Annotated in this window: 41 protein-coding genes and 1 tRNA gene (2 of these 42 running past the window's edge); 15 read left to right on the top strand and 27 right to left on the bottom strand. The window is 44.9% G+C overall.

Translation table 11 applies throughout. The features are described from left to right. The 4 genes from QFZ51_RS16025 to QFZ51_RS16010 all read right to left on the bottom strand — a co-directional run. A protein-coding gene (locus tag QFZ51_RS16025; protein WP_429047142.1) for a SusC/RagA family TonB-linked outer membrane protein crosses the window boundary here: on the bottom strand, nucleotides 1-963 show its start. The gene continues 2,328 nt to the left of window position 1, outside the view; the window shows 963 of its 3,291 coding nt (coding positions 1-963); the start codon lies at nucleotides 961-963; its stop codon lies off the left edge, out of view. A gap of 433 nt (nucleotides 964-1,396) precedes the next feature. Continuing rightward, nucleotides 1,397-2,500: a glycoside hydrolase family 88/105 protein gene (locus QFZ51_RS16020; protein ID WP_429047140.1), complete on the bottom strand. Its 1,104-nt coding sequence runs from the start codon at nucleotides 2,498-2,500 to the stop codon at nucleotides 1,397-1,399. Nucleotides 2,501-2,915: 415 nt separating this feature from the next. Then, complete coding sequence (locus QFZ51_RS16015; RefSeq protein WP_429047137.1) at nucleotides 2,916-3,335, bottom strand: DoxX family protein; 420 nt, start codon at nucleotides 3,333-3,335, stop codon at nucleotides 2,916-2,918. Nucleotides 3,336-3,431: 96 nt separating this feature from the next. Next, entirely contained in the window at nucleotides 3,432-3,836 is a 405-nt protein-coding gene (locus QFZ51_RS16010) for a VOC family protein (RefSeq protein WP_429047136.1), read from the bottom strand. 137 nt (nucleotides 3,837-3,973) lie between these two features. On the opposite strand from QFZ51_RS16010, the gene QFZ51_RS16005 reads away from it, so the two are divergent. Beyond that, a complete protein-coding gene (locus QFZ51_RS16005) occupies nucleotides 3,974-4,951 on the top strand; it encodes a GlxA family transcriptional regulator (RefSeq protein WP_429047135.1) in 978 nt (325 codons plus the stop codon). A gap of 41 nt (nucleotides 4,952-4,992) precedes the next feature. Here the strand turns inward: QFZ51_RS16005 and QFZ51_RS16000 are convergent, their stop codons facing one another. Continuing rightward, nucleotides 4,993-5,523, bottom strand: a complete 531-nt coding sequence (locus tag QFZ51_RS16000) for a hypothetical protein (RefSeq protein ID WP_429047133.1) — start codon at nucleotides 5,521-5,523, stop codon at nucleotides 4,993-4,995. Between the two features lie 279 nt (nucleotides 5,524-5,802). Further along, nucleotides 5,803-6,399, bottom strand: coding sequence for a Crp/Fnr family transcriptional regulator (locus QFZ51_RS15995; protein WP_429047131.1), 597 nt, complete (start codon nucleotides 6,397-6,399; stop codon nucleotides 5,803-5,805). Nucleotides 6,400-6,508: 109 nt separating this feature from the next. Between QFZ51_RS15995 and QFZ51_RS15990 the strand changes: the two genes are divergently transcribed. Next, the gene (locus tag QFZ51_RS15990) at nucleotides 6,509-8,881 is read left to right on the top strand and encodes a TonB-dependent receptor (RefSeq protein ID WP_429047129.1); all 2,373 of its coding nucleotides are present in this window, start codon (nucleotides 6,509-6,511) and stop codon (nucleotides 8,879-8,881) included. Between the two features lie 61 nt (nucleotides 8,882-8,942). On the opposite strand, the gene QFZ51_RS15985 is transcribed toward QFZ51_RS15990, so the two are convergent. The 4 genes from QFZ51_RS15985 to QFZ51_RS15970 form a co-directional block, all read right to left on the bottom strand. Then, nucleotides 8,943-9,146, bottom strand: coding sequence for a hypothetical protein (locus QFZ51_RS15985; RefSeq protein WP_429047127.1), 204 nt, complete (start codon nucleotides 9,144-9,146; stop codon nucleotides 8,943-8,945). A gap of 112 nt (nucleotides 9,147-9,258) precedes the next feature. Beyond that, the gene (locus tag QFZ51_RS15980; RefSeq protein WP_429047125.1) at nucleotides 9,259-10,452 is read right to left on the bottom strand and encodes a macrolide family glycosyltransferase; all 1,194 of its coding nucleotides are present in this window, start codon (nucleotides 10,450-10,452) and stop codon (nucleotides 9,259-9,261) included. 84 nt (nucleotides 10,453-10,536) lie between these two features. Next, nucleotides 10,537-11,358, bottom strand: coding sequence for a DUF4249 domain-containing protein (locus QFZ51_RS15975; protein ID WP_429047123.1), 822 nt, complete (start codon nucleotides 11,356-11,358; stop codon nucleotides 10,537-10,539). 16 nt (nucleotides 11,359-11,374) lie between these two features. Further along, the gene (locus QFZ51_RS15970; RefSeq protein ID WP_429047121.1) at nucleotides 11,375-13,747 is read right to left on the bottom strand and encodes a TonB-dependent receptor; all 2,373 of its coding nucleotides are present in this window, start codon (nucleotides 13,745-13,747) and stop codon (nucleotides 11,375-11,377) included. A gap of 499 nt (nucleotides 13,748-14,246) precedes the next feature. Here QFZ51_RS15970 and QFZ51_RS15965 point away from each other — a divergent pair, with 499 nt between their 5' ends. The 5 genes from QFZ51_RS15965 (at nucleotide 14,247) to QFZ51_RS15945 (ending at nucleotide 21,582) form a co-directional block, all read left to right on the top strand. Next, nucleotides 14,247-15,002, top strand: coding sequence for a sensor histidine kinase (locus QFZ51_RS15965; RefSeq protein ID WP_429047118.1), 756 nt, complete (start codon nucleotides 14,247-14,249; stop codon nucleotides 15,000-15,002). 96 nt (nucleotides 15,003-15,098) lie between these two features. Next, nucleotides 15,099-15,821, top strand: a complete 723-nt coding sequence (locus tag QFZ51_RS15960; RefSeq protein ID WP_429047115.1) for a LytR/AlgR family response regulator transcription factor — start codon at nucleotides 15,099-15,101, stop codon at nucleotides 15,819-15,821. Between the two features lie 236 nt (nucleotides 15,822-16,057). Further along, nucleotides 16,058-17,386 (top strand): TolC family protein, encoded by a 1,329-nt coding sequence (locus QFZ51_RS15955; RefSeq protein WP_429047113.1) that lies wholly within the window; start codon nucleotides 16,058-16,060, stop codon nucleotides 17,384-17,386. Nucleotides 17,387-17,391: 5 nt separating this feature from the next. Beyond that, nucleotides 17,392-18,450, top strand: coding sequence for an efflux RND transporter periplasmic adaptor subunit (locus QFZ51_RS15950; RefSeq protein ID WP_429047111.1), 1,059 nt, complete (start codon nucleotides 17,392-17,394; stop codon nucleotides 18,448-18,450). Between the two features lie 12 nt (nucleotides 18,451-18,462). Then, a complete protein-coding gene (locus QFZ51_RS15945; RefSeq protein WP_429047109.1) occupies nucleotides 18,463-21,582 on the top strand; it encodes an efflux RND transporter permease subunit in 3,120 nt (1,039 codons plus the stop codon). Nucleotides 21,583-21,908: 326 nt separating this feature from the next. Here QFZ51_RS15945 and QFZ51_RS15940 read toward each other — a convergent pair. Beyond that, nucleotides 21,909-21,982: transfer RNA gene (locus tag QFZ51_RS15940), tRNA-Pro, on the bottom strand. 488 nt (nucleotides 21,983-22,470) lie between these two features. Between QFZ51_RS15940 and QFZ51_RS15935 the strand changes: the two genes are divergently transcribed. Both QFZ51_RS15935 and QFZ51_RS15930 read left to right on the top strand, forming a co-directional pair. Continuing rightward, on the top strand, nucleotides 22,471-22,926 hold the full coding sequence (locus tag QFZ51_RS15935) for a (2Fe-2S)-binding protein (RefSeq protein WP_370912998.1): 456 nt from the start codon (nucleotides 22,471-22,473) through the stop codon (nucleotides 22,924-22,926). Between the two features lie 29 nt (nucleotides 22,927-22,955). Further along, a complete protein-coding gene (locus QFZ51_RS15930; protein WP_429047107.1) occupies nucleotides 22,956-25,244 on the top strand; it encodes a molybdopterin cofactor-binding domain-containing protein in 2,289 nt (762 codons plus the stop codon). Nucleotides 25,245-25,305: 61 nt separating this feature from the next. On the opposite strand, the gene QFZ51_RS15925 is transcribed toward QFZ51_RS15930, so the two are convergent. The 3 genes from QFZ51_RS15925 to QFZ51_RS15915 all read right to left on the bottom strand — a co-directional run bounded on the left by QFZ51_RS15925 (nucleotide 25,306) and on the right by QFZ51_RS15915 (nucleotide 27,766). Next, nucleotides 25,306-26,208 (bottom strand): helix-turn-helix domain-containing protein, encoded by a 903-nt coding sequence (locus QFZ51_RS15925; protein WP_429047105.1) that lies wholly within the window; start codon nucleotides 26,206-26,208, stop codon nucleotides 25,306-25,308. A gap of 70 nt (nucleotides 26,209-26,278) precedes the next feature. Further along, nucleotides 26,279-27,046, bottom strand: coding sequence for an SDR family NAD(P)-dependent oxidoreductase (locus tag QFZ51_RS15920; protein WP_429047103.1), 768 nt, complete (start codon nucleotides 27,044-27,046; stop codon nucleotides 26,279-26,281). A 159-nt stretch (nucleotides 27,047-27,205) separates the two neighbouring features. After that, entirely contained in the window at nucleotides 27,206-27,766 is a 561-nt protein-coding gene (locus QFZ51_RS15915; protein WP_429047101.1) for a sigma-70 family RNA polymerase sigma factor, read from the bottom strand. A 195-nt stretch (nucleotides 27,767-27,961) separates the two neighbouring features. On the opposite strand from QFZ51_RS15915, the gene QFZ51_RS15910 reads away from it, so the two are divergent. The 5 genes from QFZ51_RS15910 to QFZ51_RS15890 all read left to right on the top strand — a co-directional run bounded on the left by QFZ51_RS15910 (nucleotide 27,962) and on the right by QFZ51_RS15890 (nucleotide 36,007). Further along, entirely contained in the window at nucleotides 27,962-28,972 is a 1,011-nt protein-coding gene (locus QFZ51_RS15910) for a FecR family protein (RefSeq protein WP_429047099.1), read from the top strand. A 150-nt stretch (nucleotides 28,973-29,122) separates the two neighbouring features. Beyond that, nucleotides 29,123-32,314 carry a TonB-dependent receptor domain-containing protein gene (locus tag QFZ51_RS15905; RefSeq protein WP_429047098.1) on the top strand — a complete coding sequence of 1,064 codons (3,192 nt, stop codon included), beginning with the start codon at nucleotides 29,123-29,125 and terminating at the stop codon, nucleotides 32,312-32,314. 20 nt (nucleotides 32,315-32,334) lie between these two features. Then, the gene (locus QFZ51_RS15900; protein WP_429047096.1) at nucleotides 32,335-34,047 is read left to right on the top strand and encodes a hypothetical protein; all 1,713 of its coding nucleotides are present in this window, start codon (nucleotides 32,335-32,337) and stop codon (nucleotides 34,045-34,047) included. A gap of 27 nt (nucleotides 34,048-34,074) precedes the next feature. Continuing rightward, nucleotides 34,075-34,815, top strand: a complete 741-nt coding sequence (locus tag QFZ51_RS15895; RefSeq protein WP_429047095.1) for a DUF4397 domain-containing protein — start codon at nucleotides 34,075-34,077, stop codon at nucleotides 34,813-34,815. 16 nt (nucleotides 34,816-34,831) lie between these two features. Continuing rightward, entirely contained in the window at nucleotides 34,832-36,007 is a 1,176-nt protein-coding gene (locus tag QFZ51_RS15890; protein ID WP_429047094.1) for an IPT/TIG domain-containing protein, read from the top strand. Between the two features lie 118 nt (nucleotides 36,008-36,125). On the opposite strand, the gene QFZ51_RS15885 is transcribed toward QFZ51_RS15890, so the two are convergent. The 7 genes from QFZ51_RS15885 to QFZ51_RS15855 form a co-directional block, all read right to left on the bottom strand. Then, nucleotides 36,126-36,536: a VOC family protein gene (locus QFZ51_RS15885; RefSeq protein WP_429047092.1), complete on the bottom strand. Its 411-nt coding sequence runs from the start codon at nucleotides 36,534-36,536 to the stop codon at nucleotides 36,126-36,128. A 55-nt stretch (nucleotides 36,537-36,591) separates the two neighbouring features. Continuing rightward, nucleotides 36,592-37,089: a DinB family protein gene (locus QFZ51_RS15880; RefSeq protein WP_429047090.1), complete on the bottom strand. Its 498-nt coding sequence runs from the start codon at nucleotides 37,087-37,089 to the stop codon at nucleotides 36,592-36,594. Between the two features lie 32 nt (nucleotides 37,090-37,121). Then, nucleotides 37,122-37,652, bottom strand: a complete 531-nt coding sequence (locus QFZ51_RS15875; RefSeq protein WP_429047089.1) for a YbhB/YbcL family Raf kinase inhibitor-like protein — start codon at nucleotides 37,650-37,652, stop codon at nucleotides 37,122-37,124. Between the two features lie 82 nt (nucleotides 37,653-37,734). Continuing rightward, nucleotides 37,735-38,592, bottom strand: a complete 858-nt coding sequence (locus QFZ51_RS15870; protein ID WP_429047087.1) for a helix-turn-helix domain-containing protein — start codon at nucleotides 38,590-38,592, stop codon at nucleotides 37,735-37,737. 387 nt (nucleotides 38,593-38,979) lie between these two features. Next, a complete protein-coding gene (locus QFZ51_RS15865) occupies nucleotides 38,980-40,095 on the bottom strand; it encodes an endo-1,4-beta-xylanase (RefSeq protein ID WP_429047085.1) in 1,116 nt (371 codons plus the stop codon). Nucleotides 40,096-40,113: 18 nt separating this feature from the next. Next, complete coding sequence (locus tag QFZ51_RS15860) at nucleotides 40,114-41,199, bottom strand: glycoside hydrolase family 43 protein (protein ID WP_429047084.1); 1,086 nt, start codon at nucleotides 41,197-41,199, stop codon at nucleotides 40,114-40,116. A gap of 42 nt (nucleotides 41,200-41,241) precedes the next feature. Continuing rightward, entirely contained in the window at nucleotides 41,242-43,242 is a 2,001-nt protein-coding gene (locus QFZ51_RS15855; protein WP_429047083.1) for a family 43 glycosylhydrolase, read from the bottom strand. Nucleotides 43,243-43,577: 335 nt separating this feature from the next. Here QFZ51_RS15855 and QFZ51_RS15850 point away from each other — a divergent pair, with 335 nt between their 5' ends. Further along, the gene (locus QFZ51_RS15850; RefSeq protein ID WP_429047082.1) at nucleotides 43,578-47,687 is read left to right on the top strand and encodes a hybrid sensor histidine kinase/response regulator transcription factor; all 4,110 of its coding nucleotides are present in this window, start codon (nucleotides 43,578-43,580) and stop codon (nucleotides 47,685-47,687) included. 71 nt (nucleotides 47,688-47,758) lie between these two features. Here QFZ51_RS15850 and QFZ51_RS15845 read toward each other — a convergent pair whose 3' ends face one another. The 6 genes in view from QFZ51_RS15845 to QFZ51_RS15820 are tightly spaced (at most 49 nt apart) and all read right to left on the bottom strand, a layout consistent with a single transcriptional unit that may run on beyond the window. Then, nucleotides 47,759-49,915 carry an endo-1,4-beta-xylanase gene (locus QFZ51_RS15845; RefSeq protein ID WP_429047081.1) on the bottom strand — a complete coding sequence of 719 codons (2,157 nt, stop codon included), beginning with the start codon at nucleotides 49,913-49,915 and terminating at the stop codon, nucleotides 47,759-47,761. Between the two features lie 28 nt (nucleotides 49,916-49,943). Then, a complete protein-coding gene (locus QFZ51_RS15840; protein ID WP_429047080.1) occupies nucleotides 49,944-50,897 on the bottom strand; it encodes a DUF5627 domain-containing protein in 954 nt (317 codons plus the stop codon). A 49-nt stretch (nucleotides 50,898-50,946) separates the two neighbouring features. Next, nucleotides 50,947-52,716 carry a RagB/SusD family nutrient uptake outer membrane protein gene (locus QFZ51_RS15835; RefSeq protein ID WP_429047079.1) on the bottom strand — a complete coding sequence of 590 codons (1,770 nt, stop codon included), beginning with the start codon at nucleotides 52,714-52,716 and terminating at the stop codon, nucleotides 50,947-50,949. A 32-nt stretch (nucleotides 52,717-52,748) separates the two neighbouring features. Further along, complete coding sequence (locus tag QFZ51_RS15830) at nucleotides 52,749-55,568, bottom strand: SusC/RagA family TonB-linked outer membrane protein (protein ID WP_429047078.1); 2,820 nt, start codon at nucleotides 55,566-55,568, stop codon at nucleotides 52,749-52,751. Nucleotides 55,569-55,615: 47 nt separating this feature from the next. After that, a complete protein-coding gene (locus QFZ51_RS15825) occupies nucleotides 55,616-57,493 on the bottom strand; it encodes a RagB/SusD family nutrient uptake outer membrane protein (protein ID WP_429047077.1) in 1,878 nt (625 codons plus the stop codon). 11 nt (nucleotides 57,494-57,504) lie between these two features. Next, nucleotides 57,505-57,671, bottom strand: the final stretch of a protein-coding gene (locus QFZ51_RS15820) for a SusC/RagA family TonB-linked outer membrane protein (RefSeq protein ID WP_429047075.1). It continues 2,971 nt past the right edge of the window; 167 of the gene's 3,138 nt are visible here — the last part of the coding sequence; its start codon lies beyond the right edge, outside the window; the stop codon is at nucleotides 57,505-57,507.

Here is a 57,671-nt window from a genome sequence, read left to right as displayed (position 1 = left end):
ATCGGTAGGCATTTCATAGTATCCCAGCTTCCCCGCTGTTGCCGTTTCTGATATATAAGGTTCATAGGCTCCTGTTGCTGAATTGATGCCGTAGGTACCAGCCATGTACCAGTCCTGCCGGTATTTCATATAACCGTCGGGGCCAAAAACCTTCCTGTTTGCGGCCATATCAGAAAGCCCGAAATTGGTTGTCAGATTAACAGTCGGCTTCCCCTTTTTCCCTTTTTTTGTAGTGATGATAAGAACCCCGTTAGCTGATTTCGCTCCATAAATTGCAGCAGCTGATGCATCTTTAAGGATATCAATCTGATCAATATCATCGGGATTAATTTCAGACAATTCTCCATAAAAAATCATACCATCCAGTATCAGCAAAGGATCATTATGTCCGCCATCCGTATAAACGGAACGCTGTCCGCGGATTCGTATGGTACCTCCTCCTTTTGCAGAGGCATCGAAACCTACACTCACACCAGGTGTTCCGCGTATGATATCCTGAACTGTTTTAGGATTCTCGTCTGCAATCTTATTTGGGCGGATAGAAGTTATTGCCCCGGTAAGATCTTTTTTCTTCATAGTACCATAACCAATCACCACCACATTGTTCAGGTCATTGGTAGCTTGTTGCAGTATAATAATCAAAGGCTTTCCATCCGGTATCACCTCTCTGCTGACATAACTTACGTGTGATGCTCTCAGGGGCACTCCTTTGGCAGCCTGAATGCTAAAATTACCCGATACATCTGTTTTTGCAATCACGGTTGTTCCCTTAGCGGCGATTGTAACATCAGCTATTCCATGACCGAGAGAGTCAGTAACCCTGCCGGTTATACTTTGATGTTGTGCATGGGCACAAAAGGGAAACAGCAGAAACAATAAAGCCCAGAATAATCCAGGCAATAAGAACATCTTACACAAAGAAGAGGCATTGCTTTTCCCGGTTGCTGTATAATTTTTCTCCATAATGATCAGTTAGTCGTTATCGCGGTGAAATTTATAATGCTGTATTGGGTTATAGAGACCCATGGTTGTTTTAATAGCCACAATCGTTAAAAAGATTAATAGAATAATATACATACGCCGCCAAGGCACGTAGTTCTTTGAAAGTTTTCATTCTTTGAGATACGTGGAATATTCACCGGCGCGACTCCTGGCCAATTCATAAGTGGACACACATATTTGTGGATAATTATTAATATTAATACTGTAACGCGAAGTAAAAATTCTTTTTTGATACGTTTTATTCAACTTTTTGTCGAATCATTCCAAAGTAAGGAAGCATAGAAAAGGGAGGTGTTAAATCACAGGTGCGCGGAAACAGCTTTTCAGGATAAGCCGTTGGCGTCATGCCCCTGTGCAGGGGCATGACGCCAACGGCAGTTATAAAACTCTCCAACTATTTTCCTAAAAGTGCAGCTGCGCACCAGAGATAGGGTGCTTGGCCGTGAAGGTCACCTGCATTACGTGGGCGATCGTGGTAATACTGTTTATCATTCTTTTTGCCCGTGCCAACGCAAACTTCGGTCACATTATTACGTTCATCGATATACGAAACCATAGCTGTCCATGCTTTTCGCGCTGCCGGAGCGTACTCCGCCGCATCCAGCCATCCTTGCTTAACGCCTGTAATAAAAGCATACGTGAACATAGCGGTGCCGGATGTTTCCGGCCAGAAATCTGCTTCATCAATAAGCTGGTTCCACATTCCATTGGGCCTTTGGTGCTCCTTCAGACTTTTCATCATGGTAAGATACCCTTCCATAATGCGTGGGCGGTCTTTGTGATCTTTAGGCAACTCACGAAGCAGATCGGGCATACCTACTGCCATCCAGCCAGCTCCTCTTGCCCAGTAATATGGAACATCCGGAGCATGATAGAAAAGCCCGTTCGGGCGTTGCAGCTCATCCAGGTAGCGTACCATTTCCTTTGCCGCCCTGTCAATATATTTGCGGTCGCCGGTTACTTTATAGGCTTCATTTTGCACAACAGTAATCATATACATATCATCGATCCACAAACGGGTTTGCCACGAATATCCTTTATCCGCCCAGGCTTTTTCTTCCGGATTCGCATTCTTTGGCACTTCCCACTGCGTATCGGCGTAGGCCAGTCCGATTTTCTTATAGCGTTCGTCTTTTGTTACCTGATAAAGTTTCAGCGCAACGCTGCCAAACATATTGTAGTCCACGTGATTCATGGGAGGCAGTAATACTTTCTCCCGGGAGAAGAAGGGCTCAAATTTATCCTGTAAAAGCCTGATCAGCTTTTGGTCTTTTGTTTTTATAGCGTAGTCCAAGGCGCCATTCCAGGTACAAACTTCGGCATAGTGAATGTACCTTCCTGCATAGAGTTCATGCCTGCCGTCCACGAAGTGATAGGCCAATCGTTTGCCCACCTCGCCAGGTGTAGCTCCCTTTGGAAATTTGGTCAGATGATCCTGCTGGGCAAACAAAAACTGAAAAGATATCATTGCCAGCAACGATAAAAATAATTTACTCATAACGCTTTTTTTGTAGAACTTATTTAAATTTTAGTGATTATTTCCAATGCTTTGAACGACCGCCTCATACTTCATCCAGTGTATGCTGCTGGTATATTTCAGTTCTGAGATCGTGCGAAGAAATGAAATATCTCTTTTAAATTTTGTTCAGTTTTTTGTCGAATTGATCCTAAAAACCGGCGTGAGGAAGAATAGCGGGAATGTAAGGCAACAGCCGTGGATGGCAGGAATATTTATAACCAATGGATTACTTAGCAAAAGATAGATTCAGGGCGTTTTTCTGTCCCGTATGAAGAACGTGGATAAAATAAAAAGAAGCTGCCTCATTTATTTATGAGACAGCTCCTTCTTTGTCGCCCTGACTACCGTACAAAATTCGAACTTACTTCTGCATGGCTTTAGGGGAACATTCTTTTTAAGCTATGCTTCCCCGCATTACCACACCATCCTCCTTTTTTTCGCTCATAGCGATCTGCATTTTATTTCTGTTAAAATAAGATAGCGCCAGCACAGCCATCACACCCACAGGCAGTAGTATAAACCCTATGTTCCCATCTACAACGGCATGACTGATGATAGCGAATACCAGGTTGAACGTAAGTCCCGCATAGGCCCATTCCTTTAACCGGTCCGGGATCGGGGGCAACAATATAGCTAATGCGCCTGAAAATTTCAGAATGATCAGCGCAACTGCAAAATAGTCAGGATAACCAAGTGGCTTCGTTCCTGCATTGGTATACTGTGGTGCAAACAATAAGGTACTGATGGGCATGATACCTTCAAACAGGAATATAAAAACAGTTGACACCCAAAAAATAATTTTAGCCTTTTTCATTTTTGTATAATTTATTTTTGAACACTTAATATCAAACTGATATAGTACATGTCAACGACGTTAACCAACGGGCTGGGATTTCGGCCTACATCATGGTTAACCGGGGAACTTGCTCATATCCATATATAATACCTCCCAATGGTTACCATCCTGATCGCTAAAGCTTCTTTGCTGCATAAAGCCGTAGTCCTTTGGCGAATTGGGCTCGCTTCCACCGGCACTTAAGGCAGCATCTGCCATGGCATTTACTTCCTCCAGGCTGTCGACTGAAATGGAGTTGATCACACCAATGTCTGTTTTAGTGTCAATGATTTTTTTGCTTGTAAACTGCGAGAACTTGTCATGGGTCAATAGCATCGTATAAATTTCTTCACTTAGTACCATACAGGCGGCAGTGTCGTCCGTAAAATCCGGATTGTTGGTAAAGCCAATTTTGGTATAGAATTCCATTGCCTTTTTAAGGTCAGTTACCGGTAGATTGATAAAGATTTTCTTTGCCATGATGTATAATTTTAATTGTTAGTTCGATGAAACAAAGGTGGTCTAAATACATGGGACTGAGGATACATAAATGCGTCAAATTAGGGGGGTGAAAATGACAGGGATGTATTATCTTTACTTTTAATCTTACAACGTCTATGTTAATATCAGTTTTTGCACCAGAGAAGGGCGTAATAGAAGCGGTAACGCCACCCTACCGTGCTTTTAAGACAGCCAATGATTTTCTTATGGCCCTGGGAAAAGAGGCGATATTTGAGGTTGAATATGTTGGCCTTACCCCGTTTGTTTCGGCAAACGACGGTGAATACACGATAAGGACCGACCGCTTGCTCCGGGATGTGAGTAAAACCGATTTATTAATAATTCCTCCTGTATATGGCAATATTGCTGACGGAATAGAAATAAATGCTGACGCCATTCCACACATCAGGAAATTGTATGAAAAGGGCTGTAGCGTTGCCAGCTTGTGTTTAGGCGCTTTCCTGCTGGCTGAGACCGGGTTGTTGAACGGCAAAAAGTGCTCTACACATTGGGCCTACCTTGACGAGTTCAGAGCGCGGTACCCTGGAATTGAGGTAGTGGATGGCGCTATTATTACTGAAGTAGGAAACATATATAGTAGCGGAGGTGCCAGCAGCCTTTGGAATTTGGTCCTATACCTGATTGAGGAATTTTCCGACAGGGAAACGGCCGTATTAATTTCAAAGAGCTTCGCCTTAGATATTGGCCGCAGCAGCCAGGCCGTATTTACAGTGTTTAAGGGGCAAAAGAAACATGCCGATGAAGAAATCATGAAGGTCCAGGATTACATCGAGATGAATTACAACGAGAAAATGTCGATAGACGAGTTAGCGGCCATAGTTAATTCCGGGAGAAGGACCTTCGAGCGAAGGTTCAGGCAGGCAACAAGCAATACTCCTTTGGAATATATACAAAGAGTACGCGTAGAGGCCGCTAAGCGCTTCTTTGAGGCTTCCCGGAAAAATGTGAGCGAAGTAATGTTTGATGTAGGGTACACCGATACCAGAGCTTTCCGGGATGCATTTAAAAAAGTAACCGGCCTAACGCCTATAGAATACAGGAACAAATATGCTAAGGTTACTGCAGAAGTATAGATGTGGGTTGATATTAGGAATGGAAAACGCACGGTACAGGATCAGGACCATTCCATTTGAAATTGTTTACAAATGGCAAGAATTTCCTCCGGTGTCTTTTCAAAGTGATTTAATACGACTGTGTACCTCTGGTTGCTGTTTGGGTTCAGGTTATCTATATTACTAAGGGTTATGATAAGATACTCATAGTTCGTTGTGATGGCTCCTCTATCACCACCGTTATCCGGGATGCAGTACGTATAGGATTTTACATCAAAGTCTGCGATATTTCCCCATTTAAGTTTTACAATTGATGGAAAGGCAAAGCTGCCTCGCGCATCTACATCCTCTAAAATACTTCTGCCATAGTATATGACCATCTCGTCTTCTGATAGTTTTATTTGTGATGGTACATCCCATAAATATTTCACTATTCCAACTGAAGGGATGATTAATGAGACGATAAAAATAATGGATGGTAATGAAGCTGAATATTGTATAATAGAAATCAGTCCTCCAGCCAATAATATAGCAAAAATGATCAAATCTGCTATATATTTTCTCTTGCGTTCTGCAATGATTATTGTTTCCATATATTGTTCATAACAAGGTAAGTATTTAACAGTAAACCTGTTCTTTGGTTCTAAGCCTTCAATTGTAGTGGTAAGTTAGAAAAAACGGACACAATTCGAACTTTCTTATGGCAGACTTAATTAGTATTGATAGTTTCCATCAGAAATCAGCACAAAAATTATTAACAATGAAATAAAGCCGCTATTCCTATTGGATTAAGTTGTGTTTGCAAAACATGGAGGGGACCCTTCTTAATTTTCTTCCAACCAATGTCTCCATTATCCACCATGGTGTTTCAACTATTTTGAAACCAGCCTTTTCCTGATCCGGCTTAATGCTTCGGGCGTAACTCCAAGATAAGATGCCACGTAATACTGCGGTACTCTTTGAATCAACTCTTCCCTTTCTTTTATAAGATTCAAATACCGCTCTTCGGGCTTTTCTCCCATCAACCTGGCGTTTTTTTGGGTAACACGCAAAAACTGGGCTTCTGCAATGAGCCTGCCAATGCGTTCATACTCAGGAAATCTTTCATACAGCTTTTGCAGGCTGTTGAAATGAAGATGATACAATTCACAATCTTCCAGGGCTTCTATTCCATAATTAGCAGGACGGGACGTCAAAAAACTTTCATAATCTCCAGTAAATTGATGCTCAAAAAAGAACTCGTAGACGGTCTTCTTCCGGTCAGACAAATCAAATGCGATCACCGCCCCCTTCTCAATAAAGGACACCCATTTGTTTACAGCACCCAAATCACTGATAATTTCCCCTTTCTTGTAAGACTTCACTACCAAAAGCTCAGTAAGAGGCTCCCACGCCCCGGCAGAAAGGTTGGGTAAAAATTGCAAAAAATACTGATGAATATTTTCAAACATAAACTTAGCCGGCTTCAATAGACTGTTTTTCCCAGGATACTTTCTTTATTGACCCAGATCAATGAACAGGAAGATCCTGTTGTGGATTTTTGTCCAAAATAATTTCCTGAGATAAATATAGCGAATTATGGCAGCAAAATCAATCTATTATAAGGCCACTTTATTGGCTGTGTTCCTCATTGCCTTTTTCAGCAATGTACAAGCCCAAACCCAAACTATAAACGGGAAATTAGTTGACGAGGCCTCGTTCGCTCCTATCGGTGGTGCGACAATACAAATGGCAAATTACCCGGGGATAAATACGTTTTCGGACTCGCTTGGAAGTTTCCGGCTTATGGGAGTTCCTTTAGGCAGGCAATCTATTATCATTACGTTTGTAGGATACGAACCCTTGTTTCTTTCCGATTTATTGATCACCGCAGGGAAAGAACTTCAACTTAATAATGTGGCAATGCGTGAAAAAATTAAGATGTTGGATGAAGTGGTCATTAGCGCTTCTAACAGGAAATCACCCAACAATGAAATGGCTACGGTAAGCGTCCGCACGTTCAATATGGAAGAAACCAAAAGATATGCCGGCTCTTTTGGCGACCCTGCGCGGATGGCTATAAATTTTGCCGGAGTGGTATCCACCAATGACACAAGAAATGACATTATTATACGGGGCAATTCCCCCAATGCTATGCTGTGGCAGTTTGAAGGTCTTAACATTCCCAATCCTAACCACTTCGGTGCGCTGAACAGTATGGGAGGTTCTGTAAGCATGCTGAACAACAACCTGATAGCCAAGTCTGATTTTATATCAGGTGCTTTCCCCGCCCAATATGGTAACGCTGTTGCAGGCGTCTTTGATTTACGGTTGCGAAATGGAAATAAAGACAAGCATGAATTTGTAGGACAAGTAGGTTTCAACGGATTTGAAGCCGGAGCAGAGGGGCCGACCGGGAAAGGCAAAAAAGCGTCCTATCTCGTAAATGCCAGATATTCCACCCTTTCTGTATTCCGGCAGTTAGGGCTCAACTTTGGCACTGGCGGAGGGCAACCCGACTACTACGATGTAAATTATAAAGTACACTCATCAGTCGGGGCGAAAGGAAACCTGAGTTTGTTTGGTATTTGGGGCAGAAGTTCATTTGTGAGCCTGGGCAAAGATTATGATCCCGGCGGACAGGCTTATGGAAATAGCTACTCCAATCGTTTTGCCGATTACGAAACCAACATTACAGGACTTAGTTACGAGCATCTGCTCAGCAATAAGACTACTGCGAAAATAACAGTCGGTTATAGCAGTACGAACGAATGGTTTGACAGGGATTCTATCAGTACGGTAAAACCCGATATCGCTACTCCCGACTGGCACTGGAAATTCTCCATTCAAAAATATTCTGCTGTTTTTCAGTTGAATCATAAGTTAAATGCAAGGCATAGCTTTATTGCAGGGGTTTCCAATGATTATACCAACTTCTCCATTCTCAACAAACGGATCTACACCGGCGTGCACGACCTGGTAATTGCTGACCGTCAACGCGATTTGGACCTGTTGCAGAGCTATGCTCAATGGAAATACAGGATGAACGATGTGTGGACATTTATTGCAGGGATGCACTACCAATATCTGGATATTTCCCAGAGCCAAAGCATAGAGCCAAGAATAGGGCTAAATGCTAAAATAAACAACAGGCATACTTTAGGCTTCGGTTTCGGAATGCACAGCCAAATGGACAACCTGCTAAATTACACGGTTGTAACATCCACTCCCTCCGGCCACTTGTATACAAATGAATCCTTAGGGTTTATAAGGAGCAACCATGCTGTGTTGTCACACAACTGGAAATTAAACAATAATACAAACCTGAAGACCGAACTTTATTACCAGTCGTTGTATGACCTTCCTGTGGAAAGTCATCCGTCTTCTTTTTCGACCGTCAATCTTGGAGCAGAGGCCACTCCTACATTGCGGGACAGTCTTATCAACCAGGGCAAGGGAAGAAATTTCGGTGTAGAGTTTACCATTGAAAGGAATTTTTCAAAAGGGCTTTATTACCTGCTTACCACATCCCTGTTTGATTCCAAATACCAGGGAAGCGATAGGGTATTGCGAAATACGGCGTTTAATATGGGTTATGTAATCAATGCTCTTGCAGGCAAGGAATGGAAGTTCAACAGGGAAAGATATTTCAGCATTTCAATGAAGGTCTCTGCTGTCGGAGGTCGCTATCTTTCACCTGTGGACATTACAGCATCTATTGCAGACGGCGAAATACAGTTTATTGAAGAAGAGGCTTTTTCATTAAGGCAATCGGCTTATTTCCGCTCGGATGTAAAGCTATCCTACCGGAAGGAATACAGAAAATCATCTTTAGAAATTTCGCTGGACCTGCAAAACGTTACCAATAACAATAATATTTTCAGACAGGATTGGAACGCCCGTACCGGACAAGTCGTAAACAATTACCAGCAGGGGTTTTTCCCTGTGCCGTTTGTAAGGTTTACTTTTTAATGAAATTGACCAGGATTGGGTTTCGTCTCAAAAACCCAAAACACGATCACTAAAAGGATTTTCACTTCGAACTATCCTCATCAATACCTGGGGGTTTGAGCGCTCCTCCGGCTCCCATCACAACCTCTTTCAGGTTTTGCCGCAATACATATACGGTTACTTTAAAAGATTGGCCATTGCTGGAATCCGGATGGATACCCAGCAAGCCGAAAAGATGCATAGACGGTACATTGCAATGCATGCCATTGGTATTCCACCATTCCATTATGGATTGAAATGGCTCGTTATCCCTACCACAATAAATCAACACCCCTTCCTTTTTTACCCAGTCAGCCAAACGGCGTGCACATCTGGCAGATAAATAATGGGGCCGGACTTCAACATGGAGGAAGCACTTCCTGCTGAAATGCAACAATTGCGTCAGTAGCACGCAAATAGCCTCCTGCACTATGGATTGTGTCCTTTATATTGTGTACAGAATACCGGATCGATTCACTTTGGAATACTATTGTGACAGCCTCACGAAGTGCTTCAGCAGTAAACTCTGTACGATCAAGAATAAGGCCCAGATGCAAATCCCGTATACGTTCTGCTGTTGTTACCTGTTCCTTTATGGATGGTAGCACAACCAAAGGCACACCATAATACAGGCTTTCCATGGTGCTGTTTAAGCCGCCGTGAGTGACAAAAACATCCACATGAGGGAGTAGCGCGGTCTGAGGAACAGAGCGCCTTACATCAAAATTATCGGGAATGGGTTCCAGCGTATGTAAGTCAACCTGATCTCCAACCGACATTACCACGCTCCAACCGGGTGCTGAAAAAGCAGAGAAACACATCCGGTAAAAATCAGGTTCATTATTTCGTAATGTACCCAATGAAATATAGATCCTGATTGCTGGTGATTTGCTGCTTTGCGCTATCGGCCATGGGACTGGTGGTTGCTCCATAAAGGATGGCCCTACAAACAAAAAACGCTCGTCGAATTGTGCGGCATTAACCTGAAATATTTTTGGTAGAAATACCAACGTTAATCCAGGCACTTCTGAAAACAGCTCCTGAAGGGTAAGATCAGGAATCTGGTACAATGTGGTAACTTCTGCAAACGCTTTATTAGCAGTATGTGCAAGTAGTTTGAAATTCGGGGCAGTAAACGTTTCGATAATCTTTTGCGATTGTCTGGGACTATGGAATGGCCGGAAGCCGATCGCAGGTAACCGCAATATCCGTGCTGCGAGTCTGGCTGCAAGCAGCATGGTATTAAATACAATACAGTCAGGGCGTATACTTTTTAACTTTTCTACTATTTCCGGCACTATACGTGGCGATTCACGCGCCATTAAAAACGGTAAAAGCGCAATCTCTTTATCCCCCGGTGGCGGTGTATTTTGACTTCGTAAAGTTCCTGACAATGTGACCGGGATGCCACCTGCTTTTTGCACAGCCCCGGTGAAGGATTCGCCAATAAAATAATAAATTTTATGGCCACGTCTACTTAGTTCTGCCACGATGGGGAGCGTTGGGTTCACATGACCATATGCTGAAATATTGAAAAAAACGTAAGTGGCCATATTTTTATATTCCGATGTGAACATGGTATCTTTTCCAAATCTACACTTTTCCGTTTACCATGCAATGTCTGTGAACGCAATTCATTACTTTATCGTATAATCCTTTGTGTCTACTTCCGATAACCTGAAATATCCATAAGCGAAGTTTGCGAAATGGGTCTGATTGATGATATTTCCTCTCACCGAACCTGGCGTTGTTTGAAACGGGCCGCTACCAGCTCCGGATGCTGCTAACAATTTCCTGAAATAATCATAATATCTCCTGGAAATTCCATACAGCCGGATGTTTACCGGATCTCCGGCTTTCAGATCTTCGTCAGAGAAATATTCCGGTATCAGGTTACCTTGACTGTTATCATCGTCTTTAGCTTTATAATCCGGAAACGTTGATACAGGTGATTGAATACGGTGCAGATAATAATTTTCCACATTGCCGTTATCCTGGTAATAGTAGGTGATCTCCACTTCATCACCCCCAAATCCGCCCTTATCATTCTGTACAATATTATTGTCAATATTCGGCACACCAATACAAGTTTCGGTTGCGGTATAAATCTCTCCATTTAAAACCACTTTTAATGCATAGTTTTCCCCGATAACCGGATGGAAATTGGAGCAGATATATTCCCCCGTACCGGGATTTTCTATAAAACTAAAAACAGTATTTGCTGAATTTGTTATAACTATATTGGCTCCGGAAACTGTTGGAAATTTCGCACTGTAATATCCCGTTGTGGTGGAGAGTTTAATTTTCTGCTCATTGCCTGTTGTACCTTTCACCCAATCAATCGATGCGTCAATTACCAATTTTGGTGCTGCCGTTTCCAAATCCACTTCCACTACTTTTGTGCAGGACAGAAGAAAAAAACAACATGAAGCAATCAGGTATTTAAGTATGTTTTTCATTTTGTAATTATTAGAATCAAAATTTGAAATTGTAAGTCACACCAGGAATGATACCGAAAATCGATATCCTCTTTGCTTCACTCAACCCTGTTTCCCTGTTTTGCTCGAACATAATAGATGCGGCGTTGCCTCTGCTGTAAACATTGTAGATACTGAACACCCATTCACCTTTCCACCTTTTTTTGCTGTCAGGCTTTGGCGTGTAGGTGGCCGATAAATCCAAATGGTGATAAGCCGGAAGCGAATTGGCGTTTCGCTCCCCGTAGTTCCCAATTGTAATTCCCTGATACTCATATTTTCCAATAGGATAAGTTGCAGCTTTCCCTGTTTGGTAGGTAAAAATGCCGCCAAAACTCCACTTTTTTGTCAGTTGATAAGCGCCTGTAAGCGAAAAATTATGTGTTTTATCGTAGTTGGCACGATACCATTCGCCGTTGTTAATGCCAGGTTCTCCGGCGTTTCTTCCTGGTGTACGCTGCTCTGCTTTAGAAAGTGTATAAGAAAGCCAGCCAGTGAGTTTTCCGGTATTTTTCTTCAGCATCACCTCAAGTCCGTAAGCCCTTCCTTCCCCGTTTAGCAATACCTGTTCTATGGCTTTTTGGGCGATCAATTCGGCTCCGTCAATGTAATCCGCTTTATTTTTGATTTTCTTATAAAAGGCTTCTGTTTCCAAAGAATATTTTCCATTGTTGAAATTTCTGAAATAGCCCAATGCAACCTGGTCAAGAATTTCGGGTTTCAAAAACTGGTCGCCCGGCGCCCAGATATCGAGTGGAGAAACGGAAGCTGTGTTGGAAATTAAGTGGATATACTGGCTCATCCGGTTGTAACTCGCCTTAATGGATTGGTCGTCATTTATGGCAAAAGAAACTGCCAAACGAGGTTCTAAATTTCCAAACCCAACAATCTTTTCGTTTTTATTGTAATGCGTTATACTGGTAGGCGTTCCTTCCTCATAAATTTGTAACCCGGGATTGAAAACCACTGCCTGATTATTAGCATAATTATTTACGTTCTGTTCCCCCAACCGCATGAAATTGCTATATCGCAGACCATAATTCAATGATATTTTATCGGTGAGTTTTTGCTCGGCACTGATATACAACGCATTCTCCCAGGCATATTTTTTTTCAAGCTGGTCGGCATTGATAGACGATTTAGCGTCCATGGGTTTTATTGTGCCGGGATTGAATTGGTAGTAGATGGAATTGATGCCATAATTCAAAACCAACTTATCAGACAGACGGTGGTTAAAATTATATTTCAGATTATAATTACGGATGTCCGATGCCCAATCAATGCCAACATACTTTATTTTCAGGCCATAATCGTACTTACTGTAAATGATCGATGCATTGGAAAAAAGTTTATCGGAAAAGATATGATTCCAGCGAAGATTAAAGAATGAGTTTCCATAATTGTTGCTGAAAAAATTACTGAAATCCATTTTATCCTTACCGAAATATCCTGAAAGGAAAATCCTGTTATTGTCATTAATGTTATAATTCAGTTTCGCATTCAAATCATAAAAAGAAACAGAATTGGGGTTGTCTGCCAGTTTCATAAACAATTGAGCATAAGATGTACGACCAGCAACCACGAACGAACTTTTACCTTTTACAATAGGGCCTTCTGCCAGTAATCTGCTCGAAATCGCTCCAATTCCACCCGTTACGTGATATTCCTGGTTGTTCCCTTCTTTTTGATAAATATCCAGAACAGACGAAGTACGTCCACCGAAATTTGCTGGTATTCCACCTTTATACAATTTCAGATCTTTAATCACATCAGCATTAAAAACGGAGAAAAAGCCGAACAGGTGTGAAGTATTGTAAACAACGGCTTCATCTAACAATATCAAATTACCGTCAACCGAACCTCCTCTGACGTTAAAGCCGGTTGCTCCTTCCTGGGCAATGGAAACTCCTGGAAGCTGCAGAATAGCTTTCAAAATATCAACCTCGCCCATCACTGCCGGCATCTTTTTGATGGTGGAAATAGAGAGTTTATTCACACTCATTTCCGGATTCCGGATGTTGTTTGTTGAACTCCTGTCCTTTATCACTACCTCATTTAAAGTTCTGCTTTTTTCAAGCATCGAAAAATTTGCTCTGGTGTTTTCTGTCAGAGAGATATGTTCCTCAATATTTTCAAATCCTATACAACTGATAACGATTGTATATGCTCCTTTCGGCAGCGTGATAGAATAAAAGCCATAGGCATTGGTAACTGCCGAGGCTTTTGCTTCAGGGATGAAAACACTTGCACCGATTATTGTTTCGGTGTTTGTTTTCATGGTAACTGTTCCGCTCAATGTGACCTTCTGTTGTGAATAAGCCCCGAATGAAATCACGATAAACAGCAGTGTATAAATGATTTTGTATCTCATCTTTTAAAAATCGATTTAACAATTGTAATTGGCTACAAAACTATCCCTTTGGATAACCGCCTTTTTTTAATTATACCAAACGCGGTATCTTTTATAGCAAAGTATACCGGGGTACTACAAAACATATTTCTTGTCTTATGCGTTTTTATAATGCGTCCTGATTTCGTATAAAAAGCGTACACTTTCGTATAAAACCAGGATCAAACCATCACTTTAATTATTAAGTTTGCTATATACAATTTTATAAATGAATGATTTTAACCATCAACAGCTTATTAGCGAAAACGTGCTGTTTCGTTTCCTGATTTCACCTGACCTCAGGATATTCCGTCATTTGCTGCTCATTGTTTTTATAGGTAGTGTATTGTACAACAGCGCTTCCGTAATTGCCAACCCGATAGCGATATTTGTATATTTTATAATATTATTTTATGTAAATATGTACGTACTGGTACCAAAGCTTTTGTTCAGGAATAAGAATATCAAATACTGCTTATCAGTGATCATCATCCTGGTTGTAATGGCTGTTTGTGGCTATTTTTTTAATCCTATTAATAAAGAAAATGCGCTGAATATTCCACTTTTTTCCTTCCTTACTGTACTGCTGTTAGCAGCGTCATCTTCCATAAAACTGTTTCAGAAGGGAATGATGGACAAGCAATTGATCTACGAGCTGAAACAGTCGAAAACTGATGCAGAACTGGAACAATTGAAAAACCAGATCAACCCGCATTTTTTATTTAATATGCTCAACAATGCCAATGTTCTGACAAAGAAAGATCCCGAAAAAGCCTCGCAGGTTTTAATGAAGTTGAGCGATTTACTTCGCTACCAACTTTATGACAGTGCAAGAGATAAGGTGTTGTTGACTTCGGATATTCATTTCTTGGAAGATTTTTTAAATTTGGAGAAAGTAAGGCGGGATAGTTTTGATTTCCTGATTTCAAAAGAGGGAGATCTGAGCGGCGTGCAAATCCCTCCTTTGCTGTTCATTTCGTTTGTGGAAAATGCGGTAAAGCACAACAATGATGCAACAAAAGCATCTTATGTAAACCTGTATTTCGATATTAGAAACGATGAACTTTTCTTTAAATGTATCAATTCCAAACCTGTGCTTAAATCCGTTAATAATACAGGCGGATTGGGGCTGGCAAATATCAAACGAAGACTGGAACTTTTGTTCCCGGCAACACATCGTTTAAATATCGAAGATGATTCAGAAAGGTATTGCGTAACCTTAACTATAAAGCTATAACTTGCATAGTAATCAATAACGAGCCGATGGCGATGAACGTGATCAAATTCAAATATCGCAAACGATAATTTCGTTATATAGTAAAGCGTATAAATTATGAACTGCATTATTATAGATGATGAACCACTCGCAAGAGAAGCCATAGAGATGTTGATTGACCAAACCGATGATTTAGATTTAATCGGTTCGTTCAACAGCCCCGAAGCCGCCAAAAATTTTATAGAAAACAATACGGTTGAATTAATTTTCCTTGACATACAAATGCCGGGAATAAACGGAATTGAATTTGCCCGAACCATTCCGAAAGAAACATTTGTGATTTTCACAACCGCCTATTCTGAATTTGCTACCGACAGCTATGAAGTAGATGCGATTGACTACCTGATAAAACCCGTAAAATCGGACCGTTTTCAAAAAGCGGTTGAGAAAGCCCGCACCTACTCCAAATTATTCAAGGCGGACTACGCCGATAACAATATTGAACAGGTAGCAGACGACTTTTTCTTTGTGAAAGCAGACCGGAGAATTTTTAAAATCTATTTTAATAACATACTTTTTATTCAGGGTTTAAAAGACTATGTCGTGATGCATAGCGAAAATCAGAAAGTAATTACGGCGATGAATATCAAAACTATCTACGATCAATTACCAAAAGATATGTTTGTGAGAGTAAGCAAATCCTATGTCATTAATGTTAAGCATATCGATTCTGTGGATAATAACACAGTGTACATAGGTACAAACGAAATTCCCATCGGAAATACTTACAGGGATTTCTTTTTCAATGAATTTGTAACAAAAAAGATTGCGAACAGGTAGCATACGCATTTCCCTGCTGTATCAAAAGGCGCTTTCAGCCAGAAGAAGCCTTGATGAAATTTACCCTCCCGATTAGCGATACGATAGCTTCACAACACCCTATTGGTTACTATTATCTCCTTTTGTATAAAAACCAGCCGGTTTGGTATAAAATGAATTTAAGCCGTTCTCCTGTGGACTATTTTAGCATCATTTATCAGAAATCCTTTTACAGACGAAGGAATAAGTTAGAATGTATGGCTAAAAATTTTCTAATGCTAATGATCTTTTGCATCTATGTCAAAGCTGAGGCCCAGGAGAGCTGGACATTGAAGCATTGTATAGCGTATGGTCTGCAAAATAACCGGAATGCCAGCATTTATGCGAATCAGAAGATAGCTGCCGATGCTAAAGCCAGGGAGGTTCTTGCAGATTATCTCCCCAAAGTGAGCCTTACTTCAATGTTGGACAACAATCTCAAATTGCAGCAAAATGTTATTCCAGCTGGAGTTCTCGGACCCAATGAAATCAAGGTGTCCCTTACCCAAAAATTTAACTCGAATGCCGTTGCACAACTTGACCAGGTATTATACGATCAGTCATTGTTGACAGGGCTTAAAGCAAATAAGTTCAATAGGGAACTGGCGGATCTCAATATTCAACAGAGTCAGGAATCAATTATCTACAATATTAGCGCTGCCTTTTTTCAATTGCTGGTTTACCGGCAACAAATTCTGCTGTTAGAATTTAACAGCAAAACATATGAACGACAGATGGATATATACCGGCTGCAAGTGGCTAAAGGTGTTGTATTACAGAAGGACCTGGATAAGGTGTCCGTGGATTTCAATAACACTATGTCACAGATCAGGGTAGCTGAGAGTAATTTTCAATTGGCGGAGAATCAATTGAAATTCGAGATGGGATATCCCATTGATGATAAACTTCCCGTTAATCTGGTTGATGCTATAGCACCGCTGGCTGGTCCGGAGGATTCGCTGGTGCGTTTTTCTCCGGCAGCCCGGATTGACTATCGGATATCATCCGCTAATATCAGATTATTAGAGATAGAACAGGCTCGCATTAAAGCCGAAGGACTACCCAAATTAACGGGATATGTGCGTTATGGCGCTGTTGGATTTGGCGAAAAATTGAGAGGGTCCTATGATGAATTATTGCCATATTCGACAGTCGGCTTAAAACTTACAATTCCAATCTTGGACTTCTATAAACGTAATGCCAGACATAAGCAGGCTGTGTTGAATCGGATCAATGCAGAGGAGAGTTTGAAGCTTTCCGAGAGTAAGTTCAGCGTTGAATTTGAAAATGCCCGGACGAAAGTTGCCCAAACCCGGACCAATATGGAAAACGATAAACGAAATATGGACCTGGCCGAATCAGTATTTAAGGTAACAAATCTTCAATTTCAGAAAGGCACTACTGATTTGAATGACTGGTTAATTACCCAGAATTCCCTCAAGTCAGCACAAAACAATTATCTGAACGCTATCTACAACTACTACCAGGCTCGGGTTGATCTTGAGAAAGCCGCGGGTACATTGAAAACATTTTTAAATTCTCTTTAACTGGGATGAAAAAAAGAATCGTATTGATACTGGTTATTACTGCAATGTTAATTGCCATTGTGTTTAAGTTAGCATACAATAAAACCAAAATTGCAGAGAAAAATTCGCCTGCTAAGATTGAAGACATCCGTATACCTGTCACTACCTCCAATGTGAAGTCGGAGATTATGCTGGAACCGCTGGTGAAAACTGGCGCGCTGGCGCCTTTAAGAGCGTCCAGGGTGTTCTCTGCTTCCGGCGGCCAGTTACAGAAAGTGATGTTCAACCTGGGCGACCATGTAAGAAAGGGCCAGTTACTCGCTATTGTTGATAGCAGGTTGCTTGCGCTAGATCTGCAAAAGGCAGAAACGAATGTTGCAAAGTTGGAGAGGGATATTAATAATTACAGGGAACTGTTGGCAGGAAACGCCGTCACCCTTGAAAAGGTGGAGAGTATGCAACAAAGCTATAATGACGCATTGAATCTTGCTCAACAGATACGAAAACAGATAGCCGATGCGAGTATTAAAGCGCCGGATGATGGCATTATTGCTTCCAAACCGGTTGAACAGGGCATATTCATAGCGGCCGGAACGGAAGTGGCTTCAATAGTGAATATGTCGTTGCTGAAAGTACAGGTAAATCTGACTGAGGATGAAGTTTACAAGGTGGCTAAAGGCCAGAAAATTGGTATCACCACAGCTGTTTATCCAGGAAGAATTATTCCCGGCGTAGTGATTTTCATTAGTCCCCAGGCTAACCAGGCATTCAATTATCAGGTTGAGATTACTGCACCGAATGATAAATCCATGCCGCTGCTTGCAGGTACATTTGTTAATGTCGATTTCTCAAAGAAAACTGAACGGAAAGTATTACTTGTTTCGCGGGAGGCCTTAATCGAAAGCACTACTAATGCAGCTGTTTATGTGGTGATAAATGGCAAGGCTATCCGGCGGGAAATCAGCGTAGGTAGAAATTATGGGGATGAACTGGAGGTACTGGGTGGTTTGGAAGACAAGGATAAGGTGGTTATTTCTGGTCAGGTTAACCTGAAAGACAGTGCCTTGATTAATGTTATTAAGTAAAGAATAAGATGTATGTCAATTACTGAAATCGCCATAAAACGGCCACTACTGCTGATTGTGATCTTTACTGTACTGATCCTGTTTGGTGTCCAGTCGTACCTGGGTTTAAATTACAATCTCCTGCCCAAAATTGATGTTCCTACGGTTTCTGTCAGCACAATCTATCCAGGGGCTGCAGCTGCTGAAGTTCAAACCAATGTTACAAAAAAATTGGAAGATGCGGTTTCCTCAGTTGAGGGATTGGATCAAATTAGTTCAACTTCCCAGGAGAATCTTTCAATAATTACAATTTCTTTCAGATCGGGAACCGATATCGATAAAGCAGAACGTGATGTTCAGCGAAAAGCCGATCAAATTATTAGTCAGTTACCACTTGATGCTGAAAAGCCGGGGATAAGTAAAGTTAACCTGGATGAAACACCGGTTATTAAGGCCGGCGTTACGGGGAACCTGCCTCCGCGGAAAATTTTTGAGCTGGTTGATAACCAGTTGCGCCCAATATTACAGAACGTTCCCGGAGTGGGGCAGGTTAACATTATCGGGGGAGAAAAACGGGAGATTCAGGTAAATGTAATGCAGGATAGGCTTATGGCTTATGGGCTTTCCATTGGACAGGTGACAAATGCGATCGGTAAAGCGAACCTTTCATTTCCTGCAGGGAGCATTGAAACAACAAACAAACAGCTTTCCATCCGCTACGATGCAAATGTGGATTCGATCGGGGAGCTTCGTAATCTGATCATTTTACAACACCCAACTCAGGGTACCATAAAGTTAGGAGATGTTGCGGATGTGTCAGATGGGACGGCAAAGCCTACCGCCATCAACCACATAGATGGGATTCCATCAATTGGTATCCAAATCATTAAGCAGAGTGATGCAAATGCAGTGGCAGTAAGTGATCGGGTAAAGAAGTGCTTTCGTGAGCTAGAGAAACAATACTCGGGGCAGAAACTGCTGTTTAATGTTTCCTCGGATCAGAGCGTGTATACATTGCATGCAGCTAATGCAGTTATGTTCGATCTGTTTTTGGCTGTAATAATTGTAGGTATTGTAATGTTGGCTTTCCTCCATAGTATAAGAAGTGCGTCATTTGTACTGATCGCTCTTCCATCTTCTATCATTCCTACATTTATCGCCATGTATCTGATGGGATTTTCCTTGAATTTAATGACGCTAATGGCAATGTCTTTGGTGGTGGGGATACTTGTGGATGATTCAATTGTGGTTCTGGAGAATATTTACCGCCATATGGAGATGGGGGCGGATCGCCGGAAGGCTGCACTGGAAGGACGAAATGAGATTGGTTTTACAGCCTTATCTATCACATTGGTGGATGTGGTGGTGTTTCTGCCGTTGGCATTAGCAGGCGGGATGATTGGAGCAATTTTACGGGAATTTTCCCTCGTCGTTGTTTTTTCAACACTAATGAGCCTCTTCGTATCATTTACCATCACACCTGTGCTGGCAAGCAGGTTTGGTAAACTGGAGCAGCTGTCTGCAAAAAGTATTTGGGGAAGGATTAATTTGAAGTTCGAGTACTTTATCGAAATGATAAAAGAGGAATATGGCAGGTTATTAAGAGCAGTATTAAGAAAAAAGAGATGGTTACTGATACTTGTAATGTGCCTGATTTTTGGATCAATTGCGTTGGTCCCGATGGGGTTTATCGGCGCCGCGTTTATTCCTAAAGCGGATCAAAGTGATTTGATCCTGAATATGGAACTGGAGCCAACAGCAAGTATTTACAAGACTAATATGAAGGTTCAGCAGGCGGAAAAGATTATCCGGGAACAACCAGAGGTGAAGAAGATCTTCTCCAGCATAGGATTTGTGAGTGGAAGTGTGGCTGGAGCATCTGCAAATGCTAACCTGGCTGAACTGACGGTTGGCCTGGTCGATAAGAACGGGAGAAGTAAAAGTTCTGAGGAACTCGGAATGTATCTACAGCAAGAACTAAGTACTATCATAGAGGGTGTGAAGTTTACAGTCGCCTCCACTTCAATAACCGGAAATGTAAGCAATGCGCCGATACAGATAGCCATCAAAGGTGTTGATCTGAGCGCCGTTCGACAGGTTGCCCAGGAGTATATGAAGGTGGTCGCAGATGTTCCCGGAGCGCAGTTTGTAAAGCTGTCGGTAAAGGACAGGAAACCCGAGGTGGACATCAGGCTCAATAGGGAAAAAATGAGTCTCCTTGGACTCAATGCGAGTGCTGTTGGTGTTGCGTTACAGAATGCTTTTAGCGGGGATGATAAGAACCAGTTCAAACAAAATGGGAACGAGTATGATATCAGGACAGGGCTGGATCAGTTTAGCAAATCGGATATCAGCAATATAATGGACCTGCCGGTGGTAAACGCTAATGGTCAGACAATACTGCTGCGGCAATTCGCGGATGTTAAAGAAACACTGGGGGAAACCACTCTTCAGCGTATTGACCGGCTCGGGTCTATTACAGTGCAGGCAAACGTTTCCGGGCGGCCAACGGGTACTGTAGCCGATGAAATCAAAGCTAAGACAAAATCTATAAAGGTGCCGGAAGGGGTTAATATTGAGTACCTGGGAGATTCCAGGAATCAGGCAGATGCCTTTGGAAGCCTTGGTCTGGCACTTATCACCGCAATCGTACTGGTATATCTTATCATGGTAGCGCTTTATGAAAACGCGGTGTATCCATTTGTAGTGCTGTTTTCGATACCAGTGGCACTGGTTGGTGCATTACTGGCACTGGCGCTAACTATGGAAACATTAAACATCTTTACAATTATTGGGATGATTATGCTATTGGGGTTAGTCGCTAAAAATGCTATTCTCATTGTCGACTTTGCAAATAAACTCAAAGAGGAGGGACATGGAACTGTAGAAGCACTGATAGAAGCAGGCAGGGAAAGGCTTCGCCCAATTTTAATGACAACGCTCGCGATGATTTTTGGCATGTTACCTATAGCAATGGCAAAAGGCGCCGCGGCTGAGATTAAAAACGGAATGGCCTGGGTAATCATTGGGGGGCTGACAAGTTCTATGATACTCACGCTCTTTGTGGTACCCGCAATGTACCTGATTGTGGATGGTATACTTGTCCGCCTTTCCCGTCATCGTAAGCAGCCTTCCATCGAGGGTACTTCATAAGCAGCAAGAAAGCCGCCTCATTCCGGGCAACCTTAATTTTTGTAGTTGAATCGTGATAGGTGCCGGTTGCTAAGGTATTATGGGCCGCGTTTGGCCAATATTCCTCCTGAACATAATGCAGATGTATACTTTCTGAACACTTATGGGTAACACTAACACATACAGTGTAATCAGTTGTAGGTTAGACAAACGGCCCCGATATTTATCGGGGCTTAATTGTTTGTGAAGTATTGTGCTTTCCAGCTACTTTCTCGTACGCAGGGAAGTATAAAATACCAGCAATAAAAAAGCCTCAAAACCTTTACTAATAAAGATTTTGAGGCTTGTCGGGACGACTGGATTCGAACCAGCGACCTCTTGCACCCCATGCAAGCGCGCTACCGGGCTGCGCTACGTCCCGTTTTAACCGGTAAATTCCCCATTCGATGGGGTGCAAAAGTACTTAATTATTTTATTTTTCAAAATATTAGGTATACTTTTTTTTATAAAATATTCATTTCTAAGGAATCATCGAAGCTTCGGACTACCCCTCATTTTCCGCCCACCGGGATTCTTCCGTATTACCATTGATCAAAAGTTCAGCTCCGGCAACGACAGGCGGTCATGCCTGTGCGACAATTTTTGTTATTGTTCAAACTCCGGATATATCGCGCCGCCTTATTTGTTGTAAGAATACAGATTGTTGCCTTTTTTCATTATATTCAATATCGATATAACTGCTTGTCAGATGAAGGACGATTGATTGATTATCATAATCATTCGTTTCTTTTTCTTAACTGCCTAAGTATATTAATCAATAGTTTTGTTTTCATGTTAAAGTGCAGATCATTACCTGCCAGGTACTATATACCCTCCAATGCAAGATCAAGATTAAATAAATAAAGCAATATGGCTAAATATTCAATTCATGTAAATGGCAAAACACACGAAGTGGATGTGTTAGAAGATATGCCATTGTTATGGGTGCTGCGGGATATCATTGGCTTAAAGGGAACCAAGTTCGGTTGCGGCAAAGCCTTGTGCGGCGCCTGCACGGTACATCTCAATGACACGGCCATCCGCTCCTGCAGTTATCCTGTTTCTGCAGTTGGCGCCGATAAGATTACCACCATTGAGGGGTTGGCGGAAGAAGGGGATCATCCTGTTCAGCAAGCCTGGGAAAAGCTGGTCGTGCCACAATGCGGCTACTGTCAAACCGGGCAAATCATGAATGCAGCAGCCTTGCTGAAAAAGAATCCGCACCCGTCCGAACAGGAAGTCGAACAGGCGATGCAGGGCAATCTTTGCAGATGCGGCACCTACAACAGGATTAAAGCAGCTATACTAAGTGCTGCTACTGTCTAATTAATCAGTCATTCAAAAAGAACAGATCCATGAAGGTTATATCTCCATTTGAGAAGAACACCGATGCCGTAGCATCGGAAATCTTCAGAGCTTCCAGAAGAGATTTTCTAAAAGTAGGTGGTTTACTCGCAGGAGGTTTGGTGTTGGGTGTGAGTATTTTTAGCTGTAATGAAAAAGGAAAAAAGATTGCCACTTTAGCTCCCAATGTATATTTACGTATTACTTCGGCCGGAGAAGTGATCATCATTGCCCACCGCTCTGAAATGGGTCAGGGCATCCGGACTTCCCTCCCACTGGTTATAGCAGATGAATTGGGAGCCGATTGGAGCAAGGTTCAGATTGTGCAGGCAGAAGGCGATGAAAAGAAATATGGCAATCAAAATACAGATGGCTCCTTTTCCATAAGGATGTTCTATAAGCCGATGCGTGAGGCAGGAGCAATCGCCAAACTTTTACTCATGCAGGCGGCGGCAAAAAAATGGCAGGTGCCCGTAGAGGAATGCGACACGGCCAACGGCCAGGTGGTTCACAAAAAATCGAATAAGCAGCTGGGTTTTGGCGAGTTGGTGGACGCCGCCAACCTTTTACCGGTTCCCCTTGCGGCCAATGTGAAACTGAAAGATCGTAGCCGCTTTAATATGATTGGCAAAGCAACTCCCATTGTGGATCTGCACGATATTGTAAGTGGCAAAGCCGTTTTTGGAATAGATGCCGTGACAGAAGGCATGAAAGTGGCGGTTATAAAAAGGTGCCCGGTAGTAGGCGGTTCTGTAAAGTCGTTTAACGATACAAAAGCCCGCAGCATACCAGGGGTGATCAAAGTTATTGCCATTAAGGGCGCGGGTCTTCCGGCTACTTTAACAAAACCCCTGAGTGGTGTGGCGGTTATTGCTGAAAATACCTGGGCAGCCATCAAAGCCCGCGATCTGCTGGAAGTGCAATGGGACCTGGGACCTAATGCTACCTATGATTCAGCCAAACAGATCGAGGAATTAAAGCTGGAAGTCGCGAAAAATGGAACGGTGCGCAGAAAGCGGGGCGACTTTAACGCCGCAAAATCGGGAGCTAAAAAAGTGATTGAACATACCTACGTGGCGCCACACCTTGCCCACGCCACCCTGGAGCCGCCCTGCGCGCTCGCAGTGGTAAAAAATGGCACCTGCGAAGTTTGGGCCTGCACGCAAAACCCACAGGGAGCGCGGGATGCCATTGCAGAAGCATTGGGATTTTCCGCAGAAAAGGTAAAGATAAATGTTACCCTGCTGGGCGGCGCTTTCGGACGTAAGTCCAAGCCCGATTTCATGCTGGAAGCAGCCATACTCGCAAAAGAATCCGGTCTTCCCATCAAAGTACAGTGGACCCGGGAAGACGACATCCATCACGATTACCACCATGCTTTAAGCGTACAACGCATTGTTGCCACCATTGACCACGACAATAAGCTCAGTGGCTGGAATCACCACATTGCCTACCCCTCCATTTCGGCTACAGAAGATACTTCCGTGGTGCAACCCAGTGACGGAGAGCTGGCGCTGGGTGCTTCCGACTTCCCGTATAACGCGCCTGCCATACAAATAGAAACGCATGATGCCAAGTCACACATGCGTATAGGCTGGCTGAGATCCGTGCGTAACATTCCCCAGGCATTTGCGATTACCACCATGCTGGACGAAGTAGCGGAAGCAAGAGGAATGGACGCTGTTGCCAATGCCATTGACCTTCTGGGAGAAGACCGTAACATCACCTTCAACCAGGAACTGGTGAAAACCACTTATCCGAATTATGGAGAGGATATCGCCAATTACCCCTGGGAAATCAGCCGGATGAAAGGCGTTATCCAACGGGTTGCCAAGGAATCCGGATGGGGGAAAACAATGCCCAAAGGTTCCGCACTTGGCTTTGCTGCGCACCGGAGTTTTTTAACGTACGTTGCCTGCGTAGTGGAAGTACAGGTAGATGCGAATAACAAAATCACGATTCCAAGCGTCCATTATGCGGTCGATTGTGGTACGGCCGTAAACACCGACAGGATCAAATCGCAGTTTGAAGGAGGTGCGCAATTTTCGGCCAGCTTTGCGTTGAAGAGTGCTATTACCCTGAAAAACGGGCAGGTGGAACAGAACAATTTCGACGGCTACCAGATTATCCGGATGCCGGAGTCACCGAAAGAAATACATGTGCACATCATAGAAAGTGATGCCCAGCCAACCGGTATTGGCGAGCCTCCCGTGCCGCCTTTCACCCCCGCATTATGTAATGCGATTTATGCCGCAATAGGTAAACGCATCTATACCCTGCCTATTGATTTGAGCGCCTGATGTATGCAAATAGTTAAATAATTGAATGAACAAGGCCCGCTTTGCAACGGGCCTTGTTCATTCAATTCAAGTTCCGGTATTCCCTCGGTGAATAACCGGTTTTGCTTTTAAATAATTTTGTAAAGTGAGATGGGTGTTCAAATCCCAGCTCGTAGGCTATTGTTGCAATAGCGTTGTCGGTGCCCCACAACAGGGATTTAGCCTTGTCTATCAGCTTCAGATGAATGTGCTCCTGTGTCGACTTACCGGTATATTTGCTTAATAAATCCGAAAGATAATTGGCGGAGAGATGAAGACGCGATGCGAAATATTTCACATCCGGTACACCGGACGCTATTGGAGCATCCTGGGCGAAATAGTCATTCAAAATCCTGTCAAATTTCTCTATAATATCATTGCTTGCCTTTGTTCTTGTAAAAAACTGGCGATCGTAAAACCTTGCGCAATAGGATAACATCAATTCAAGATTAGTCAGGATAAGATGGTGTGAATGAGTATCCAGATTCATCGAGATCTCCCTGCTGATATTCTTCAGACAATCTTCCAGCACACTTTTTTCAGCATCCGAAATATGCAGGCATTCGTTGGTATCATACCCAAAAAAAGAATAGCCGGTCAGCTTTTGTCCCCTGCTGGTGTGCAAAAAATCAGGGTGGATATAAATTGCCCAGCCTTCCACCTTATTCTCTATGCCGGGCGATAAAACCTGCTGGGGAGCTGTGAACATCAATGAGCCTTCGGAGAAATCGTAAGAAGTACGCCCATATTTAAAGGAGCCCTCTATTTTCTTGCAGGCAATGGAATATAAATCCAACCGGTAGGCCGCCCCTGCCTTCCGGTGCGACCGGTCCACTTTAGACAAATCCACCACGCTTATCAACGGGTGCAGTGGCTTATCATAATGAAAAAAATCATGCAATTCCGAAATCGATCCGATGTCGATATACTTCGTTGGTGTTGTCATAAAGTAATTTAACAAAAAAAGAGATATCATTAACGACAGCGGCCATCTGACAGATGGCCGCTGTCGTTAATCAGATAAAGATACCGCCGCTAACCTCAATTCGCTGGGCATTTACAAAGCGGCTGTCGTCTGAAAGAAGTGATGCAACAAAAGCGCCAACATCATCCGCCTCGCCAAGGCGACCGATGGCAGTCATACCGGCAATCTGCTGACGATGACTTTCATCCCCTTTTCCTCCGCCAAACTCCGTGTCAATGGCGCCGGGCGCCACACTGTTAAAACGAATTTTCCTTTCCGCATATTCTTTGGCAAAATACCTGGTCAGTCCTTCTAATCCCGCTTTGAGCGCACCATACACTGCAACACCGGGAAAAGCAAAGCGGGCAAGGCCAGATGAAATATTGATCACCTGCCCGCCCTCCTTCATCAAGGGAATCAGCTTTTGCATCAGGAAAAATACGCCTTTGAAATTTACGTTTACGAGCTGGTCGAAAATCTCCGGGGTGGTGTCTTTAATGAGCGTTCGCTGGGCGATCCCTGCATTATTTACAAGGTAGTCGAAGTCTTCCCGGTTCCATTCTTTTTTAAGTACCTGTTGAACCTGGCCGACGAAATCGTTGATGGAGCTAAATTCAGCAGCATCCATCTGCAAAGCAACAGCTTTTCCTCCATTACCATTGATAGTATCCGCTACCGCCTGGCCTTGTTCAGGATTGCTATTGTAAGTAAGGATGACGCCGATATTACGTTTAGCCGCATTTAATGCAATGCTTTTCCCTATACCCCGGCTGCCACCGGTCACCAGGACGATTTTTGATGGCTGATTTGTTGTGTTCATAATCATTGAATTTTATAACACAAAGTTCCATCAGCCTTTCGTCACGCAGTTGAACATTTAACGGTAAAACTTATACATTTCTCTGAAATGAAATGTATTTAACGCTGGTGAGAAGCTACTATTCATTCAATGTCTATAAGTTGCACATAATTGCCGGCGCTACATAAACTCCGCCTGCATCCCCAATAATATCAATACCACCACTAATTTATCCGCAACAAACTTCTTGCGAAGTACCTGGTTGGCCAGGTTTAGATGCTTTTCAATCGCTTTTACACTCAACTTTAACTGATCTGCAATTTCCTGGTGAGTATAGCCATGTTGTTGTTTCAGGAGGAATATTTTACGGCGTTTCTCCGGTAAGGAATTAATAACTTCATGAAAACTACGCCAACCATCTTTGAATATCAGGTCTTCTTCGAAAGATACAGAAAGCGGTTGCTTCTCATTAAAGGCAATATCCCGTAACAAACGCCTTGCTTCCTTCTGATTGTGGTTCACTATTATACGGTAAACATAGGTGCGCAACAAGGGATAGATCATCGCATCATCCTTCAGCGAGGGCAGGTTATCCCATACCTTAATAAAACACTCCTGCACCAGGTCTTCTACCACGAGGGTATCTTTAGTATATCGTTTTACAAAATGATAAAGGCGGTCTTTATTGTCCAGGTAGATCCGCTTAAACCTTTCCTCCAGGTGAAGTGATTGCATATCCATATTGCTGGTACTTCCCGTTATCGGGGAGCTACAAAGTTGGAAAAGTTTTACCTTCTGCCGCTTCTCTTATAAAAGATAATGATTAATTCACATGCCCACTCACCAATGTTATCTCCATGTTAACTCCACTTTTCGCGGTAGGGTTCTGGTATGCCAGTGCTGTGTTATTATTAGCGGAGATCTTAAATGCACTTCATGATGATAGATAAAGCCTTGCTTAGTAAATACTTTGACGGAACATGCACACCACAGGAAGAACAACAGGTGCTTAAGTACCTGGCGGGACGGGACCATCAGGAATTCATTTCCCTTATGGAACAATCATGGGATGACCTGCCTGCCGGCAATATTGGGGAAGACATTACCCGGCGTATGCTGATGCAACTGGAAATGAAAACTTATGGAAGGAAGCAGGTTATTCCTATTGAACGTGCTTCGCAGAAATGGCGGAAAAGCTGGCTGCGCATAGCGGCTGCTGTAGTATTCATGATAACAGGAACTACATATTGGCTTATTACGAACAGGAACCATACGGCACCCATTACCTGGACCACTATCTATAATGATCATAACAATTCCGAACTAGCCGTATTACCTGACAATAGTAAGGTGTGGCTGGCGCCAGGCAGTAAATTATCCTATACGCCATTTACCGGCAAAGGGCAGCGCAGTATCAAACTGGATGGAGAAGCTTTTTTTGATGTGGCGCAAAATGCCTCCCGGCCATTTGTGGTGTATACAGATAAGCTAGCTACCCGTGTGTTGGGTACCACCTTTAATATTGAGGCCTACCCGCATGAAGCAGCCGTGAGAGTGTCGCTGGTAAGCGGACTGGTTACGGTAGCATCTGCTGACAGCGCTGATCATATGGCTACAAGGCTTCACCCGGGCGATGTGATGGGTTACGAAAAAAGCAGCCATACGTTTAAACGGCAACAGATTAAAATCAGTGATCCGCAAGAATGGACGAGCGGTTCACTGGTGTTTAATGATCTGCCGCTCACGGATGCGGTACAAAGAGTAGCCGCACGATATCACCTGGTTATACACTATGCAAAAGGAACGCAATCCGCACTGTCAGATAAAAAGATAACAGCCATCTTCCGGAAAGAAAGCAGTAGCGAGATCTTAAATAATATACTTTTCATCTCCAACTGTTATATGCAGCAGCACGGCCAGGATATCACCGTTTACAATATGCCTTAAACCAACGCCAATAGCGGGGCCATATCCCCGCTATAATCTATTCTTAAAATAAATTAATGTATGCTTTCTATGTACTATAAGGCAAATGAAATTCTTTTGCTATTCAAGTTCCTTCCTATACAATTAAAGCGAGGGTGTTTATGCCTGCTGATGTGTTGTACCATTTATACGCTACAAGCACAGGAAAAATTCTCCGGGCTTACAGCTAAAGTTGAGTATTCATCCGCCGCCATCAGCGCATCCGCGTTACTCGAATCTATACAAAAACAAACGGACTATACTTTCTCTGTAGACAGAGCGGTATTAAACAGCATCACCGTCCGCGACGTGCACTTTACCAAAACGAATCTCGGTAAAGTATTACAATACCTGGAAGAACATTATGGTCTTGCATTTTCCGTGGCCGGAAAAAATATTGCTGTGAGAAAGGTTGCTGCCGTCAGCCCGGTTCCTCAAAAAAAAACAGCGTCAGCAGAAGGTATATTAAGAGGAAGAATTGTTGACTTCGAAAATGCGCAGCCCTTGCCCGGTGCAACACTACGACTGGATGGAACCGCCAAGATCACCATCAGTGACGATAAAGGTTTTTATAACATCAATAGTATACAAGCCGGTAAATACGCCCTGACGGTTACCTATACGGGCTATGCTACTACCCACCAGATGATCCGGATAGAAGCGGGAAATAATACGGTGGATGTAAAGCTACAGGTGAAATCCACTACTGCCAACACCGTAGTGGTAACTGCTATTAAACGGAAACGGGTGGCCAATACCACAGATGCACAGCTGATCCGGGAACTATACAATGCCAAATCAGTAGTGTCCGGCATTTCCAGCGAGCAAATAGCCAGAACACTTGACCGTGACGCGGCTGAAGTGGTAAAAAGAGTGCCCGGTGTAAATATTTCAGAAGATAATTTTGTTATCGTTCGTGGGTTAAACAAAAGATATAACCTTACCTATCTCAATGATGCAATTGCCCCTGCCAATGATGCTGACAGCCGTTCATTCTCCTATGATGTGATCAGTAGTAACGCAATTGACCGTATTATGGTGTATAAATCTCCTTCTCCTGATCTGCCTGGAGAGTTTTCAGGCGGACTTGTAAAAATATATACCAAGAAAAGCCAGATGACCCGGCAGGTGGATCTTCAGCTTTCTACGCAGTACCGTTCCGGTTCTACATTCGATAATGTCTGGTCTTATGCAGGCGGTAAATATGATTTCCTGGGTTTTGATGATGGTACGCGCAAACTCCCCTCCGGGATACCAAGAGCCGCAAATTTCAATCATCTTACCCCTGCAGAAAATGCCGGATACTCAAAGCAGTTCAAAAATATTTATGTCCTGGATAAAACCTACACGGCGTTACCGGACCTGCGGCTGAATCTCAATTACTACGATGCCTGGAAAACAGGACGGAAATACCTGAAAAACCTTAGCGCCGTTTCTTATTCAAACACCCACGAACAAAGGCTTTCAGAACAACGTTCGCTATATAAATTCTATGACGGGCAGCTCACACAAGGTATTCATGCCGCCAGGATTTCCATAATACAGGATAATGAAATGCAGGTCAGTGACCGGCTGACACTAGCGCTTCATAATTTTCTCAACGTGAATAATCAGCGTATTGCAGTAGAAGATTACCGCAAACTGGATGATTACCCGGGTCAGGAATTCCGCCATACCAATCTTTACTATGTACAAAACACCCTGTACTCCGGCCAATTTGCCGGAACATACCTTTTTGGAAAAAATAAAAGAAATGAACTGAAAGCAAATGCAGGCTATTCCACTATCCATAAGCAGGAGCCAGACAACCGCGACTATACATTCAACAGGCAGCTATCCAATACCGGAGAAAGCCTCTGGGCCCTCAGCACTGAATTGATTTCTTTCTATACACTATCCCGCTCTTTCAATGACATTACCGAAAAAAGCTACCAGGCAAACACTGACCTGAATTACCGGCTTACGGATGTATGGGGGTTTAAAGCAGGCGCTTATTACCAGTCAAGAATGAGGAATTTCAACAACCGGATCTTTATTATCGTAAATGGTGTAAACCTCTACGACCCCAACCTGGCCATCCGGGGTTCAAAATATGATGGCGACAACGGGGAGGTAATGGGAAATGGTCAGCTCATTGAAGAGAAATACCTCCAACATTATTTTGATCCCTCCATGTTCCGCACAGATGGAACCGGTTACCGGTGGTTGGAAAAAACAACCCCCAATAACCAATACTATGCAGACAATACGTTGAAAGCAGGTTATATCAGTACCGATATTAACCTGTTACAGGAGCGTCTTAATATATTTGGCGGCGTGAGGATTGAAGACAATCACTTCCGTATCCTGGGATCCTACGAAAATGGCCTCGCTGCGTATCCGCTTATTGTGGATCAGCCGCTCACCAGCATTCTGCCCTCCGTGAATGCATCTTTTAAGGCAGACAGCTCCCTGATTATCCGCATCGGTTATGGCAAAACACTAAACCGTCCCGAGTTCAGGGAAGCCGCGCCTATGCAATATGTTAACTACGTGGACCAGGAAACCTACAACGGTAACCCGGATCTGAAAACAGTAAATATTCATAACACCGAACTGCGACTGGAATGGTATCCCCGTGGCGCCGGTAGTAATGAACTGATAAATGTAGGCTTCTTTTATAAACAACTCGACCGGCCTATTGAACGTTTCAGGATGATCTTTAGTGAAGGTTTTGACCAGTTTGTATATGTGAATACCGGCAAAGCTAACGTCTATGGCATAGAAGCCGAACTAAGAAAGAACCTGGATTTCGTTTCAGGCAATTTCTTCCGGAATTTATCGGTGGTTCTGAATGGATCCTGGTTCAAAAGCAATGTAGATGTGCCTTCCATGCCACAGTATGTGGGCTATGAAGGCACCAGGTCCAGGCCCATGCAGGGCCAGTCGCCCTATTTGATCAATGCTGCTCTCAACTACGAAAACCCCGGCCTCGGTACAAAAATTTCCATTACCTATAACCGTGCGGCCGACTACATCTATGCAGTAGGTGCCAACCAGGGAAAAAGGGCGGATACCGACATCATGATGAAGTCGAGGAATCAGCTGGACCTGACATGGAGGCAACGCATCAATAAAACGTGGAGCATAGGCGCCGGTGTACAGAATATGCTGAATACACCTGTACTGCTTTACCAGGACTGGAAACACAACTATCACTTTGATAAATTAAAAGGTATTGCACCTGAGCCTGGGCAGGTAATCCCTTTTGACCAGGCAGACATTATATATCGCAGATACTACCAGCATCCTTACTATTCACTCGCTTTAAACATTATTCTCTGATTGTCATGATATGTACCCATATGCAAATAAAATCACCCACTGTATACCTGCTCCTGCTGCCGCTCCTCTTATGCTGCTGCAATAAATTCAGGGAAAAACTGGATCTTCAAAACAACGAATCCGGCATTATTAAGGTAGTGAAGGCTGGTGTCAATATTACGGAAGCACAGATCGATGAAACGATTACGGTATATGCCAAAATAGGAGATCCGGCAGCAGTCGTCAAAATATTCGTTTCGGACGTGGAAGCCCAGGTACTCACCCACGGTAAAGGCAACAGTACGCTTTTAACATCAATCGGAGAACATGTGCAGGTACCTATGGACACCTTTAATATCACTGTTCCCAAGGCGGCCCGCATTGGTCCGGGTAATATTTACTTCTCCGTGAACGGACTTGCAAAACCCGCCCTTCCATTTGTGGTAAAACGGCCGAACATCCTTATTCCAAACCAGGTAACAGTAATACCTTACCTCTTCTCGTATTCCGATAGCCTAAAAAACAGTGACGGGGCATACGAATACACTTTCCCTGTTGAGCTGAAAGACGGTCCTTCCAGACAGGCAGTGGTGAACGTAGTGAAGCAGCTGACCTATGATCGCAATACCCAAACCTTTTACTTCATCGATTTTCAGCAGAGCGATAACTCCCTACGCATCCGGATGATCAAAAACGGAATGGTAACCACCATTGCAGGGGGAGGCGATGATTATTTTGCCACCACTGGTAGTAAACTCAAACTGGGAATAACTGATTTTAGCCCCAGTGCAGCCAATACCGTTGATATGAAACCTGGGCCCGACGGCAAATTATATTTTAAGAACCTGTTTACAGTAGCGCCTGCAACGCCTGACGAAAAACCAGCCGATTACTCGCTGATCCAGAGTTTAGACCCCGCCACCGGTAAAATAACCATCCTTGCCGGTAATAACAAACGCAGTATAGATGCTTATTACTCGAATACAGTAATGAACTACCGTGGATTGGAGGATGGTCCTGCAGATTCAGCGATGATCACTTCTCCCAACGGGCTTACTTTTGATAAAAATGGAAATCTCTATTTTCTGGATATGGAAACATTGCTCCGGGTGCTTAAACCCGATGGCTCTATTAAAACGATAATGGGTAAAGTTAGCAGGGAAGTATTTGATTTTGAAGACGCAGATGGCGTTACCTACCATCCTGTATTGTACACCAATCTCATGGAACATAGTGATGGATTTGGTGATGAAGCACGCTTCTATAACGCTACTAACATGGTAATGGCAGGCAATGGCAAACTCTATGTTCTCAGTAATGGCGCCGGATGGGGCACTAACATTGTAGAAATAAACCTGGATACCCGGGAGGCCTCCACCATTGTAGGCTTACCGGAGGGACAACGCAGTGATTACGAGACCGGCACCTTCAAAGAAGTAGGTTTGCCTTATACGATCACTACCTATGATACCGATTTCGATGGGAATATTGTTTTTGGGTTCACCACTATTTACAAAATGGACCTCAGGGCGGAGACGATCGCGGTGATTGCAGGCGGTCCCATGCAAAATCCTATTCCGCCGGAGTATAAGTCCCAGCGGGCTTTTATGCAGGATCCACATCCCGGCAATAATTGTATACTCGCCAGGCCAAACAGGATCGTATTTGATCAATTCGGCGATCTGTATGTAGGTTATGACAATGTGTGCTGTGGAGCAGATGTGAGAATTGTAAAAATAGTCATTGGAAAATAATAACCACACATTTAAAGTCAAAAAACAATGATAAAAAAATATCTTCTCCTGGTCCTGGCAACAGGGTGGTTACTGATATCCTGTAAGAAGGATAGTGAATTACCAGCTTCTCCCACCCTTGCGTACCTGATGGTATACAATGGTGTACCGGATTTCTATGGCGCCAATAGTATGGTGCTGGTGAATAATACACCTTATGGCCCCCGTAGCTATAATGATAACGGCAATGGATTGGTGGGCGCGTTCAATTTTTCCAAATACACTTACACAGATACCGGCGTTTTCAAAATTGGGTTTACTGATACCACCAATCTGCCGGACAACGCGCATAAAATTTCGGAAACCCTGCTGAAATTTGAAAACCATCAACATTATACGCTTTACCTGCTGGATAGCCTGGGGTTTTATGAAATACGCTATACCCATGACGACGTACAGCCAGATCCTGACCATGCAAAAATAAGGCTGGTACATCTGACGCCTGATATGGGCGCAGTATATATGAAGATTGATACCACCGCGGTTGATGCGATCAAAAACATTGCCTTCCGTAGTGTGAGCAACTATGCCACCGTTTCCCCCGGTCCCAAGCCCGCCATCCGGATCATGTACAGGGATGATGTTACAGGTGAAGAAAGAACACTGGTCCGCAAATCGGTACCACTGGAAGCAGGCAGATGCTATACAGTCATCCTCCGCGGCTACCGCCAACCGGTAGATGGCAATGTAAATAAAACCATCAACCTTTCTACGATCACCAATTTCTGACCTTACAACCGTAATAATGAAAACAACTTTTTTACTTAAACATATACCCGGGATTGTGCTAATGTTTTTGCTGATTGCTTGTAAGAAAGATCAGCCTTCGGCAGATGACCTGGCTATACAAACACCGGTGATCAATAAAGTCAGCAGAACGTTTGCACAAACCGGAGACCGGCTAACGATATACGGCCACCTGCTTATACAGGATGGCCTGCTTACGGAAGTATTTATCGGTGGGCGCCCCGGCGCTATACTGAACCGGTCTGCAGACAGCATCGCCATTATAATTCCGGCCAAAGTGCTGAATGGCCGGATCCGGGTAACGATCAGCCATAATCAGCAATTTAAAAGTGCAGATGGTCCTGAAATAGCGGTAAACCCCACCCCGTTAATAAAAAGCTACTGGCCCAGCTATGCGTTTGCAGGAGATACCGTTGCTTTATACACGGAGAATTTCAGCAGGCAGGATAGTGATAATTTCTTCTATATCGGAAACGCAGCATTAAAAATCGTTTCAAAGAGAGGCAGTGATACCTTTCTTGTTAAACTACCTGCAAATGCAGATACCGGACCTTTATCATGGCATACTTATGATGGCGCTTCAGATACTTTTCCTGTCCCTTTCCCTATCAGGCAGGCCAGCTATGCAGTCAATACCGTAAAGGATTGGCTGCACCTGGATCCTGCGTTCTCTTATATGGATACGCTCGTACGGGGTTATCCCGTGCTCGCTGGCGGTAATTATGCCGACGTCCATAAAAGGATCTACGATTCCGTACTGCTGTATATAGCACATACCGACCGGCCCTACACTATCTTTCTACCGGCAAGTGACAGTTATCTCAGGAATAATATCAGCCGGGAAACCTTTTTGAATAAAATAAAGGCAACACCTTATAATTATAACTCGTTGTTGATTACAGCAATTATTCCAGGCCGCCAGCTCCAGCTGCAAACCCTGCACGCTGGCGATCTTTTCCCTACTGCCTATACCATGAAAATGGTATATGGAGATGATTACAGTGACGAGTATGGAAACTCCGTTTCAATAATAGAACAGGGTGGCGAAAAATATGCGCAACTGACAGGCATCTACGGGGAAACAAATCCACCCGTTAAAATACTCAGAAGTCACCAGGCAGGTAATGCCACCATTCTTGAAACAGACGGCGAACTGGGAATTATCTATTTTTAGACCCGGTTTTCCGTGAGTATCGTTTGAATGTGCCAATTTAAAAGGTGAAAGCCGCTCAGGGAGCAGCTTTCACCTTTTAATAAAACCAGGAAAATCACCATCAGTTCAAAGGCTTTCCCTACACTGTTGTTTCGTTTCTTTTCTTTGCCTCCTGCGTCACCGGGGTAAAGAAGTTAATCAGGTTGCCATCCGGATCCCTGAATAACAGTGAGCGGTTCCCCCACGGCATTGTGGTTGGTTGCTGCACCACCTGTTCGCCTAGCAAACTGGCCAACTGCTGGTATTTGTCATCAACATCGTCAACACCAAACTCAATGATAACCGACCTGTTACTCGAAGCTGTAGCCACCTCATTTCCTCCAAAAAGAGCTAACGTGCGGGTACTTCCTATAGCCAGAGCCCCGAGAGGCGTTCGCAGTTCGGCAAAATCATCAGTATACCATTTAAACGGCACTCCGGTGATGCTCTCATAAAACTGCACCAGGCGTTTAATATCGGCAGTAATAATACGGATGGAAGATAAATTCATATTGTACTTCGTTTTGTTTAGTACAAAGCTATTCCGGCCGTGTGACAACCCTATGTCAGCAGTGTAAACGATAGAAGGTAAACAAGTCGGTTGAAGACAGCTTTGTGAAGCCGGCCTGGCGCAGCATGGTTACTAACTGTCCCCGGTGAAACGTAGAATGGTTAATGATGTGAGGGAATGTTTGCACAAACTCCATCTGGTCTTCTTCGCCATTCGGTTTTATAAAAGAAATTTTTTGCAGATAATTTTCTTCCGGATATTCTTCTATGAAATTTCTCAGGCCGGCGGATGCCTTTCTCCAAATTTCTATTAAATCATTCTTCGTGCCTTTAAACCCGGCTGATAAATAAACCGGATCAGGAACCTTTCTCCAGAAGTCCACCCAGATTTTTTCAGCACTGGCAATATGAATGGCAGTTTGTTGAATGCTGCTGAAACTGCTGATGACAGGCAGGTTCCATTGCTCCTCATCGATTTGATTGAGCCATCCCATAGCAATATTATCTGCCCAGACGTTGTAGTCTGCCAGCGTTATAAAATACTTTTTGTCCATTTTCCTGATGTTTCTCTTTACCTCAATGCGGCTTACTGTTTTTGTCCGTATACCAGCAGCGAGGCTTTAGCGAGGGTAGTGAAGTGTATATTGAAACCTACTAACGCCGGGGTAGCGCTTTTATCCAGTTCCAGTTTTTTGCCCAGGGCATAAACCGTGATCACATAACGATGTGCAGGGCCATCAGGAGGCGCAGCCCCTGCGTAGCCGGGAGTTCCCATATCCGTATTGCTTTGCACGGCGCCTTCCGGAAGTAAATCCTTTGCCGGATTTCCCGCATCCGGCAGGAGTTCGTGCACATCGGCCGGGATATCGAAAACTACCCAATGCCAGAAGCCACTGCCGGTTGGAGCGTCCAGGTCATGCATGGTTACTGCGAAACCCTGCGTTTCTTTCGGGGCGTTCTCCCAATAAAGCTGCGGTGATTGGTTTTCGCCGGAGAATCCCATGCCATTGAAATACTGTTTGCCGGTTAACTGACCGCCAAGCTCGTTGCTCTTCAGGGTGAATGCCTGCGTCAGGGCGCCGCCGCCGGGTGCCGTAGCTGTTACTAGTGTTGCCATAACTTTATGAATTTTATTCAAAGGTAGCCCGGAAGAGGGCTGGCAACAGATAGTGCAACGTTCAAAAAGTGTTGCTAAACGTTCAATTTGACAGCTGGAATTGCTTGGGGGTTATTCCGTGTACTTGTTTAAATGATTGAATGAAGCTCGACAGGTTCTCGTAACCAAGTTCAAAATATATCTCGCTTACTTTGCATTCGCCTTGTTTAAGCAATTGAGCCGCTTTCTGCATTCTCTTTTCAAGCAGCCATTTATTGGGCGAAGTACCATAAATTCTGGCAAAGCGACGCTTAAAGGTGGACAGGCTCATATGACATAGAAAGGCCAGCTCTTCAACGGTCACCGTGTTATACATGTTCGCCGTGATAGCCTGGCGGATCAGCAAATCGTTGTCAGTTTCATCGTTGAAATTGCGGAGCCCCTGGATTTTCTCGGGATAGTGTTCACTTAAATACAGCAGCAATTCTTCCAGTTTCACTTTCCTCAATTCCGCGGACGGAGGCACACCGGAAGCTAAAATAAAACCCAGCGACTCAATGAAGTTTATCAGGAATGCATCTTTCTCAAACACCAGGAAAGGTGCTTCCTGTTTTCTTTGCGCCGGGGTCTGGGGATGACGGAGGAAGAAATCTGCCAGCACTTTATTATCCGCAAAAAGCAGGATACTCCTGTAACGACCACCAGGCGCTGCAATTTTCTCGCTCATGAGGCAATTGCCGGATGAAAGCAGTAAGAACTGATCCGGGTTTATGGTTACCTGTGATCCGGCGTATTGAACGCTCTTCTGGCCTTCCAGCAGGAAACTGAATAAGTTTTGCCGCAATTCAATTTTGCCATTAATATTTGCCACGTCCGGGTTATACAGCATAACAGCCACCTGCTCCAGCGTATTTTGTGAACCGGCAGTAGGATGACCGGCAGGTAATATAGATTGCTTCATAAAACGGTGTATATAAAACAATGCGAATTTACATTTTTTTGATTTGAGAGCCGCGTGCCGGCTATGGCTTTATACCACCGCATATTAGGCCAGGTAAGCATTCCACGTCATCCTTTTACTTCCTGGTTCCTTAACCAAGGCTACCTCAAAAATACATCTCCCCGGCGAATCCTGGATGAGATTGCTCTGCTACTGTAAAGTGCTCGCTGAAAGAATCTCCAAAATGTAAAGCTAATTCTGTATTCAATACATCAACTGTAAGGCTTTTCTGTACTAAGACACCGTAGCCGTGCTATCGGCCTGGTGGGACGAGTGCACGGCTACGGCGCAGGCGGGCTAAATAACCGACTGCTGGTATATTCCCGGAACCCAAAGGAAACTACGTTGTCAGAACCTGACAACAGACCAAAACGCCTTCTTTGGTTGCAAATCCTTGTCGAATAAAAGGGGATAGTCTTTCCGGCCACGTACAGGGAAGTTATCAAGCCAGCTGTATCTGTCAGATATATTCCAGAACGTCACACCGGTTAAAGCATTACTATACTTCCGGAAAACATCAAAACACATACGGAATTGTTCGATCTGCCGCTGTTCCCTGGCAGCAGTAAAAGCAAAGGCGCTGTCGCCCGGTTGCCTTTCCCGCATTTCGTGCTCCTTTGCGTAAACAGAGATGTCGAGTTCAGTGACCTGTAGTTTCAGGTTCAGGGTGAGAAAATCCTCAAAAGTCTTTTCCAACTGCTCTTTGGAGGGCTCATTGATGGCCCAGTGGCCCTGCAGGCCAATACCATGCACCGGCACGCCTTTGGCGATCAGGCCAGTCAGCAGTTGCATTATTTTTTTCCGCTTTACGGGGTTAATTTCATTATAATCATTGTAAAACAACAACGCCTCCGGATCGGCTTCATGGGCCCACTGAAATGCCTTCTCAATAAATTCCTCACCGCAGATCTGGTACCAGGGCGAATTCCGGTACATTTCATCCCGCTGATCACTTATCACTTCGTTGGCAACATCCCAGGCATACACCACGCCTTTGTACCTTTTCACTACTGTTGTAATGTGATCTTTTAACCGCTGCAGCAATACTTCTTTAGACACCTGCTGTCCGCTGGCATCCTTAAAGATCCACTCCGGCGCCTGCCGGTGCCAGACTAATGTATGCCCCCGCAACTTCATGCCGTTTCTACGGGCAAATGCCGCTATGGAGTCGGCGTCTTTCCAGTTATACCATTGCTCACGGGGATGGATAACGCTCATCTTCATGGCATTTTCGGGCGTGAGACTATTAAACTGGCTGATAAGTAATCCCGCTTCATCTGTTCGCAGGGCACGAGCGGAAACAGCCACGCCTATAGGAAAATAATTTTTGTAGTAATCCTTCAACCCGCCCGTTCCGGGAGCAGCAGCGGGTTGTGGACGGTAGGCGAAGCAACAAAAGCTCACCGAAATAACGATCAAAGTAATAGCAGCAAAGCTGGTATATTTCATATGAAAATTGTTCATGAAGTGGTTATTCCAATTTTATTTAAATGCACTCAAAGGCTGGATAGTGCCGTCACTATTATACTTCATCTCAGTTACCTTCACGTTTCTCAAATGGGTTTTACCGGACAGCTGCGTATCGTGGTAAAACAAATACCATTTATCGCCAATCTGAATAATGGAGTGATGATTGGTCCAGCCATCAACAGGTTTCAGTATCACCCCCTGGTATTTAAACGGTCCGTACGGATTATCCCCGATCGCATACACGATATTATGCGTATCCCCTGTTGAGTAAGAGAGATAATACTTCCCATTATACTTATGCATCCAGGCGGCTTCAAAAAAACGTTTATCATTGTCCTTTTCCAGGAACAGGTTACCATTGCTGTCTGTTATTTTTATTTCTGCGGGCTCCCCTTCCAGGCTTTTCATTCCCGGCGAAAGCCTGGCCACACGCGGAAGAATCGCTGTCTCATCTTTATTACGCAGCTTTGCGGAAGAATCGTACCGGTTGTTGTTCCAGTTCTGCAACTGCCCTCCCCAGATACCTCCAAAGTATAAATAAAACGAGCCATCATCATCCCGGAATACAGTCGGATCAATGCTATAGGTTCCTTTAAGCGGCTCCTTTTCTGCCGTAAATGGACCTTCCGGCTTCGGGGAAGTAGCCACCCCTATTTTAAATAAACCCTGCTTATCCTTTGCGGGGAAATACAGGTAGTAAGTTCCCAGAGAAAACGCTGCATCCGGCGCCCATAGTTGCTGCGAAGCCCACGATACATCTTCTACCTTCAAGGCAACACCATGGTCTGTTACCTTTCCTCCAATGGAATCCATGGAAAGGATACGATAGTCGGCCATCCTGAAATGATCACCATTATCATTCTCTGTAGTGCTTGTTGCAGTATCATGAGATGGATAGATAAATATTTTACCATCAAAATAATGGGCCGATGGATCGGCAGTATAGATATGAGACACCAGTGGCTGGGAAGCATATTTTCCGGTTGTTCCTTCAGTGATCGCACGTCCGGCACGTGGCGGACTACAGGCAACCATGTAAAAAATAACTATCACGGACAACAGGTACTTAAACGATGTTTTTCCCGGTGTACAATACATTTTCTTTGATTTAAGTGAATAAAATAAATTCAACATAAGCAGTTATAACCCGGGAACAACGCTGGCGGCGTTGCCCTTCTTTCCGGGCGTGGCGTTGGTGAAAGAAAACCAGTTAAGACTCACCGGCGATCCCGCATCTCCCGTAAACTTAAAAGTCAGCCGGTGTTTCCCCGTCAGTTTTTTAACTGGTATAGAGATGGTGCTATATTCCTTAGCCGTAGTGGCAGGCAGCGTGATGGACGCATAAGGGTTCAGGGAATCTTTGTCAACATACACGGTAACATGCCCCTGTCCGGGAGAAACCCGCAGCAGGAGCAGCTGGTAGCCCTTCTCAAAATCCACCTGGTTAAACCTGATCCAGGAACCATCGGTTAAATTGGAGATATCCTGATCACCGGGATGGCTCAAATCCTTGCTGGCGGTGGCATGCCCCAGGTGTATTTCATCATACATTTCCGCCTGAACAAACGAAGCCGCTTTAAAAAGATTGGGCGGCCCCTGGCGGGTATCCATCCGGAACCAGTTAAAATCCACATACCCGCCCGGCCGCCCGGTGGCATAGTTAAACAATGTAAACCTGTTGCCCGTAAACATCTTCAGGTCAAACTTCATGTTCAACGTATCGCCAATGGGAATAAACACCTTGTTATCAAAACTATAAGAAAAATGAGCCTGGTCTTTAACCGTATTGACCGACGCTTTGAAAAAGATAACATTCCTTTTCCCTAAAGCAATACTATCGATGGTTTTCCCCGCATTTTCCATTACAATAAACTTTGCACCTGCTGCTGCCTTTACACCAATGAGTGCATGAGGGATTTGCAATACCGCAAGACCTGCCACATCTCCCACCTGCATGTGGCTCACATCCAACTCCGTGGTGGCATCGGAGAAGGGACCAAAGATCCGTTGGGCCAGGGAATTCCGCGCCTGCGGAAGGTTGGTTGCAATACCGCTGGTAATCAGCCGCAGATAACCTTTTCGCGCGGTGAGCGACCAGGCGCTGTCGTTTGGATTATGGTTCCAGGCCCACTGAATGGCTGGCTTATCTGTATTAAATTCATCGCTGGTAGGCAGCATCCGCACGGGTGAAAGAGTACCTGTATTGGGCTTGGCATAGGTAACCACTGCCCGGCCATCTTTTCCTACCATGGGCCAGCCATCTACCCACTGAACCGGCTGCAGCGTGGGCACTCTTCCTACGCCTCCCCTGTCCTGGAAAATCACACTCCACCATTCCCCTTTCTGCGTTTCAATCAATGCCCCCTGGTGAACACCCCTGCCATGAAGGTTCATATCGTCCTTTAACACAATCTTCTCTTCATAGGGACCAAAAATATTTTTTGACCGGAGACAACATTGATAACCATCCCCACCACCATAAGTAGCATAGATATAGTAGTACCCGTTTATCTTGTAAACATGCGATCCCTCCAGCCCGGGTCTCTGCACCTTGTCAAACACCACACTGTCCCTGCTAATTGGGGCCAGGCTGGAATCTACTTCTGTGACTGATATTTTGTTATAACCATGCGCGATATAGGTGCGCCCGTCGTCATCGAAAAAAAGGCCTGCATCGTAATAAGGTCTTGCCAGCTTTCGTATCTCCCAGGGACCTTCGGCTTTAGGGGCTGTGCATAAAAAGCCGCCTTCATTCAGCGTAAGAAAGAGGATGTGAAATTTTCCATTGTGATAACGGATACTGCTGGCCCACTGGCCCTTCCCATACCGGTTACCGCCGTTTAGATCGTAGAAGGGATGTTGTTTAAACCGCTCCACCGCATTGGAAGCATACTCCCAGTTCACCAGGTCTTTCGACTTCAGCACAGGAACACCCGGGAAAAAATACATGGTAGTGGTTACCATGTAGTAAGTATCTCCCACACGGATCACATCATTGTCCGGAAAATCAGCCCAGATAATCGGATTTGTAAAGGTACCGTCTCCATTATCAGACTGCTGCGCCTGAAGAGCGGTACCTGTAAACAAGAGGGCCATAACGAGGAATCTTTTCAAACCTTTCGCGGTTAGATCTATAAGCATCTTCAAAAAATTATACTATCACCCGCTGCCGTTTTGTCCACACTAGACATTTAGTCACTTACGTTTAAGCGCGGCAAATGGTGACCAGCGATAAAACAAAAATACCCGGACTATGTTTCTGTTGATAGCTCATTTGTTGAAATTGATAGCACAATTGTCTTAAAGACAATCATTTTAAGCGCAAGAAACTACCAGGGGACCGGCGCGGCGCAGATAAACACCGGTAACACTTTTAAGATTGCTTTACAATACTTAAATTGGGTGATGAAATAGTCCCGGCAAAGTTCCATGTACGAAAGTTCAACCAACATCTTGTTTTTTAACGACTGCCTGATATGTTTAAATATAAATTCCCGTTCCTCTGTTGCTTACTGTTCCTGGTTCAGATAGGTTGGGCGCAAACAAAGAAAATAAACTTCACCTCACTGGCCGCAAAAGACGGATTGGTGTCCAATGCGGTGAACTACATCATCAAAGACCACTACGGCCTGATGTGGTTTGCCACGGATGATGGCCTGAATAAATTTGACGGTACTAATTTTACGGCGTACCGGCACAATCCCGGCGATTCTTCCAGCCTCAGGGCAAACGAGGTATTGGTACTTCATGAAGACAAAAACGGCAACCTCTGGATAGGCACCAGTGGCGGCGGGCTCAGCCTGTATGACCGCAAAAAGGATGCTTTTATTCACTTCCCGGTAAACGCCAATACGCCTGAACTGCCCTCCAACGCTGTTATCATGGACATTTGCAGCGATACTTCAGGAAAGGTTTGGATAGCGCAGTATGAGAACCTCTTTCAGCTTGATCCTGTTACCCGCCATATTTCCAGGATCAAACTCGAAACGGGAAAAGACAGCCAGGAAGCAACGAAAACGCTGGGCTGTGTTTTGGTCGACAAAAAACAACAAATCTGGATAGGCACTACCATTGGTCTTTACTGCTATTCCCCGTCAACAGGCGCCTTAAAGCTGGTATTCAACACAGCAGCGAAATCCAGCGCGCCGGATAATGATATACAGGCCATTGCAGCCGACAAAAACGGCCAGATCTGGGTGGGTACCTTAGCCGGCCTATGCATGTTGCAACCAGACTGCTCCGGATTTACCCCCTACCGGGCATCCACCGGGAATGCGCCCATCAGCAATGTGCAGGTGAACAATATTGAGCCCGACGACGATGACCAGTTGTGGATCAGTACACAGGAAGGACTCATGGTGCTTAATACCAGGACACAAGCCGTTGATCAATATCTTCCGGACAATGGAAATATCTATAGCCTTACCAGCCAGTCGATCAGATGCACCTATATCGACCGGCAGGGAATTTACTGGATAGGCACCTTTCGCGGCGGCGTGAATAAATACGATAAAAACCTGAACCTCTTCAATTTCAAGCCCGGCACTATCTTTCATACATCCGACCGCAAGTCGTCGATAGTAAGTGCTTTTGCAGAAAAGAGTGCGGAAAATATCCTGATCGGCACCGACGGCGGAGGTTTGTTCGAGTTCAATCGTAATACCGGGAAAGCCCAGCCAGTCAACATCCCGCTTCCGGCAAACAATAATGTGTCCATCATGGCGCTTCACTACACGCAGGACAAAAAGCTGTTTATTGGCACTTACGCCCATGGTCTGCTGATTTCCAGCGGCGCCGGCAATTATAAACGCCTGGTAAAAGGAACCGGCCCGGACAACCTGAACGCCAATGATGTTTTTTGTATAAAGGAAGATAGTAAGGGCGACGTTTGGGTGGGTACCAACGGTGAGGGTGTGAATATATTAAGAAATGAAAAAGTTGTTGCCAGATTTAGTCCGCATCCCAGGCCAGGCATGCCTGAAGAAAAAAAGCTCCCGTTTAATGGATACATCAGGACCATTGAAGAAGATGCAGAAGGCAACATCTGGATTGGTTCACACGGCGGGGGAATCGGCGTCTATCATCCCGCCAACAACAAATGGGATATCTATACCCAGGGCAACAGTCAGCTGGCAGGCGATAAAGTGCAGGTGATACTGCGCGACAGCCGCGGAAATATATGGGTAGGCACCTATGGCGGGGGGCTGAGCCTGTTCGATAAAGCCACCGGGCGATTCATCAATTACGACGAAAAAGACGGGCTGCAGAATACCACCATCTACCAGATCCTGGAAGATAAAGACGGCATCCTTTGGTTAAGTACCAACACGGGCATCAGCAGCTTTAATGCTGCCACAAAAAAAATCAGGAACTACAGCCATTACAACGGCGCGCAAAATAATAACTTCGTACATACGTCTGGGTTACGGCTGTCTGACGGGGATATCATGTTCGGCGGATTGGAAGGCTTTAATTACTTCACCCCTTCCGGGTTAACGGTGAACAGGAATGTGCCGGTTGTTCTGCTGACAGACTTAAAAGTGTCCAACAAATCAGTGATCCCGGGGGAAGACAGTCCCATCAAAGATCACATTTCGGTTACCAGCGAAATCAGGCTTGAATACAAACAAAACTTTACCCTCAGCTTCGTAGCGCTGAATTATACCATCCCCAGGAAAAATTATTACGCCTATAAACTGGAAGGATTTGATAAAGACTGGAACTATACAGGCACCATCAATACCGCCTCCTATACCAACCTGGATCCGGGAGAATATACCTTTCACGTGAAAGCAAGCAATAACGATGGGGTATGGAATACGAAGGACACCACGATAAAGATCTATGTAAGGCCGCCTTTCTGGCGAACCATTTATGCCTACCTGTTTTATATCTCCGCCATCTGCGCCCTGCTGTTGTACAGCCGGTACCGCGGAATAGCCAGGATAAGAAAGAAGTTCCTGGCCGAGCAGGAAAAACAGGAAACAAAACGTGTCCGTGAGTTGGACCGGATGAAAATTAAATTCCTTACCAACCTCAGTCATGACTTCAGGACACCCATTTCCTTAATCCTTGGGCCGGTGGAGCAATTAATTGCCAGTGAACAAACAGGGAACAGGCTGGAAAAACTGAATATGATCAAGCGCAATTCCAGGCGGTTGCTCAATCTGGTTAATCAACTGCTGGATTTCCGGAAAATGGAGGAACATGAGCTAAAACTGCAGCTGGCAAAAGGAGAATTGGTATCCTTTATAAAAGAGGTAACGGACTCTTTCAGTGACTTTGCCGAACGGAAAAACATCCGTTTCACCTTTAGCAGCAGAACCTCCTCCCTGTACGTTTTCTTCGACCATGATAAAATGGAACGTATTCTTTTTAACCTGCTTTCAAACGCATTTAAATTCACCCAGGAAGAAGATGCGGTGATGGTGGAACTGCAGTTGCTGGAAAAGCCCGCTACTCCCGGCTTACAATGGGTGCTCATTACAGTGAAAGATACGGGTATTGGTATTCCGAAAGATAAGAGAGAAAAAGTATTCGACCACTTCTTCCAAACCAATACCAGTTCCGCTATACTTAACCAGGGCACAGGTATCGGGTTATCCATTACAAAGGAATTTGTAAAAATGCACGGGGGAGATATTGAAGTGGAAAGTGAATCCGGACAAGGCGCTACCTTCTCCATACAACTTCCGTTAAAAATAGCCGAGCAGGAAACCCCTCCCCTGGCTACAGCTTTAGCATCCCAGCAGGAAGATACTGCGTTACCGGAGGCATCCCGCGTATTGCCCGCCGCACAAAGCTTCTCAGAGATGTCAACGATATTACTGGTGGAAGATAATGAAGACTTCAGGTTCTATCTTAAAGATAACCTCCGCAACAGCTACAAGGTAATAGAAGCAGCCAATGGTAAAGACGGCTGGCAAAAGGCACTGGCGCTGCATCCGCATCTGATTGTCAGTGATATCACCATGCCGCAAATGGATGGTATCAGCCTGCTGCAAAAACTGAAATCAGACAAAAGAACCAGCCATATACCGGTGATATTACTGACCGCACTTACCAATGAAGAACAACAGATCTCAGGACTGGAAACCGGCGCCAATGATTACCTGATTAAGCCGTTTAATTTTGAGATACTTCATGCGAAGATCCGGAACCTGCTGCATCTCAATCATACCCTGAAAAACACCTATACCAAACAAATAAAAGTGCATGCCCCCGAAGTGCAGAAAGAATCAACAGATGAAAAACTGCTGAACAGGATCGTTTGTCATCTCGAAGAAAAGCTGACCGATTCCCAGCTTTCTGTTGAAAGCCTCAGTAAAGAGGTTGGCATGAGCCGCAGCTCCCTGTATAATAAATTACTGGAGCTCACCGGGCAAACACCTGTTGAATACATCCGTTCCTACCGGCTGGAAAAAGCGATGACCCTCATGCAAAAAAGCGACATGACCATTGCGGAAATCGCCTACCAGGTGGGATTTTCCACGCCTAACTATTTCGCTAAATCATTCAAGAATAAATACAATATGCTGCCCTCTGAATTTATAGCGCAGGTTAAAAAAGAAAACAGCAGCGAATAACCCTTCCTCAAAAAAAATCCCCGGCTTCTATTGCCGGGGATACTTATCAAAAACAAAAATAGGGCTTCCTGTTATTTCGCATTAGCTTCAAGCGCCTTTGCCACTGCAGCATACGAGAGCTTCCGCACAAATCCTTCGGTCCAAAGTCCGATGGGTTCACCCGGACGCCAGAAGGAACCCGCCCTGCTGTCCAAAGGACTCCAGATCGTAATACCGTAACGTTGCTTCGCAGGAATGAGTTCAAAATATTTATCAATGACATACTTATACATCTCTGCCTGTGCTTTGTAATGTTCGGCAGTAGCTTCGGTTGTTTTTACCCCCACACCAAGATCCAGTTCAGAAACTTTTATCAACTTGCCCGTAGCGGCCAGCAGCTTAAACATTTCGGCAATGTTTTCCTTACTGGTAGTAGTGGTGATATGCATCTGCGTACCAATACCATCCACTTTTCCGCCTTTGCTTTCAATGTAATTGACATACGCAATCAGGCCACGGCATTTATCCAGGCTATACTCAAGATTGTAGTCATTGATAAAATGAATGTCGCCCGGATTGCCGTATTGGCGGGCCATTTTAAATGCAGTTACTGCATAGTCTTTACCCAGGTAGTCCTGCCAGAAAAACTCATCAGCCGCTATGACCGGCCTGCCAATACCCGTTTTTAGTTCATATGGATTACCGTCATCCATGGGTTCATTCACAACATCCCAGGCCTTCACTGCTGTTTTTCCGGCCCCTACCATGCCATCCATCCATTTATCGAGTGCAGCGGTCAGGATAGCCTTTTTCTCTGTGGCTGTTTTTTCCACGACGGTAGTTGATCCACCGGTTGCTTTGGAATTTTTCAGTACTACATCATCAATGTAAATGGTACCGGCAAATTCACCATAGCTAAAGATCAATCGTGTCCGGTCGGCCGCGGTAGCCGTGGTGGCGACAGTTACCTGCTTCCATGCGGTAGTAACCGCCACCTGTCCGTACCCATTGGATGAATAGTTGGCGCTTTGCAGTTCCGGGCGGATTACGCCATCGGCGGTTCCTTTTACCCAAAAGCTCAATTCGTAAGTTTCTCCGTTAGCAAGCGGCGCTGCAAAATCATAGCTGGTTTGCACGTCCCAGTAATTGGCGCCTTTTGTGGGATTGGTCACATAAAAAGCCTTGCCTTTGTTACCAACACCCATGCCGTCAGCAGTTACGCCGCGGGTGGAGCTGCCGCCCCAGCCTCCCCAGCCACCTCCGGATTCAAAATCGCCGTTGGCCACCAGGTTGTTTACTACGAGTGCGCCTTGCGTATCGTAGATGTACAAATTGTTGACGTCAATATAATAAGTTACGCCGGCTTTATAGCCCAGGTCAAAATGCAGTTTAATATTATCGGCGGAAAAATCATCAATGGTAAAGCGGATCTCTTTCCACGAAATCCCGGTTGTAAAAGTCGGGGAAGGCGTACCTGATTTGGTCCAGTCGATCGATGGCGTATTGTTATTTAACCCTTCAAAAGAAACCCTTCCTTCACCCGCTGCATCCGACTTTATATACATTACTACTTCATACTTATGCGATTTGTTCACGCCAACCTGCGGGGTAACGAGCTGCAGATCGGCAGCTGACGACGAGCCGCCTTTTGACACCAGCTTAATGGCTTTGTTCCCGGTTCCCATGCCTTCACCTTCCGCTATTGAAATGCCCGCCCCCGGATTGGCCAGGGACCAGCCGGTGAAGGTTTTATCCTTCAGGGCTGCAAGATTTAAGTCGTTCTGATAAGCGGGGGATGTTACCAGCAAAGGACTAAGCAATCCATTCAGGTAGCTGGCATTCTGATTGGCATGCCACATGAGGGTATGACCATATACCTGCATTCCCGCTTCGCCGGCAGATTGAAGCAATGATTTTACTTTTACCAGGTTTAAACTGCCATCGGCCTGTACTACGGCGCCATGTTTCATATCGTAGCCTATAACCACCTCGTCGAAATTCCTGTTGGCTAACCGGTACATCACGCCTTTGTCAAGATATTCCTGTAAACCCAGCGCCACACCCAATTTAAACCCGGGTTGCGCCACACGGTTAATATAGCTTTTCAGGGCGGGGTAAGCGTCTATGTCTTCCTGAAGCGCAATACTTTCAGGCTTGTCCACGTTAAAATCAAGCGCTTTATATTTACTGCAGGAAGTAATGGCCATGAATGCCATAAAGCCAACTGCTATTTTATGATGTTGATGCATATAAATTACTTTAATTGTAGGCAGAAAATTATTTGCTCACCGGTGTAAAAGTTTCCATGGTTACGGACCGGTCCCTTAATACCAACGTATCTGATGTAGATACCTGCATACCCGATAAGGTCACCTGGTAATTGAGATACAGTGCATCACGGTCTTTGCTGCCCCAGCTGTTCTTTTCTCCTCTTTTTACAAACTGCCCGCTCCCGGTGGCTGTGAAACCGCTGGTGGCAGACGAAATGGTGCATTTACCGTTGTCGTCGAAAGTGAGCAGCAGTGTGCAATAAATATTATTGCCGTCTTTGTCTTTATACACTACCGGAAACTCAAGTTCCTTCCTGGACTTCGTGTTCAATTTATTCACCTCATCCGATTCAACATATTCTTTGTGCCTTACGATTGTTTGGTTTACACTTCCGGACACCACATCTTTTCCCCTGCGCAGGTAGTTGCCATGCCAAGTGTTCACATATTTGATGGCGTAGAGGATGAAGTCTTTCCCGCTGAGGATAGAGTCAGCGCCCGATTTATTATTGATGCGCAGCGGGATCACATAGGTATTCCGGATCGACTTTGGATCATTGAAGAAAGCGTCTGTGAGCTGTACTTCCACTCCACCTGTGAGGCCGCCTTCCGGGATAACAATCTCATTTGCCGCCAGCGAATAGTAGTTAGCGGGCATCGCTAAGATCTCATCTTTGCCGGCGCCAAACAGCAAGCCGTTTCCCAGCAGGGAGTTATCTACCGCGATCCCGATATGCAGATCCTTTTTGCTGTAGTAAACACCTCCGGTTGTTGCCATGATTTTACATTTGCCCTGGTTGTCCAGTTCCGTGCTGAATATATCTTCCCCGAAAGTGATGGTTCGCACGGGGTACTGATAGGCGAAATACACCGTCTGGTATTTATAATCCGGGAATTCTACCTCTTTATTGCATGCTGCTGACACAACGAGTAGCATGATGGGTATTAAGAACTTTTTCATCTTTGTTAATTTCAAAAATCAAAGAAAATTATTTATGTACCAGGAGCTGTTAGCGCCAGCCTTTGTTCTGTTCTAACGACCCAAACTTTAATGTTTCGCCGTAGGGAATAGGACCATAGATCATGAACGGCTGGAACTGACGGTTTTCCACGTTAATAACAGCGTAACCGTTGTTGCGTATGCTAACGCCTTTAGCCGTTTCGGCGATGTTTGCCTTCCAGCGGCGAAGATCCCAGAAGCGGAAGCCTTCAAAGCACAGTTCAATTCTACGCTCATTCCTGATAAGCGTGCGCATTTGCTCCTTGCTGCCTTTTGATTCTTCGAGATATGCATCGCCGTTGGTAGTGCCTACCCCTGCTCTTTTGCGGATAGCTTTGATAACATCATAAGCGGAGAATCCGAAGGCGCCACTGCCTGTTGGTCCCCAGGCTTCATTGGCAGCTTCTGCGTAGTTGAGAAAAATTTCTGTATACCGGATATGAGGTTTGTAATGCCGTTGATTATTCGCCGAATTAGGATTGAGGTTCACATCCTGGCGCAGCAATTTGCGGAGGTAGTAGCCGGTCCTGGTAGAAGTTTCTACTTTATTCAGCGCGTCGTTGGTAGCGCCGTCTGCCGCGGTGGAGATCACGGAATTATTTGGACCTGCTGTGCCGCCATTGACTAAAATAAACATCCGCAGCCTGGGATCGCGGCCCACGTAGGGATTGGCAGCATCATAACCGCTGGCGGCATCCGTAATGGGAAGCCCGTTCGCCATGGGGAAAGCATCCACGAGGTTTTGTGTTGGATTGATGCGGCCATTGCCAAATAAACTTGGTGGGAAATTGGCTTGTTCCAGATCACGATTGTCGCCATAATTATTTCTCCAGAGTATTTCAGAAGGATTTGCGCCATCGGCTAACCCCGCAATTTCAGAAGCGTTGGAATACCAGTTGAGGCCATTTGCAGACAAGGCAGTTATCCCGCCTTTCAGCGCAATTACTTCACCGGCGTAATTCGCAGCGTCTGCCCAGGTGGTAGTGGTGCCGCTGCTGAAAGCTGGGCTCGCTGCCAGTAACGCTGCTTTCGACCGGATCGCCTTTACGATACGGCCGGTAAGAAATCCACGGAAGGCAGCGCCAAAGGCACGGTCGTATTGTTCCTTGGTCACCGTGCCATACTTTGCCGGGATAAGGGACGCATTGGGAATGTTTTCGTAGTCGGTTGGCAACAACTGGTCCGCCTGTGCCAGATCGCTGTAGATCTGCTTCATGCACGCATCAAAATTGCTCCTGGGTTTATTGAAATCAGCATTAGATCCCTGCACTTCCAGGTTGATGGGCACACCGAGTACAGCGCCACTTTCAGACATGCCGGCATGTGCCTGCAACAGGTGGTAATAGAAAAGGGCGCGCAGGCCATAAGCCTCTCCCTTTACCCGCATACCAAACAGTTTGCTGACAGCAGGATCAGCGGCCCACTTCACGGTATCAACATCCCGCAGTGTGATATTAAGATACTGAATAGCGGCATATGCATTTTCCCATTGGTTAAGCGGATTATTATTGGCGGTCCATTGGCCGTTGGCCATTTTCAGGAAGCCATTGTTCTGATCATTTGTTACCGCATCATCTGTGGCTACATCATTAAACGACCATGAATTGGTTGGTATGCGGTTGTAACCATTGAGCAGCACGCCAAACGGGAGTCCGGCATCATTAGGATTATAATTTGCCGGGTTCAGGTCCCGGTTATTTTCAATTTCCGGTGTCAGCAGATCCTTGCAGCTGGTTAGCAGCAGAACGGATGCCAGCAGCATGATAATATTTCTTTTCATAAAGTGGAAACTTGATTGGGTGAAAGGCATCATTAGAACATAGCTTTTACTCCCAGGTTATATAAGCGGGTTTGAGGTGCACTGCCAATACTCATTTCCATCAATTTACGCTCGGCAGCAAACGTCAGCAAATTGAAGCCACTCACATACACCCCCATCTCCTTCACGATCTTTTTATTGCCAATCAGATCGCTCATATCATAAGAGATCTGCACCTTGGCCAGGTCGATGCGGTTAGCCTTGTACAACCAGAAATCCGAATTGCGAAAATTGTTATCGCTGTTGAAGGTGGTCAGCCGCGGATATTTCGCTGACGGTGCTGTTTCGGGCGTCCAGCGGTCTCTTACCACTTCAGAATATTTATCCTCTCCATCTACCCAGAACCAGGAATTGTTCTTCATTCCATAGGAACCGAAGCGGCCCTGCGCCAGCGCAAAGAAGGAGAAATGCTTCCATTGCACACTTACGTTCACACCTAGTGTAAGCGGTGAGCCAAACCAGCCCCCACGGCCCAGGTATACTTCATCTCGGGTATCAATAACCCCATCTCCATTCTGATCTTTATACTTGATATCGCCCGGTTTTACCTGGCCGAAAGTTTGGGAGGGAGAATTTTTGATGTCATCCGCATCCTGGAAGAAGCCCATGTTTTGCAGTCCCCATATGGCGTCCAGTGGCCTTCCCTGCCGGTATTGGTAATTGTCTTCATAAATCTCCGCCCGTTTTGTGGCAATCGTTTTATAGTAAGTACCTACCAGCCCGATGGAATAGTTAATATCAGACAGCTTCTTATTCAGACTGAGGCTGAAATCAACTCCCATCCGTTTATCGTCATTATAATTTACATAGGGAATGAAAGAAGATGATGGCCAGCCGGTGGTGTAGTAAGAAGGGAACAACACGTTGGGCTGGATAATGTTGCCGGTAATTTTATTGACAAAGAAGTTACCATCCAGTTTTAAAGATTCATGGAAGAAAGAACCTTCCAGGCCAATGCTGATCTCCTCTCTTTTTGGGAAACGCATATCCGGGTTAGCCCCTCGCCTTGATTCCGTGGCCTGCACGCCGGTACCATCTTTCCAGCCGAACCAGCTTCCCTGCGTGGTATAAACACCCTGGTATAGATAATAAGAAGCAATATCCAGGTCGGTATGCAGCACACCTGCGGAAGCAGTTAAACGAAGATCATCCACTCCCCTTACACCACGCATAAAGGGCTCGTTGCTGAGCCGCCAGCCCAGCGACACGGTAGGCGAAAAAGCGGTGCGGTTTCCTTCGGGCAGCTTCGCGCTGTGAATAACGGCGCCGCTGAAATCGATGTAGTAAGTATGGTCTAAGTTGTAGCCCAGTTGCAAACCGAGATTGGCATTGCTGGTACGGTGGTACACGGCTGATTCAGATTGCTGGAAGCCATTCACCAGTAACACGGCAGAAAGATTATGCCTGTTGTCAATGGAGTTCACATAATTGAACTGACCGGAAGCAGAGATCGTTTGCCGGTACCAGCTGTTGCTTACATTCTGCACACCTGAAGTGGCATCCTGTCCGTATTGCGTGAGGCTACTGATCAGGTCCACGCCGGAATACGTATTCCAGGTGGGCGCATATACCGCATAGGTATTGTTGAAAGCGAGGTTATAAGAGGTGTTGTAGTCAACAGCAAACGCAGAGCGGAAGGAAAGGCCTTTCAGTAAATTTCTCAGATCGGCATTCACGCCGGTATTGAACTGGAATTGCCGGCTGATATAGCGGTTGTTTCCACCGGCATAAATGGCGGCAAACGGGTTGGTTTGATCCAGCTGCGTTCCGCCCAGCAAATATTTCTCATCAATAATGTGATTGCTGTTCTTCACAAATACGTTGGATGCTTCATCATTTGACTCGATCATATCCAAAGGAATGAGTGGGGAAAAACGATGCGGGCGCAAGGTAGCAGCGCTTTGCCAGTAGTCGGTGTTTACGCCCCTGCCGGTATAGAAAATCGCGGTGGCATCTACATTACAGGAAATATACTGGTTAAGATTCACATCCACATTACCGCGCAGGTTGAGGCGGTCGGACTTGCCGTTGCTAACAGCCTCACCAAAGTTGAGCAACGAACCGGCCGTCTGGTATCCAATATTGGTATAATACCGCGCCTTGTCATTTCCCCCGGATATCTCTGTTGTTACATCATAGCGGCCAAAGGATTGTTTAAGATACTCGTCGGAGTAATAATCTACATTGGGATACCGGTATGGATTTTTACCTGACGCGAACTGGTAGATCGTTTCAGGGCTATACAGCTCGGCCAGTCCGTCGTTGCGGCGGGCTTCATTGTAAAGCGTCATATACTCCGCCGATCCCAGGTAATGGGGATACGCTTTGGGAACGTTTACGCCGGCATTGGCCCTGACATCAATCCGCTGGTTGCCTGCTTTACCTCTTTTGGTGGTAATGTATACAACTCCTTTGGCGGCCCTGCTGCCATAAAGCGCTACGGCATTCACTCCTTTGAGAAAAGAAATCTGTTCAATTTCTGTGGGCACTACATTTCCTGCTTCACGGGGCACCCCGTCGATGATGAGCAGATAGCTACCCATGCCCCACATACTGTTTCCATTATAACCATTTACCCAGCCGTCCATGTTTTCCAGGCTGGTAGTCATATAGTTTAGTTTCATTTGTGATGCCACGTCCACCACTGAAACGCCTCCTGACAGGTCTTTTTTATCCACCTTCCGGAAGGCCACCTGTACCGGGTTACCGGGAGGAATAACAGTGGTAGTTTTTGCCGTGGTGTCCTGCGCCTGCGAAACCGGCGTCAGGTTCATCAGCGCTGCAAAGGCTATTAATGCTTTTATCTGATTCATGAATTTTTGAAATTAACAGTAAACGATACATGTAAGGGTTGCACGTTTTACCAACCCGGATTCTGTGGAAATTCCAGGTACATATTGGCATCTGAATTTTTTAACGGCAGCCAGTAGTGTTTCTCTGTATACCTGCGTTCCAGGATAACGGATTCGCGTAAATTGAGTACCCGGTTATTCATTGGATCTACAGTACTGAATGAGGACGACCGGTCAAATTCCACCGATTTTTTCAGTGTGTACGGGCTTTGTATCAGCAACATCCACCTTCTTAAATCATTGAAACGATGGCCTTCAAAAGACAGCTCTACGGCCCGTTCACGGCGAACTTCGCTCATAAAGCCATCCAGGGAGGCGGTGAAGGCAGCAGCAACGTGTCCTGCGCCTGCACGGTCGCGGATTACATTCACAGCGTCTAATGCCGTTTTAGCATAGTTGCCGGCCTTGCCTGTGGCGGCGCCATAACCCTGTGCGGCAGCTTCGGCATACATCAGGTACACGTCCGCCAGGCGCATATACGGCAGGTGGATATTCAGCGCTTTGTCGTAGGTCCAGCCATTATCAAATCTGTTGGCTGTGATAGGAATAAACTTATAGAGCAGGTAACCGGAGCGGCTGCCGCTGCTGATGTCGCGGTAAGTGCCGCCTGTATAAAGATTGGCGTAACGGTTTCTTTCATCGGTAGTGGCGCCCTGTACACATTTAACCCCATCGAAAACGATATCATTGTAGAAACGCGGATCCCTGCCTCTCCACGGATAAGCGGGGTCGTATCCTGACTCCGGATCGGCCTTTGTAATGTCCTTGATGGGCAGGCCGTTAGCCATACCGTAATAGTCCACATAATTAGCCGTAGGCACAAAAGTGATGGCTTCTTCTGTGAGCAAAGCCGGACCGTATTGCTTGGCGGTGCCATAAGTGGAGCCATGCGCGCCATAGTAAGGCCCACGGAAAATAGCTTCGGTACCGCCTGGCATTAACCAGTTCTGACCGGCGCTATAGAAATTGGTATAGTACTTCGAAAATTCTACCAGCTTGTAAGGCGCCTCTCCGGACTCGCACAATTGCAGTAATTCACCAAATGCTTCTGCCGCCTTTTTGCAATACTCCGCGTTGTAGGTTTTGCTGCCGGCAGATACATAGTTCATCAGCGGACTACCTGCCCATAAATAGTTTTTCCCCAGGTAACCCAGCGCCATAATTTTATTAATGCGCAACTGGTTTTTTCCGAGCGTTCTTTTACCTGCTGTGGTATTGTCCCAGTTTACGGGCAGCAGGTTTGCCGCTTCTCTGAAATCGGCCGCCGCTTTATCCGCACATTCACTGTATTTGAGACGTGGTAAGGTGAGCTTCTGATCACCCGGAAGTACTTTATCGATGTATGGTAACCCGCCAAAATACTGGATGAACATAAAATGAAACCATCCCCTGAAAAACAACAACTGTCCTTTAATCAGGTCTTTCTCTTCCTGCGTGGCGTCTGTTAATTTATCAATATTTTCCAGTCCCATATTGGCTTTCCGGATACCGTACCATCCCAGTTTCCACATCGACTTTGCAAAACGGTCGTCATTGGTACTGGTATTATTCCGGTCCATCCAGCCAGCCTGCCAGCCGTCAAACTGCGACTGCCAGCCCCAGAAATCACCATTATCTATTTTTATGATGAAATGGAAATCACGTGCGGTAGATTGAATTTCATCTTCTCCCCAGTTCCAGGAATTGGTCCAGTAGGCATTGGTAAAATCCGGTATGCAGTGATAAAGTTCTTCGGTAAAGCCCTGGAAACCGATAAAGGTTTTAAAGGCATTTTCTTCCGACACGATAGATTGTGGTTCCTTATCCAGGAACTTCTTGCAGGATGCCAGGCCAAGTATCGTTACGATCCCTGTGGCAGCCAACAACATCTTTGTATACTTATTCATAAAGGTCATGTTTAGAAAGTAAAATTGGCGCCGAGATTGTAACGCTTCACTGTAGGATAAGCTCCCTGGGATGCCCAGCCGGTACCTGCAAAATTTGATTCACGATCGTCCGGCATCTTGCTCCAGGCGGCCAGGTTATTGCCGTTGAGATATATTCTCAGCGATTCAAGACCTATCC

The organism is Chitinophaga sp. W3I9, from assembly GCF_050434025.1.
In the GTDB taxonomy this organism is placed as follows: Bacteria; Bacteroidota; Bacteroidia; order Chitinophagales; family Chitinophagaceae; genus Chitinophaga.
This window is presented reverse-complemented; position numbering and strand designations above follow the sequence as displayed.

Coding starts and splice junctions, on each gene's coding strand:
- QFZ51_RS15855 (WP_429047083.1), bottom strand. CDS start 43,242: ATGCTTATAGATCTAACCGCGAAAGGTTTGAAAAGATTCCTCGTTATG.
- QFZ51_RS15955 (WP_429047113.1), top strand. CDS start 16,058: ATGGCTAAAAATTTTCTAATGCTAATGATCTTTTGCATCTATGTCAAA.
- QFZ51_RS16005 (WP_429047135.1), top strand. CDS start 3,974: ATGTTAATATCAGTTTTTGCACCAGAGAAGGGCGTAATAGAAGCGGTA.
- QFZ51_RS16000 (WP_429047133.1), bottom strand. CDS start 5,523: ATGGAAACAATAATCATTGCAGAACGCAAGAGAAAATATATAGCAGAT.
- QFZ51_RS16015 (WP_429047137.1), bottom strand. CDS start 3,335: ATGAAAAAGGCTAAAATTATTTTTTGGGTGTCAACTGTTTTTATATTC.
- QFZ51_RS15865 (WP_429047085.1), bottom strand. CDS start 40,095: ATGAACAATTTTCATATGAAATATACCAGCTTTGCTGCTATTACTTTG.
- QFZ51_RS15960 (WP_429047115.1), top strand. CDS start 15,099: ATGAACTGCATTATTATAGATGATGAACCACTCGCAAGAGAAGCCATA.
- QFZ51_RS15830 (WP_429047078.1), bottom strand. CDS start 55,568: ATGAATCAGATAAAAGCATTAATAGCCTTTGCAGCGCTGATGAACCTG.
- QFZ51_RS15975 (WP_429047123.1), bottom strand. CDS start 11,358: ATGAAAAACATACTTAAATACCTGATTGCTTCATGTTGTTTTTTTCTT.
- QFZ51_RS15900 (WP_429047096.1), top strand. CDS start 32,335: ATGCAAATAAAATCACCCACTGTATACCTGCTCCTGCTGCCGCTCCTC.
- QFZ51_RS15935 (WP_370912998.1), top strand. CDS start 22,471: ATGGCTAAATATTCAATTCATGTAAATGGCAAAACACACGAAGTGGAT.
- QFZ51_RS15840 (WP_429047080.1), bottom strand. CDS start 50,897: ATGAAAAAGTTCTTAATACCCATCATGCTACTCGTTGTGTCAGCAGCA.
- QFZ51_RS15945 (WP_429047109.1), top strand. CDS start 18,463: ATGTCAATTACTGAAATCGCCATAAAACGGCCACTACTGCTGATTGTG.
- QFZ51_RS15845 (WP_429047081.1), bottom strand. CDS start 49,915: ATGCATCAACATCATAAAATAGCAGTTGGCTTTATGGCATTCATGGCC.
- QFZ51_RS15895 (WP_429047095.1), top strand. CDS start 34,075: ATGATAAAAAAATATCTTCTCCTGGTCCTGGCAACAGGGTGGTTACTG.
- QFZ51_RS15870 (WP_429047087.1), bottom strand. CDS start 38,592: ATGAAGCAATCTATATTACCTGCCGGTCATCCTACTGCCGGTTCACAA.
- QFZ51_RS15880 (WP_429047090.1), bottom strand. CDS start 37,089: ATGGACAAAAAGTATTTTATAACGCTGGCAGACTACAACGTCTGGGCA.
- QFZ51_RS15930 (WP_429047107.1), top strand. CDS start 22,956: ATGAAGGTTATATCTCCATTTGAGAAGAACACCGATGCCGTAGCATCG.
- QFZ51_RS15980 (WP_429047125.1), bottom strand. CDS start 10,452: ATGGCCACTTACGTTTTTTTCAATATTTCAGCATATGGTCATGTGAAC.
- QFZ51_RS15875 (WP_429047089.1), bottom strand. CDS start 37,652: ATGGCAACACTAGTAACAGCTACGGCACCCGGCGGCGGCGCCCTGACG.
- QFZ51_RS15920 (WP_429047103.1), bottom strand. CDS start 27,046: ATGAACACAACAAATCAGCCATCAAAAATCGTCCTGGTGACCGGTGGC.
- QFZ51_RS15990 (WP_429047129.1), top strand. CDS start 6,509: ATGGCAGCAAAATCAATCTATTATAAGGCCACTTTATTGGCTGTGTTC.
- QFZ51_RS15950 (WP_429047111.1), top strand. CDS start 17,392: ATGAAAAAAAGAATCGTATTGATACTGGTTATTACTGCAATGTTAATT.
- QFZ51_RS15915 (WP_429047101.1), bottom strand. CDS start 27,766: ATGGATATGCAATCACTTCACCTGGAGGAAAGGTTTAAGCGGATCTAC.
- QFZ51_RS15925 (WP_429047105.1), bottom strand. CDS start 26,208: ATGACAACACCAACGAAGTATATCGACATCGGATCGATTTCGGAATTG.
- QFZ51_RS15835 (WP_429047079.1), bottom strand. CDS start 52,716: ATGAAAAGAAATATTATCATGCTGCTGGCATCCGTTCTGCTGCTAACC.
- QFZ51_RS15910 (WP_429047099.1), top strand. CDS start 27,962: ATGATGATAGATAAAGCCTTGCTTAGTAAATACTTTGACGGAACATGC.
- QFZ51_RS15970 (WP_429047121.1), bottom strand. CDS start 13,747: ATGAGATACAAAATCATTTATACACTGCTGTTTATCGTGATTTCATTC.
- QFZ51_RS15850 (WP_429047082.1), top strand. CDS start 43,578: ATGTTTAAATATAAATTCCCGTTCCTCTGTTGCTTACTGTTCCTGGTT.
- QFZ51_RS16010 (WP_429047136.1), bottom strand. CDS start 3,836: ATGGCAAAGAAAATCTTTATCAATCTACCGGTAACTGACCTTAAAAAG.
- QFZ51_RS15825 (WP_429047077.1), bottom strand. CDS start 57,493: ATGAATAAGTATACAAAGATGTTGTTGGCTGCCACAGGGATCGTAACG.
- QFZ51_RS15860 (WP_429047084.1), bottom strand. CDS start 41,199: ATGTATTGTACACCGGGAAAAACATCGTTTAAGTACCTGTTGTCCGTG.
- QFZ51_RS15905 (WP_429047098.1), top strand. CDS start 29,123: ATGTGTTGTACCATTTATACGCTACAAGCACAGGAAAAATTCTCCGGG.
- QFZ51_RS15985 (WP_429047127.1), bottom strand. CDS start 9,146: ATGGAATGGTGGAATACCAATGGCATGCATTGCAATGTACCGTCTATG.
- QFZ51_RS15885 (WP_429047092.1), bottom strand. CDS start 36,536: ATGAATTTATCTTCCATCCGTATTATTACTGCCGATATTAAACGCCTG.
- QFZ51_RS16020 (WP_429047140.1), bottom strand. CDS start 2,500: ATGAGTAAATTATTTTTATCGTTGCTGGCAATGATATCTTTTCAGTTT.
- QFZ51_RS15890 (WP_429047094.1), top strand. CDS start 34,832: ATGAAAACAACTTTTTTACTTAAACATATACCCGGGATTGTGCTAATG.